General features: G+C 46.6%; 66 protein-coding genes (1 of these 66 only partly in view). 17 read left to right on the forward strand and 49 right to left on the reverse strand.

Going from position 1 to position 55,146, the window contains the following annotated elements; all coding sequences use genetic code 11:
• The first annotated feature begins 223 nt into the window (after positions 1–223).
• Together Q5691_RS15605 and Q5691_RS15610 are read left to right on the forward strand one after the other, a co-directional pair.
• The gene (locus tag Q5691_RS15605) at positions 224–601 is read left to right on the forward strand and encodes a DUF433 domain-containing protein (RefSeq protein WP_333345548.1); all 378 of its coding nucleotides are present in this window, start codon (positions 224–226) and stop codon (positions 599–601) included.
• Positions 601–993: an ACP S-malonyltransferase gene (locus tag Q5691_RS15610; RefSeq protein WP_333147654.1), complete on the forward strand. Its 393-nt coding sequence runs from the start codon at positions 601–603 to the stop codon at positions 991–993. Before Q5691_RS15605 ends, Q5691_RS15610 begins: the two co-directional genes overlap by 1 nt.
• Before the next feature lie 215 nt (positions 994–1,208).
• Here Q5691_RS15610 and Q5691_RS15615 read toward each other — a convergent pair whose 3' ends face one another.
• Positions 1,209–1,994 carry a GUN4 domain-containing protein gene (locus tag Q5691_RS15615; protein WP_333345550.1) on the reverse strand — a complete coding sequence of 262 codons (786 nt, stop codon included), beginning with the start codon at positions 1,992–1,994 and terminating at the stop codon, positions 1,209–1,211.
• Positions 1,995–2,082: 88 nt separating this feature from the next.
• Positions 2,083–2,346, reverse strand: coding sequence for a hypothetical protein (locus Q5691_RS15620; protein ID WP_333310933.1), 264 nt, complete (start codon positions 2,344–2,346; stop codon positions 2,083–2,085).
• Between the two features lie 247 nt (positions 2,347–2,593).
• Here Q5691_RS15620 and Q5691_RS15625 point away from each other — a divergent pair, with 247 nt between their 5' ends.
• Positions 2,594–3,403 carry a pentapeptide repeat-containing protein gene (locus Q5691_RS15625; RefSeq protein WP_333345552.1) on the forward strand — a complete coding sequence of 270 codons (810 nt, stop codon included), beginning with the start codon at positions 2,594–2,596 and terminating at the stop codon, positions 3,401–3,403.
• Positions 3,404–3,444: 41 nt separating this feature from the next.
• On the opposite strand, the gene Q5691_RS15630 is transcribed toward Q5691_RS15625, so the two are convergent.
• Together Q5691_RS15630 and Q5691_RS15635 are read right to left on the reverse strand one after the other, a co-directional pair.
• The gene (locus Q5691_RS15630; RefSeq protein WP_333212623.1) at positions 3,445–3,810 is read right to left on the reverse strand and encodes a helix-turn-helix transcriptional regulator; all 366 of its coding nucleotides are present in this window, start codon (positions 3,808–3,810) and stop codon (positions 3,445–3,447) included.
• 44 nt (positions 3,811–3,854) lie between these two features.
• Positions 3,855–4,145 (reverse strand): helix-turn-helix domain-containing protein, encoded by a 291-nt coding sequence (locus tag Q5691_RS15635; protein WP_199297830.1) that lies wholly within the window; start codon positions 4,143–4,145, stop codon positions 3,855–3,857.
• 238 nt (positions 4,146–4,383) lie between these two features.
• On the opposite strand from Q5691_RS15635, the gene Q5691_RS15640 reads away from it, so the two are divergent.
• Positions 4,384–4,821 (forward strand): hypothetical protein, encoded by a 438-nt coding sequence (locus tag Q5691_RS15640; protein WP_333345555.1) that lies wholly within the window; start codon positions 4,384–4,386, stop codon positions 4,819–4,821.
• A 15-nt stretch (positions 4,822–4,836) separates the two neighbouring features.
• Here Q5691_RS15640 and prfA read toward each other — a convergent pair whose 3' ends face one another.
• The 31 genes from prfA to rplC all read right to left on the reverse strand — a co-directional run bounded on the left by prfA (position 4,837) and on the right by rplC (position 24,433).
• Positions 4,837–5,931, reverse strand: coding sequence for a peptide chain release factor 1 (prfA, locus tag Q5691_RS15645; RefSeq protein ID WP_333345557.1), 1,095 nt, complete (start codon positions 5,929–5,931; stop codon positions 4,837–4,839).
• 321 nt (positions 5,932–6,252) lie between these two features.
• Positions 6,253–6,561 (reverse strand): 50S ribosomal protein L31, encoded by a 309-nt coding sequence (gene rpmE, locus Q5691_RS15650; protein WP_333059812.1) that lies wholly within the window; start codon positions 6,559–6,561, stop codon positions 6,253–6,255.
• A 314-nt stretch (positions 6,562–6,875) separates the two neighbouring features.
• Complete coding sequence (gene rpsI / locus Q5691_RS15655) at positions 6,876–7,286, reverse strand: 30S ribosomal protein S9 (protein WP_106147490.1); 411 nt, start codon at positions 7,284–7,286, stop codon at positions 6,876–6,878.
• On the reverse strand, positions 7,286–7,741 hold the full coding sequence (gene rplM, locus Q5691_RS15660; protein WP_015178725.1) for a 50S ribosomal protein L13: 456 nt from the start codon (positions 7,739–7,741) through the stop codon (positions 7,286–7,288). Before rplM ends, rpsI begins: the two co-directional genes overlap by 1 nt.
• Positions 7,742–7,887: 146 nt before the next feature.
• A complete protein-coding gene (truA, locus tag Q5691_RS15665; protein WP_333212626.1) occupies positions 7,888–8,730 on the reverse strand; it encodes a tRNA pseudouridine(38-40) synthase TruA in 843 nt (280 codons plus the stop codon).
• 29 nt (positions 8,731–8,759) lie between these two features.
• Positions 8,760–9,110 (reverse strand): 50S ribosomal protein L17, encoded by a 351-nt coding sequence (rplQ, locus tag Q5691_RS15670; protein ID WP_242719721.1) that lies wholly within the window; start codon positions 9,108–9,110, stop codon positions 8,760–8,762.
• 125 nt (positions 9,111–9,235) lie between these two features.
• Positions 9,236–10,180 carry a DNA-directed RNA polymerase subunit alpha gene (locus Q5691_RS15675; RefSeq protein WP_332958426.1) on the reverse strand — a complete coding sequence of 315 codons (945 nt, stop codon included), beginning with the start codon at positions 10,178–10,180 and terminating at the stop codon, positions 9,236–9,238.
• Positions 10,181–10,354: 174 nt separating this feature from the next.
• Positions 10,355–10,753 carry a 30S ribosomal protein S11 gene (gene rpsK, locus Q5691_RS15680; RefSeq protein ID WP_006634980.1) on the reverse strand — a complete coding sequence of 133 codons (399 nt, stop codon included), beginning with the start codon at positions 10,751–10,753 and terminating at the stop codon, positions 10,355–10,357.
• 84 nt (positions 10,754–10,837) lie between these two features.
• The gene (gene rpsM / locus Q5691_RS15685) at positions 10,838–11,221 is read right to left on the reverse strand and encodes a 30S ribosomal protein S13 (RefSeq protein ID WP_006634981.1); all 384 of its coding nucleotides are present in this window, start codon (positions 11,219–11,221) and stop codon (positions 10,838–10,840) included.
• A gap of 83 nt (positions 11,222–11,304) precedes the next feature.
• On the reverse strand, positions 11,305–11,418 hold the full coding sequence (rpmJ, locus tag Q5691_RS15690) for a 50S ribosomal protein L36 (protein ID WP_015178722.1): 114 nt from the start codon (positions 11,416–11,418) through the stop codon (positions 11,305–11,307).
• A gap of 368 nt (positions 11,419–11,786) precedes the next feature.
• On the reverse strand, positions 11,787–12,011 hold the full coding sequence (gene infA, locus Q5691_RS15695) for a translation initiation factor IF-1 (RefSeq protein ID WP_006276978.1): 225 nt from the start codon (positions 12,009–12,011) through the stop codon (positions 11,787–11,789).
• A 293-nt stretch (positions 12,012–12,304) separates the two neighbouring features.
• The gene (locus Q5691_RS15700) at positions 12,305–12,889 is read right to left on the reverse strand and encodes an adenylate kinase (RefSeq protein WP_333310945.1); all 585 of its coding nucleotides are present in this window, start codon (positions 12,887–12,889) and stop codon (positions 12,305–12,307) included.
• Between the two features lie 5 nt (positions 12,890–12,894).
• Positions 12,895–14,199 (reverse strand): preprotein translocase subunit SecY, encoded by a 1,305-nt coding sequence (gene secY, locus Q5691_RS15705; RefSeq protein ID WP_333082087.1) that lies wholly within the window; start codon positions 14,197–14,199, stop codon positions 12,895–12,897.
• 102 nt (positions 14,200–14,301) lie between these two features.
• Entirely contained in the window at positions 14,302–14,748 is a 447-nt protein-coding gene (gene rplO, locus Q5691_RS15710; RefSeq protein WP_006634984.1) for a 50S ribosomal protein L15, read from the reverse strand.
• A gap of 145 nt (positions 14,749–14,893) precedes the next feature.
• Positions 14,894–15,442 carry a 30S ribosomal protein S5 gene (rpsE, locus tag Q5691_RS15715; protein ID WP_190745441.1) on the reverse strand — a complete coding sequence of 183 codons (549 nt, stop codon included), beginning with the start codon at positions 15,440–15,442 and terminating at the stop codon, positions 14,894–14,896.
• Positions 15,443–15,604: 162 nt separating this feature from the next.
• Positions 15,605–15,967: a 50S ribosomal protein L18 gene (gene rplR, locus Q5691_RS15720; RefSeq protein WP_333101803.1), complete on the reverse strand. Its 363-nt coding sequence runs from the start codon at positions 15,965–15,967 to the stop codon at positions 15,605–15,607.
• A 2-nt stretch (positions 15,968–15,969) separates the two neighbouring features.
• Entirely contained in the window at positions 15,970–16,518 is a 549-nt protein-coding gene (gene rplF, locus Q5691_RS15725; protein WP_333345559.1) for a 50S ribosomal protein L6, read from the reverse strand.
• Positions 16,519–16,641: 123 nt separating this feature from the next.
• Positions 16,642–17,046, reverse strand: a complete 405-nt coding sequence (gene rpsH / locus Q5691_RS15730; RefSeq protein WP_332978141.1) for a 30S ribosomal protein S8 — start codon at positions 17,044–17,046, stop codon at positions 16,642–16,644.
• Between the two features lie 22 nt (positions 17,047–17,068).
• Positions 17,069–17,614, reverse strand: coding sequence for a 50S ribosomal protein L5 (rplE, locus tag Q5691_RS15735; RefSeq protein WP_333082089.1), 546 nt, complete (start codon positions 17,612–17,614; stop codon positions 17,069–17,071).
• A gap of 164 nt (positions 17,615–17,778) precedes the next feature.
• Entirely contained in the window at positions 17,779–18,141 is a 363-nt protein-coding gene (rplX, locus tag Q5691_RS15740) for a 50S ribosomal protein L24 (protein ID WP_333212630.1), read from the reverse strand.
• A gap of 1 nt (position 18,142) precedes the next feature.
• Complete coding sequence (gene rplN / locus Q5691_RS15745) at positions 18,143–18,511, reverse strand: 50S ribosomal protein L14 (RefSeq protein ID WP_006634991.1); 369 nt, start codon at positions 18,509–18,511, stop codon at positions 18,143–18,145.
• Positions 18,512–18,627: 116 nt separating this feature from the next.
• Positions 18,628–18,876: a 30S ribosomal protein S17 gene (gene rpsQ / locus Q5691_RS15750; protein WP_006634992.1), complete on the reverse strand. Its 249-nt coding sequence runs from the start codon at positions 18,874–18,876 to the stop codon at positions 18,628–18,630.
• 37 nt (positions 18,877–18,913) lie between these two features.
• Complete coding sequence (rpmC, locus tag Q5691_RS15755) at positions 18,914–19,228, reverse strand: 50S ribosomal protein L29 (protein ID WP_333212632.1); 315 nt, start codon at positions 19,226–19,228, stop codon at positions 18,914–18,916.
• Positions 19,229–19,388: 160 nt separating this feature from the next.
• On the reverse strand, positions 19,389–19,808 hold the full coding sequence (rplP, locus tag Q5691_RS15760) for a 50S ribosomal protein L16 (protein ID WP_333082091.1): 420 nt from the start codon (positions 19,806–19,808) through the stop codon (positions 19,389–19,391).
• Between the two features lie 114 nt (positions 19,809–19,922).
• On the reverse strand, positions 19,923–20,651 hold the full coding sequence (gene rpsC, locus Q5691_RS15765; RefSeq protein ID WP_242719701.1) for a 30S ribosomal protein S3: 729 nt from the start codon (positions 20,649–20,651) through the stop codon (positions 19,923–19,925).
• A gap of 114 nt (positions 20,652–20,765) precedes the next feature.
• Positions 20,766–21,125, reverse strand: coding sequence for a 50S ribosomal protein L22 (gene rplV / locus Q5691_RS15770; RefSeq protein ID WP_006634996.1), 360 nt, complete (start codon positions 21,123–21,125; stop codon positions 20,766–20,768).
• 96 nt (positions 21,126–21,221) lie between these two features.
• The gene (gene rpsS, locus Q5691_RS15775) at positions 21,222–21,503 is read right to left on the reverse strand and encodes a 30S ribosomal protein S19 (RefSeq protein WP_006634997.1); all 282 of its coding nucleotides are present in this window, start codon (positions 21,501–21,503) and stop codon (positions 21,222–21,224) included.
• Between the two features lie 131 nt (positions 21,504–21,634).
• Positions 21,635–22,498: a 50S ribosomal protein L2 gene (gene rplB, locus Q5691_RS15780; protein ID WP_333045754.1), complete on the reverse strand. Its 864-nt coding sequence runs from the start codon at positions 22,496–22,498 to the stop codon at positions 21,635–21,637.
• Between the two features lie 175 nt (positions 22,499–22,673).
• A complete protein-coding gene (locus tag Q5691_RS15785; RefSeq protein WP_006634999.1) occupies positions 22,674–22,982 on the reverse strand; it encodes a 50S ribosomal protein L23 in 309 nt (102 codons plus the stop codon).
• Positions 22,975–23,607 carry a 50S ribosomal protein L4 gene (rplD, locus tag Q5691_RS15790; protein WP_190657994.1) on the reverse strand — a complete coding sequence of 211 codons (633 nt, stop codon included), beginning with the start codon at positions 23,605–23,607 and terminating at the stop codon, positions 22,975–22,977. The genes Q5691_RS15785 and rplD overlap by 8 nt, the downstream gene beginning before the upstream one ends.
• A 190-nt stretch (positions 23,608–23,797) precedes the next feature.
• Positions 23,798–24,433, reverse strand: a complete 636-nt coding sequence (gene rplC / locus Q5691_RS15795; RefSeq protein ID WP_190657996.1) for a 50S ribosomal protein L3 — start codon at positions 24,431–24,433, stop codon at positions 23,798–23,800.
• A 431-nt stretch (positions 24,434–24,864) separates the two neighbouring features.
• Between rplC and Q5691_RS15800 the strand changes: the two genes are divergently transcribed.
• The 3 genes from Q5691_RS15800 to Q5691_RS15810 all read left to right on the forward strand — a co-directional run bounded on the left by Q5691_RS15800 (position 24,865) and on the right by Q5691_RS15810 (position 26,640).
• A complete protein-coding gene (locus Q5691_RS15800; protein ID WP_333345561.1) occupies positions 24,865–25,341 on the forward strand; it encodes an NAD(P)H-quinone oxidoreductase subunit N in 477 nt (158 codons plus the stop codon).
• Between the two features lie 114 nt (positions 25,342–25,455).
• The gene (locus Q5691_RS15805; RefSeq protein ID WP_333101807.1) at positions 25,456–26,061 is read left to right on the forward strand and encodes a VWA domain-containing protein; all 606 of its coding nucleotides are present in this window, start codon (positions 25,456–25,458) and stop codon (positions 26,059–26,061) included.
• Between the two features lie 72 nt (positions 26,062–26,133).
• Positions 26,134–26,640: a salt stress protein, Slr1339 family gene (locus Q5691_RS15810; RefSeq protein ID WP_333212634.1), complete on the forward strand. Its 507-nt coding sequence runs from the start codon at positions 26,134–26,136 to the stop codon at positions 26,638–26,640.
• Positions 26,641–26,881: 241 nt separating this feature from the next.
• On the opposite strand, the gene Q5691_RS15815 is transcribed toward Q5691_RS15810, so the two are convergent.
• The 5 genes from Q5691_RS15815 to Q5691_RS15835 form a co-directional block, all read right to left on the reverse strand.
• Positions 26,882–27,421 (reverse strand): dCMP deaminase family protein, encoded by a 540-nt coding sequence (locus tag Q5691_RS15815; protein ID WP_333212636.1) that lies wholly within the window; start codon positions 27,419–27,421, stop codon positions 26,882–26,884.
• On the reverse strand, positions 27,418–28,947 hold the full coding sequence (locus Q5691_RS15820) for a thymidylate synthase (protein ID WP_333310951.1): 1,530 nt from the start codon (positions 28,945–28,947) through the stop codon (positions 27,418–27,420). Before Q5691_RS15820 ends, Q5691_RS15815 begins: the two co-directional genes overlap by 4 nt.
• Positions 28,948–29,045: 98 nt before the next feature.
• A complete protein-coding gene (locus Q5691_RS15825) occupies positions 29,046–30,377 on the reverse strand; it encodes a response regulator (RefSeq protein ID WP_333310953.1) in 1,332 nt (443 codons plus the stop codon).
• The gene (locus Q5691_RS15830; RefSeq protein ID WP_333310955.1) at positions 30,370–33,198 is read right to left on the reverse strand and encodes an ATP-binding protein; all 2,829 of its coding nucleotides are present in this window, start codon (positions 33,196–33,198) and stop codon (positions 30,370–30,372) included. Before Q5691_RS15830 ends, Q5691_RS15825 begins: the two co-directional genes overlap by 8 nt.
• 578 nt (positions 33,199–33,776) lie before the next feature.
• Entirely contained in the window at positions 33,777–34,400 is a 624-nt protein-coding gene (locus Q5691_RS15835; protein ID WP_333345563.1) for a Uma2 family endonuclease, read from the reverse strand.
• Positions 34,401–34,544: 144 nt separating this feature from the next.
• Between Q5691_RS15835 and Q5691_RS15840 the strand changes: the two genes are divergently transcribed.
• The 3 genes from Q5691_RS15840 to Q5691_RS15850 all read left to right on the forward strand — a co-directional run bounded on the left by Q5691_RS15840 (position 34,545) and on the right by Q5691_RS15850 (position 37,057).
• Positions 34,545–35,114 (forward strand): HD domain-containing protein, encoded by a 570-nt coding sequence (locus tag Q5691_RS15840; protein WP_333212646.1) that lies wholly within the window; start codon positions 34,545–34,547, stop codon positions 35,112–35,114.
• Between the two features lie 50 nt (positions 35,115–35,164).
• A complete protein-coding gene (locus Q5691_RS15845; RefSeq protein ID WP_333212648.1) occupies positions 35,165–36,304 on the forward strand; it encodes an ABC transporter ATP-binding protein in 1,140 nt (379 codons plus the stop codon).
• Positions 36,305–36,652: 348 nt separating this feature from the next.
• Positions 36,653–37,057: a hypothetical protein gene (locus Q5691_RS15850; RefSeq protein WP_333212650.1), complete on the forward strand. Its 405-nt coding sequence runs from the start codon at positions 36,653–36,655 to the stop codon at positions 37,055–37,057.
• 63 nt (positions 37,058–37,120) lie between these two features.
• Here Q5691_RS15850 and Q5691_RS15855 read toward each other — a convergent pair whose 3' ends face one another.
• The 3 genes from Q5691_RS15855 to rbfA form a co-directional block, all read right to left on the reverse strand.
• Entirely contained in the window at positions 37,121–37,354 is a 234-nt protein-coding gene (locus Q5691_RS15855; protein ID WP_333057778.1) for a DUF4327 family protein, read from the reverse strand.
• Between the two features lie 362 nt (positions 37,355–37,716).
• On the reverse strand, positions 37,717–39,417 hold the full coding sequence (locus Q5691_RS15860) for a glycoside hydrolase family 3 N-terminal domain-containing protein (protein ID WP_333345566.1): 1,701 nt from the start codon (positions 39,415–39,417) through the stop codon (positions 37,717–37,719).
• Between the two features lie 85 nt (positions 39,418–39,502).
• Positions 39,503–39,940: a 30S ribosome-binding factor RbfA gene (rbfA, locus tag Q5691_RS15865; RefSeq protein ID WP_333322869.1), complete on the reverse strand. Its 438-nt coding sequence runs from the start codon at positions 39,938–39,940 to the stop codon at positions 39,503–39,505.
• Positions 39,941–40,478: 538 nt separating this feature from the next.
• Here rbfA and sipA point away from each other — a divergent pair.
• Positions 40,479–40,718 (forward strand): regulatory protein SipA, encoded by a 240-nt coding sequence (gene sipA, locus Q5691_RS15870; protein WP_333202698.1) that lies wholly within the window; start codon positions 40,479–40,481, stop codon positions 40,716–40,718.
• A gap of 122 nt (positions 40,719–40,840) precedes the next feature.
• Here sipA and Q5691_RS15875 read toward each other — a convergent pair whose 3' ends face one another.
• Complete coding sequence (locus Q5691_RS15875) at positions 40,841–44,203, reverse strand: EAL domain-containing protein (protein WP_333345568.1); 3,363 nt, start codon at positions 44,201–44,203, stop codon at positions 40,841–40,843.
• 531 nt (positions 44,204–44,734) lie between these two features.
• Between Q5691_RS15875 and Q5691_RS15880 the strand changes: the two genes are divergently transcribed.
• Positions 44,735–45,175 (forward strand): pentapeptide repeat-containing protein, encoded by a 441-nt coding sequence (locus Q5691_RS15880; protein ID WP_333345570.1) that lies wholly within the window; start codon positions 44,735–44,737, stop codon positions 45,173–45,175.
• 295 nt (positions 45,176–45,470) lie between these two features.
• On the opposite strand, the gene crtH is transcribed toward Q5691_RS15880, so the two are convergent.
• Positions 45,471–47,015 (reverse strand): carotenoid isomerase, encoded by a 1,545-nt coding sequence (gene crtH, locus Q5691_RS15885; protein WP_333212659.1) that lies wholly within the window; start codon positions 47,013–47,015, stop codon positions 45,471–45,473.
• 576 nt (positions 47,016–47,591) lie between these two features.
• Here crtH and upp point away from each other — a divergent pair.
• From upp to Q5691_RS15900, 3 genes are all read left to right on the forward strand, one after another.
• Positions 47,592–48,242, forward strand: coding sequence for a uracil phosphoribosyltransferase (upp, locus tag Q5691_RS15890; protein WP_333082111.1), 651 nt, complete (start codon positions 47,592–47,594; stop codon positions 48,240–48,242).
• A 383-nt stretch (positions 48,243–48,625) separates the two neighbouring features.
• On the forward strand, positions 48,626–49,093 hold the full coding sequence (locus tag Q5691_RS15895) for a TMEM165/GDT1 family protein (protein ID WP_333035444.1): 468 nt from the start codon (positions 48,626–48,628) through the stop codon (positions 49,091–49,093).
• A 60-nt stretch (positions 49,094–49,153) separates the two neighbouring features.
• The gene (locus Q5691_RS15900) at positions 49,154–49,447 is read left to right on the forward strand and encodes a TMEM165/GDT1 family protein (RefSeq protein WP_190658036.1); all 294 of its coding nucleotides are present in this window, start codon (positions 49,154–49,156) and stop codon (positions 49,445–49,447) included.
• Positions 49,448–49,869: 422 nt separating this feature from the next.
• Here the strand turns inward: Q5691_RS15900 and Q5691_RS15905 are convergent, their stop codons facing one another.
• Entirely contained in the window at positions 49,870–50,376 is a 507-nt protein-coding gene (locus Q5691_RS15905) for a hypothetical protein (RefSeq protein ID WP_333212663.1), read from the reverse strand.
• A 320-nt stretch (positions 50,377–50,696) separates the two neighbouring features.
• Between Q5691_RS15905 and Q5691_RS15910 the strand changes: the two genes are divergently transcribed.
• Positions 50,697–51,956 (forward strand): MFS transporter, encoded by a 1,260-nt coding sequence (locus Q5691_RS15910; RefSeq protein WP_333212664.1) that lies wholly within the window; start codon positions 50,697–50,699, stop codon positions 51,954–51,956.
• Between the two features lie 171 nt (positions 51,957–52,127).
• On the opposite strand, the gene hisIE is transcribed toward Q5691_RS15910, so the two are convergent.
• Complete coding sequence (hisIE, locus tag Q5691_RS15915) at positions 52,128–52,778, reverse strand: bifunctional phosphoribosyl-AMP cyclohydrolase/phosphoribosyl-ATP diphosphatase HisIE (RefSeq protein WP_333212666.1); 651 nt, start codon at positions 52,776–52,778, stop codon at positions 52,128–52,130.
• A gap of 352 nt (positions 52,779–53,130) precedes the next feature.
• Between hisIE and hemL the strand changes: the two genes are divergently transcribed.
• The gene (gene hemL, locus Q5691_RS15920) at positions 53,131–54,429 is read left to right on the forward strand and encodes a glutamate-1-semialdehyde 2,1-aminomutase (protein WP_333035451.1); all 1,299 of its coding nucleotides are present in this window, start codon (positions 53,131–53,133) and stop codon (positions 54,427–54,429) included.
• A gap of 235 nt (positions 54,430–54,664) precedes the next feature.
• Here the strand turns inward: hemL and Q5691_RS15925 are convergent, their stop codons facing one another.
• Both Q5691_RS15925 and Q5691_RS15930 read right to left on the reverse strand, forming a co-directional pair.
• Positions 54,665–55,066, reverse strand: a complete 402-nt coding sequence (locus Q5691_RS15925) for a biopolymer transporter ExbD (RefSeq protein WP_333345573.1) — start codon at positions 55,064–55,066, stop codon at positions 54,665–54,667.
• Positions 55,050–55,146, reverse strand: partial view of a MotA/TolQ/ExbB proton channel family protein gene (locus tag Q5691_RS15930; RefSeq protein WP_333058279.1) — the final stretch only. The gene runs 563 nt beyond the window's last position; 97 of the gene's 660 nt are visible here — the last part of the coding sequence; the start codon falls outside the window, past its right edge — the gene reads right to left on this strand; it ends in the stop codon at positions 55,050–55,052. The genes Q5691_RS15925 and Q5691_RS15930 overlap by 17 nt, the downstream gene beginning before the upstream one ends.

The following is a 55,146-nucleotide window of genomic DNA, read 5'->3' on the forward strand; positions in this document are numbered from 1 at the left end:
AATATGGCTCAAGCCCAACGTCTGGCGGGATTTGGCCTTAAACTAATTAAGGAGTTGTTTAGAATGAAATAGCCCTGTATACTGCTTATGGGGTTCCTTATAGGGAACATCAGCAAGAATCTTTGAAAGTATGATGGAGTGGAAGGGCTTTGAATGGAAGGGCGAGAATTTATGAGTCGATACAGTAAGGTAAAATGAAGATAATCCCTTAAAGGTTACAACTATGACTTCGGTATCAAGCGGAAAATCATCAACCATTATTCGCACCGAGCGCGGACTCACGATCGCAGGTACGCGGATTACACTTTATCAACTGATGGATTACATCTGCGCTGGCTATCCACCCAAGCTAATCCACAATCAGTTTTACATAACCGACGAACAATTCAACGCAGCAATGTCCTATATTGAAACAAATCGTACTGAAGTAGAGGCAGAGTATCAAATAGTTTTGCAACAGGCAGAAGAAATCCGGCAGTATTGGGAAGATCGCAATCGCGATCGACTCGCTCAGATTGCAGGAATGCCGCCAAAGCCCGAGCGACAGGCAGCTTGGGCAAAACTTCAGGCACGAAAAGCTAGACTTGCTGTATCAAGCTGATGATTTTTATAATTGACCATAATATTGAGGGGCAAGCTCTCATGCTTTTTGGCAGCATAACTGCCGGAGGTTGGCTTGATTTACTATCGATTCGCTTCGTGATTTTTGAAGAAGTTCAGTTACCAATTAATAGTAGCGATCGAATTGTTTGGCGATTTGCTCAAGATAACCAGATGATTCTGCTGACAGCAAATCGCAGTATGAAAGGAACAGATTCGTTAGAGCAAGTTATTCGTGAAGAAAGTTCACCAACTTCGCTACCTGTTGTTACTCTCGGAAACATCGATCGAGTGGCTGAGCGTGACTATCGGGAGCAATGTGTCGATCGCTTGATTGAGCTTGTACTTTACATCGAAAACTATATAGGAGTTGGTCGGATTTTCATTCCTTAACACTGTCGGCTTTAAGGGACGATTGAGCGATCGCGCTTTTTCTTATTTGTTAAGGGCGATCGGGCTTTAAAAACTTTTAAAGCAGGCGATGGGAGAAGGTTGTAGAAAGGTGAGGGTGATGAGGTGCGATCACTTTTAGGAGTGAAGGGGCGATCGTAACTCAATTCCATGTTCTTTACAAGTATGTCAACAAGTTTATGTTACAAAGCTTTTGACTACAGAGCAATACCGCAAATTGAAAACCTATTCAAGACATAGAGGGAGACAGCTTGATTCAGGCTTTTTGACGGATTATATAATCCTCCCTCCCCATAATTTGCTGTGGGAAGATGCCCATATGGAGCTTCGATTGCAAAAGTAAGATCGTTATAATCTATTGTATTACCGTCACTGCCGTCACTGAATTTAGTGTGCCATCCTATGCGTTTAAGGAAGTTATGGCTTAATGTACAAGAAGGTTGCTGAACAAATCGGCTGCTATAATTTCGACTTCCACTTGTTTTGTCAGACAGAATGGATAGTTCATCCTCTCCTAATTCTGATATAATTCGTCTTTGTACACTAAACCCAAAGCGACCATTACTATATTTAAGCCAAAGTCGATCTATAGTACAAAGGTCTTCACAAGGTACGTGTTCGGCTGCTGCCGGGTTGAACCGACTTTCACTAATAACGAGATCATATTCTTCAGACGCCAATTTTTTATGGGCTGTTACAGCAGATACCCTGATCATCATCTTCCCTGTTTCTTCGTCAGCTTCTTTCCATTTGCCCTCTGCTAGTAGGTCACGAAGGTGTGTGTAGTTATAGTGAATAGACACGCTGCTGTCAAGTGATATTACTTCAAGATTTGAATAATCTACTTGATTAGTGTAATTCTGGCTTGATGCTTTACTAGCTTGAGTCCTACTCGATGCCTTACTAGCTTGATTACTGCTTGATGCTTGTGACACCACGAAGTAGACAACTACAGCCAGCACAATTAAAATTAAAATCCACATTGATACTTTCCTTGATTAGGTAATCAGGGGAATTGCCACTCAATCCCCTGATGGTTGTGTCTACTGGTAAAAATTAATCAAAATTGCTTTATCCGCCATAATTACCGCTACCATAGCCTGTTTCTTTAGCTATCTCTAGCATAGTCGATTGACTTGATTTTACTTTTTTTAGTTCCCTTTCTACTCTCTCTCTTTCTGCCTGGTCTGCTATTCCGATTTGCTCTTCAAATTGAGCTATTATTGTCGAGTTGGGAATATCCGAAACCTGTGAGGGGGATAAAATTCCTTGAGCCAAAGCCAAAGTAGCCATAATATTCCGAATAGTCTCGGCAAGGTTGTATGGTAAACTCACTTTTGTTAACTCCTATGCTACGGTAATTTGTAAATATGAACGCCAGCCATTTGCTGACATTTAAGTATTATAATGAGTCAACTTCATCTTTGTCAGTGATCAAAAGTGACAAAAAGTTAGAAATAGTAGCAACATCTTGGAGATTGTGCTAAAATCTATCCACAGCAATGTGCGCGCACGGTCAAAGTGTCATAAACCATGCCAGCACAACCTCAACTCGGACACTACCTTTAAGAGGATTTAACCTATGACTGTGGATGAAGCTCTCGCCATTGTCGAAACAGTCCTAGATGACGACGAACAGTTAAACGACGTGCAAGAGCTAATCTTCAAACAGTCCTGGGAAGGCAGACAGTCTTATGAGGAAATTGCTAAACTTTCTAAATATGATGATGAATATATTAAAGCGGCTGGCTATAAACTCTGGAAGTTACTCTCAGACGCTTTTAAAGAAAAAGTAAAAAAAAATAATATTAAAGCAGTTATAAAACGATACTTGCGGCGACATCAAGTGACATTACATCGAACTCAAGTAATTGGAGTTAATCTCAGCGGTGCTAACTTAAGCGGAGCAAAACTATCATTTGCAAATTTAAGTGAATCAGATTCATCAGCAGATTTACACGGTGCAATTCTATCTGATTATCATACAGTATCAGATGAAATTATCAAGGCTGAAGATGCACATAACCAGGGAATATTGTCGAGCATAAGAGAACGCATTTATCACTGGAATGATTTGCGCTTTCACAGCCAAGAACAAGTAAAAATAGCCGAAGCGCTCGATCGCACAAACACCCTCTTTTTCCCCAACTCCAAAGCCCGCCTCACAACACCCGCAGGCCGACAAAACCAAGAACCAGATTTCCTCATATTTCACCAAGGCAAATGGGGTATTCTGGAAATATGGCATCCCGACACAGAAAAAGATGAAACGCGCGATCGCCTGTTTGCATCTCACGGTATCAGTATCATCCACTATTGCGACGCTAACAGATGCACAGAAGAACCCGATCGCATTGTCCAAGAGTTTTTAGACATATTGAGTCAGGGATAGGGCGAGTGCTTTTTTCATAAGGGCGATCGGGCAAACACCGCTCAACTATATTTCCCTGAAGACTCAGCAGCATTAGCCAGCCGCTCCACGCCCGCTCGGACAATTACCGCCAAATCTGCGATCGGCATACATTGAATTTTTTTAAGCAAGTCGTTGGTATTGACAGGTTCCGGCATTGGCTTGCCTTCTAGATGGGCCATTAACTCTTCCATCGTAAAGCCCGCTCTTGCCGCAATCTGCGTCAAATTTTTCGTATCCGGGAGCACTTGTCCTTTTTCCCAATACTGAACAGCAGCCCCAGAGACTCCCAACAGTCTGCCAAAAGCGCTAAAACTCATGGAGCCACGCGCTAGCTTAACAACTTCGCTCAGTTTTTTCCTAGCTTCTGCGTCCACAGTATTAGTCACCAGATAAACACAACTCCTAGTTTACAGATAAATCTATCTAATACTCATTCCCCAGCAGCTTCAGCCGATGCAGCGAATCTATCCGCTACAGCTTTGCCAATTAGCGCCACCTGACTCAGAGGCAAAAACTGAATTTTTTTGACAATATCGTTAATTTCTGGGGCTTGCGAGACTGGATTGCCATCCAAAAAGCTGAGAAACTCTTCCAGCGAATAACCAGCTCTCGCAGCAATTTTAGCCAAGTTTTCCGTTTCTGGAACAGTATCGCCCCTTTCCCACAATTGCACAGCAGTCGCAGAAACCCCCAAAAGCTTGCCAAACGCTCGTTGGCTCATAGAGCCACGGGCCGTTTTGATAATTTCACTAAGTTTTTGTCTATTTTGGATGTTCACGACTTAAAAGCTACTCGACCGTACCTATAAGTAAACTGGTCAGTTTATAAATCATTATCATTTAACGATTGAATCGTTTACTTGTCAGGGTTGACACACAAGTAAGTTTACTCTAAAATTAAAAGTATAAATTTAGTACCGCTGTATCGGAGTACCCCTCACGATTTAGGAGTCCGAAAAAATGACTAATAGACGCACACGCAGGACACGCAAGACAAGCCACACACGCCAGAGCCTTACAGCCTCCGGTTGGCTAAAACCCAAGTGCTGGCAAATCTCCAAAATAGAAGCAGCCGAAGCCCTGAGAATGCCCGTCAACCGCATAGTCAAAGTTTACCCCAAACAACATCAAGTAATAGTTGTTTACCTGAACAAGAAAGGACAAAAATGCAGTTCCTTTTTCAGCTACAGACTATTTGCCAGATGGGAACAAGAGGCGATCGCAGCAATTGCCAGTTGTCGAAACCAGCAAATCCTAGCACCCCTAGAAGTCATTGTACAATACGACCTCGAACATTTCAAATATCCAGTGGCGATCGCCGATGTAATTTGGGAAGCCCTACTCAACCAGATATCCCGCGTAACAAGGGCACTGAGGCTGAGCAAACAATGCGCCTAGCCCCCCATCACTCCATCAATTAGTAGAAGCAGCCAACTCAACCAAACGTTCCTGCTGATCCTGAGAAATGCAAGTTTGAATAATCTCCTCAATATCCCCTTCCAAAACACTATTGAGCGAGAAATTCTCCCCCAAACGGTGGTCCGTAGCCCGATTGTCCTTATAGTTGTAGGTGCGAATCTTCTCCGATCGCGAACCAGTACCAACCTGAGCCAAACGCCGCGACTTCACCTCATCCTGCTGCTCCCGCAACTTCATCTCATAGAGCTTAGCCCGCAAAATCTGCATCGCCCGCTCCTTATTCTGCAACTGACTGCGCTCCTCAGTACAGAAAATCCGAATTCCCGTCGGCTTGTGAAACAAATCCGCCGCAGTTTCCACCTTGTTCACGTTTTGGCCGCCAGCACCGCCCGATCGAGCCGTGCTCATCTCAATATCCTTCGGATCGATGTGAATCTCCACATCGTCAACCTCCGGCATCACAGCCACCGTCGCCGTCGAAGTATGCACCCGGCCGCCAGCCTCAGTCACAGGCACTCGCTGCACCCGGTGTACCCCAGCCTCAAACTTCAGCTTGCTGTAAACGCTGTCGCCCGTAACTTCCAGAATCACCTCTTTAAAGCCGCCCATTTCCGCCAGCGACTCGCTCACCAACTTCACCTGCCAGCCTTGAGTTTGAGCGTAGCGCGAATACAGCCGCAGCAAATCTCCCGCCCAAATACTAGCCTCATCTCCGCCAGTACCCGCCCGAATTTCCAGCATAATATTCTTGTCATCGTTCGGGTCGCGGGGGAGCAGCAAAACCTTCAAACGACTTTCCAAATTCTCCAGCTTCGACTCAAGTTCCTGAACTTCCAGCGCAGCCATTTCTTGCATATCTCGATCGCCCGCGGCTTCCTTGAGAACCTGTCGCGTGCTCACCAAATCTTCCTGAGTGGTTTTCCACAGAGCAAAAGTATCGACCACTTCCTCCAAGGACGATCGAGCTTTCGCTACCCGTTGAAACTCTTGATTGTCCCTAGCCACATCCGGGTCAGCCATGCGGCGAGTCAGCTCATTAAAAGTTTGCTCTACCGACTTCAATTTATCCAGCAAATAAGATTCAGCCATTGTCAGTTGTCCTTTGTCAATCGATTTTAGATTTTAGATTTTAGATTTTAGATTTGAAGCACAGTTGGTATAGAATCTCGATCGAACTCAACTGCCAGCCGTAGCAAGTCTTCAATCTCAACTCTCCAATGCGAGGGCGGATCGATTTTAGATTTTAGATTTTAGATTTTAGAACTCAAGAGCAGTTAGGATCGAACTCTACTCGATCGAAGTCAACTGCCAGCCGTAGCAAGTCTTCAATCTAAAATCTAAAATCCGAGGGCGGTAAGTTGCCAGTAGAAAGAACTACTCTCAACAAACTGCGGACAAATGACAATCCGGCTACTTCTTCTTTTTGCCTTTACCAGCAGCCTTAGCAGCATCTGCTTTCGGATCTTCCATTTTCAGCGGTCCAGAGGAAGCATCTGCCTTCGGCATTTCTACCTCGGTCATGCCGTATTTCCGCATAAAGCGCTCCACACGACCTTCAGTATCAATAATCTTCTGAGTGCCAGTATAAAAAGGATGATTTCCCGACCAGACATCAACTTGAAGCTTTGGTCTAGTGGAACCCACAGTCATCACGAGTTCCCCGTTGCAATAAACCTGAGATTCGGGATACCACTCAGGGTGAATGCCATCTTTTGCCATTGTTTTTTACTCTCTAATTTTTGACTTTACAACCATTTTAGCTGCCGCAGGACTTCTAAACCAACAACAGCACCAATTTTGTCTTATACCTTTTGGAACCAGGAATCAGGAATCGGAAATAAACTTGAAAAAAGGCAGATAAAATCTGAATGATTCTTGCCTTTTCTTCCTTCCTTCCTTCTTCCTTCTTCCTTCTTCCTTCTTCCGTCAATCCGTCAATCCGAACATCCGTTACATCCGTTAAAAAATCCGTTGCCGAACTTCCATTACATCCGTTACATCCGTTAAAAAATCCGTTGCCGAACTTCCCTCGATTACCGCTTCGAGTATTGAGGAGCTTTGCGAGCTTTCCGCAAACCGTACTTTTTCCGTTCTTTGGCCCGCGGGTCGCGAGTCAAATAGCCCTCAGTCTTCAGAGGCTTGCGGTTGTCCGGGTCTAATTGACAAAGTGCTCTAGCGACACCTAGGCGAATCGAGTCAGCTTGACCTGTCAAGCCACCGCCTTCGACTTTTACCAAAATGTCGTACTCATTTTCCAGACCCAAAGTTTCCAGAGGGGCTTTAGCCAGAGCCAAATAAGTAGGATTGAATTGCAGGTACAAATCCCCCTCTTTACCATTGACAGTCAGTATGCCAGTGCCGGGAACCAAGCGCACCCGCGCTACTGAACATTTGCGGCGACCGGTACCCCAGTACACAGCGCGGCCGGTATCTGTTGCTTGCATTACTCATTTCCTCCCGGAATCGTGTGAACAATTAATTCTTCTGGTTTTTGAGCTTGGTGCGGGTGGTTGGGGCCAGCGTACACCTTCAGTTTAGTAAACAGTTGTCTGCCCAGAGAAGTGTGAGGCAGCATTCCTCGTATAGCTTCTTCGACAATTCTTTCGGGCAAACGTGCTTGCAATTTGGCAAAAGTTTCTGTTTTCATGCCGCCCGGTCTTCCAGAATGGCGGCGGTAGATTTTCTGGGTGCGTTTTTTGCCAGTAACAGCGATTTTGTCAGCATTGATGACAATTACGAAGTCGCCGGTATCCATAGAAGGAGTGTAAGTCGGTTTGTGTTTCCCCCGGAGGTACATGGCAACTTCAGTTGCCAGACGGCCCAGCCGCTGGTCGGCGGCATCGACCACGTACCACTTGTGCTCTAGGGAGTCTTGAGTAGGGACGTAAGTTTTGTTCATTGTTTATGGTGAGTTGTCTATTAACTGTTAACTGTTGTTAGTTGTCAGTTGTCAGTTGTCAGTTGTCAGTTTTTAATTGTTAGTTGTCCTTAGTTTTTTATTAGTAGTTACCTAATGACTAATGACTAATGACTAATGACTAATGACTAATGACTAATGACTAATTTTGGCTGAGTGTCGTACCAGACCTCTGGGGGAAAGGGAAATTCTGAATAGCCAACCCGCAGCAGGCACAAACCTTGAGCGGGGGCGGCATATTTTACCATTTCTCGGCGTTCGTTGACCCAGATATCTGTGAAATTGTCGATCTGCCTTTCCCCTCGACCCACCTGCACCAGCAACCCCACCAGCAGCCGCATCATCCCGTACAGAAACCCGCTTGCCTGAACCTCTATATAGATAAGAGGCCCAGAACGCTGACACTCTGCCGCTTGTACGTCCACCCAGGAATGGGGGCGGGCAGAACCAGCGCGGTGGAAAGCAGCCAGGTGATGCCGCCCGATGAGCGGTGTCAATGCTGTCTGAATCAAAGATTCATCCACAGGAGCGTGATAGCAGTGCCAAGCAAAAGGACGCACAAACAAATTAGGTGTCGGGTCTGTATAAAGGGTGTAGCGATAGCGCCGCCAACTGGCTGAGAACCGAGCGTGCCAGGTAGGTTCCACCTTTGCCGAAGCTCGAATTAAAATATCTTTTGCCAGTCGAGAGTTGAGAACGCTTGCCCAACGGTGAGCCGGAATTGGGCCGTGGGCGTCAAAATGGGCTACTTGAGCAGCAGCGTGAACTCCCGCATCGGTTCTCCCAGCAGCGTGCAGCGTTACCGGGCGTTCCAGAACAGTCGATATTGCTGTTTCAATTTCTTCTTGTACTGTACGTTGGTTCGGCTGTCGCTGCCAACCGTGAAAGTTAGTGCCGAGGTATTGGATTACTAGAGCAACGCGCTGTATCGATTGGGGATTTTCGATTGGGGATTTTGGATTGTCAGTCATAAATCAAAAATCTCCAACCCAAAATTGAATTAAACCAGTTCAACGATCGCCATTTCGGAATTGTCTCCCTGACGGGGGACTGTTCGCACGACGCGGGTGTAGCCGCCGTTGCGCGATCCGTACCGTTCTTGTGCCGCCTCAAACAAGGCGTGTACTAACTGTTTATCGTAGATATAGCCCATAGCTTGGCGGCGAGCGGCCAAGGAGCCATCTTTCGCCAGGGTAATCATCCTGTCCGCCTCTGAGCGCAGCGCTTTGGCGCGGGCTAGAGTGGTAGTGATTTTACCGTGGCGGATTAATTCGGTGGTCAGCGAGCGCAGTAGGGCGCGGCGCTGGTCAGCCGGTTTGCTGAGTTGGGGAACGCGACAGCGGTGACGCATAGCAGTTGGTAATTGGTAATTGGTAATTGGGTGCCGGGATAGTCCGCGAGTTTTGAGCGGTGAATTCTTTAACTTAAAAACTCACCTACTTAAAATTCAAAACTTTTTGACCCGTTACCCGTTGATTAACTTTTAGCTGATTTTTCCTGTGGCAAGGTAATGCCCAAGCGTTTTTGTAAAGCTTCAATCACTTCTTCTGCAGACTTCTGCCCGAAGTTCTTGATCTCGAGCAAGTCTTCTTGGGTATAATCCAATAAGTCTGCGACTGAGTTGATCTGAGCCCGCTTGAGACAGTTGTAAGCCCGGACGGACAACTGCAATTCTTCGATCGGAATTTGGCTAGTAGGATCGGCTTCACCGGGATACTCTGGTTTTAGAGAATCTTGGGTGATGTCTTTGAGAGGTGCAAATAAATCTACCAGGATGTGGGCAGATTGACTCAAAGCTTCTTGAGGCGTCACACTGCCATCAGTCCAGATTTCCATAATCAGCCGGTCTTTCTCGACCGTGCCGCCTACCCTAGCATCTTCAACGCTGTAGTTGACTCTGCGAATCGGCATAAAGATGGCGTCAATTTGGAGAAAATCCAAAGCCGATCCATCATCGCGACTGCGGTCTACTGCTCGGTATCCGATGCCTTTTTCAATTCTGAATTCCATTTCCAGAACTGAGCCGGGCGAGAGAGTTGCAATGTACTGGGAGCGATCGATCAATTCCACCTCTGAGGGCAAATCGAATCGATCGGCTGTAACTGTGACAGGCCCCTCAATCCGCAACCTTCCGATTTGCGGCTGCTGAGAATGAGTTTTGAGAACCACCTCTTTCATGTTCAGGAGAATTTCTAGAACATCCTCACGTACCCCTTCGATCGTGGCAAACTCGTGATTGACGCCCGCGATTCGGACTGAAGTTACTGCTGTTCCTTCCAAATTTGACAGCAAAACTCGCCGAAGCGCATTCCCAACAGTTGTTCCTTGACCGCGATCGAGCGGTTCCAGGACAAATTTTCCGTACTGACTGCGGTCTTTGTCAGTGTTAGACTCTATACATTCAATTTGAAACTGCGCCACGGAGTGACCTCCCTTTTCCACTTTGGATTTTTGATTTTGGATTTTAGATTGCAGAGCATACCCCTGAACGGATTTCGGATTTTGGATGGACGGGGCAACAGTTAGAACCATTAGTTTTTGACTTTAAGCAGTTAGCCATTATCCAAAATCTAAAATCTAAAATCTCAAATCGTTTTAGACTCTACGCCGCTTGGGAGGGCGACAGCCGTTGTGAGGAATTGGGGTAACATCTCTAATCAGGGTGATTTCCAGTCCCGCCCCTTGCAGCGCCCGGATTGCAGTTTCTCTACCTGCTCCCGGCCCGCTGACCATTACTTCTATTTGGCGCATTCCTTGGTCGTTGGCTCTGCGGGCCGCACTTTCTGCTGCTGTTTGAGCTGCAAAGGGAGTTCCCTTTTTAGCTCCTTTAAAACCGCTAGAACCTGCCGATGCCCAGGATATGACTTCGCCGTTGAGGTCGGTAATAGTTACTATCGTGTTGTTAAAGGTAGACTGGATGTAGCCTACCCCATTGGGTACATTCCGTTTCTGCTTTTTTGCACCAGATTTCTTGCCTGTTTGTTGTCGCGCCATATTAGTCTCTTTAACGTTTCTCTCAACTAATGTCCCGAAGCGCTAGGAGCCAGCAGCCCCCAGCGTATTTTTCCCAAAAAGATGTTACTTCTTGGAAGGTGCCTTTTTCTTGCCCGCAACTGTTCGGCGGACGCCACGACGGGTTCTGGCGTTGGTACGGGTTCGTTGTCCCCGCACCGGCAGACCCAAACGGTGACGCCTACCGCGATAAGTTCCGATGTCCATCAGGCGCTTGATGTTCATTGACTCCCAGCGCCGGAGGTCTCCTTCGATTTGGTATGTGGTTTCTACATGAGCCCGCAGAGCTGTCACGTCGGCCTCTGTTAAATCCTTGACGCGAGTGTCAGGATTTACGCCTGTTGCAGCGATAATTTTTTGGGCCCGCGACAAGCCTATTCCGTAAATGTATGTCAGACCTATTTCGACGCGCTTATCGCGTGGAAGGTCTACCCCGGCAATCCGTGCCACACTTTTTGTCTCCCTAGTTTTCCTGTTTGGCTACAATGTTCAATTAGGATGCACCTGCGTGCAGTGCCCAATCTTCGTTTTTTCTAACCTTGGCGTTGTTTGTGTTTCGGGTTAGTGCATATCACCATCACTCGACCGCGACGGCGGATGACGCGACATTTCTCACAAATTTTTTTGACAGATGCTCGAACTTTCATCTTTCTTCCTGCCTGGAGAACCCCGCTCTACCGGAGAGCAGGCACGCTGGGACTGCCCGTAGAGCGGTGGGAGGAGAGGCTGGGCAAGGTGTAGACCTCTCCTCGATTAAATTGTATAAAGTGCGGGTTGTTTCATGAAGGAGCCCGCTTGCACCCACTCCCATTGCTGGGTAAAGTTCGCCTGTGCCAGAGTGTTGGCGAGCGATACTTTTACGGTGTAACAATGACTTAACCCGGTACATCGGTAGGTTGTTGACGCCCTTCTCGGCAACACTACAAACGTAGCATTATAGCATAAATTTGAAGCTTTTTACCAAATTCTCTCTAAATTAAACTTAGAATTAGTTTTTAGAAAGTTTTATCTAAGCCTATTTTTTCCGAAGGCGATAAGTAATCCTGCCTTTGGTCAAGTCATAGGGAGTCAATTCTACTTTGACGCGATCGCCAGGCAGAATTTTGATGTAGTTGCGGCGGATCTTGCCGGAAATGTGAGCCAGCACGTTAAACCCGTTATCTAGGTCAACGCGAAACATCGCATTGGGCAGGGATTCCGTCACTGTCCCTTCCATTTCAATTAAATCTTGCTTAGACAATTTGGTATTTACCTCAACTCTACATTTGATTAACTAGGAGTGTCCCGGCGTTGGTCTCAAAACCTATTTACTGGTAGGAGTCAAACGGGAACGGGGGGCAATAATTAGGGCGACTCGATCGACTTAAAGACTCAATTAACCGCTCACTTTGGCTTTCCTTGAGTAAAGTTCTGGCAATTAGTATCGAGTTCAATCCTGTTTCTAGCAACCCTCACAAAACCTGATAGCACAAAAAGCTCCTAGTTAACATATCTTAGCAAAAGCTGGTGAGTAACAAGCTGTATTGAGAGGGTTCAAGAGTCGCCACAGAGAGATTGTTGGAGTTCTGCGGTGACTAATTCCATTGCTCGATCGCCATCAACCGCAACTAATTGTTGACGGCCGCTGTAAAAATCAATCAAAGGCTCAGTTTGCTCGCGATAAACTTGCAACCGGCGGCGGATCGTCTCCTCATTGTCATCCTGGCGGCCCCGCGACAGCAGGCGAGACACCAAAATGTCGTCAGGCACGTCGAGATTAACAGCTTTGAGACCAAATTTCGGGTTTGATGTACTCTCCTCGGCACCGCTAAGCTCCTGCAGCAGTTTGTCTAAAAACGTTGCCTGGGAAACAGTGCGGGGAAAGCCGTCGAGAATCCAGCCCGCATTCGCGTCCGGTTCATTCAAGCGTTCCTGTACGATATCCATCAGCAATTGGTCGGGAACCAACTCACCCCTGTCCATGTAAGCTTGCGCCTTTATGCCCAAGGCAGTTTTAGCCACCACGCAGGCGCGTAGGATTTCGCCCGTAGAAATGTGGGGTATTTTCCAAAGAGCGGCTAATATCTGAGCCTGAGTTCCCTTTCCCGCCCCTGGAGGCCCCATGAAAATAAATTGCATTACGATTACTTCACCATTCCTTCATATCGCTGCGAGATGACGTAAGTTTGAATTTGCTTAGCAGTTTCGATCGCCACACCTACTAGAATCAGTAGGGAAGTTGCGCCAAAACCTCTAAAAGTTTGCACACCGATCGCGCTTTCTACAGCAGTTGGTACAATAGCCACCAGACCGAGAAAAATCGCTCCCAAGAAAGTCAAACGGTTCAAAACCTTCTCCACATAATCACTCGTTTTCTGACCCGGACGAATTCCAGGAATGCTAGCGCCCATTTTCTTCAAGTTCTGAGACATATCTACGGGGTTTACAATCAACGAAGCGTAGAAATAGCTGAAGAACAGAATCAAAGTTAGATAAAACAGCGCGTAAGCCCAAGGGGCAGGGCCGTTCGGACTCAAAACATTAGCAACTTGAACCAAAAACGGGTTATTGAGAGACTGAGCGAGGAAAGAAGGCACAATCAACACCGAAGATGCAAAAATAATCGGCATCACTCCGCCTTGATTCAAGCGCAGGGGCAGATAACTCCGGCTCTCCCGATAAACTTTGCGGCCGACTTGGCGACGTGCCGAAATAATCGGAATGCGGCGAGTACCTTCCTGAACAAAAACAATCCCAACAATCGTTACCAAAAAGACCAGCAGCAGAACGACTACGCGGCCGACAACTTGCGTGTCCCCACTTTGAGCCAATTCAAAAGTTTGTCCCAAAGAGCGCGGCAATACCGACACAATATTGATAAAAATCAGGAGCGACGCTCCGTTCCCGATACCTCGTTCCGTCACCACTTCCGATATCCACATCACAAACATTGAGCCGGCTGTCAGAGCCAAAGCAGTTTGTGCTATGAATAAAGGCGCTGGAGATTGAGCAAAAGGGCTGACCCAAATCGCAATGCCAATACTTTGCAGAATTGCCCAGCCCAATGAAACGTAGCGAGTAATTTGAGAAATTTTGCGTCGCCCTGCTTCTCCTTCATTTTTCTGCAAGTCTTCTAAGCTTGGCAGAGCCGCAGTTAGAAGTTGCACAATAATTGAAGCATTAATGTAGGGCAAAATCCCCAACGCGAAAATCCCCAACGCTGACAAGCCGCCTCCGGAAAACAAGTCCAGAAAGCCAATTAAAGGGCTATTTTGGACGTTTTGGGCAAAGGCGACTCGATCGATGCCGGGGACTGGCAAGTGGACACCCAGGCGTACTAAAATCAGTAAGCCAACGGTTACGAGGATGCGGCCTCGCAAACCAGCAGCTTGAGCCATCTGCATGAACGTCTCTTGTGCAGTTGGCGCTTTCTCTCTACTAACGTCCATAGTTACGATTTTGGATTTTAGATTTGGGATTTTCGACTAAATCATTTTCTGATAGCAAGCTTGAGGATTTGAGATTTGGACAGACTCTCAAACCTCAAATCTTCACGCAACTAATTCGCAACTTCCGCCTGCAGCTTCAATTTTGGTGCGAGCACCTGCGGTAAAAGCCGAGGCGCGCACTTGCAAAGGTACATTCAGTTCGCCATCTCCTAAGATTTTCAGCGGCCCGTCGTCTGTGGTGACAATTTTTGCTTGGATCAGAGAGGTGAGAGTAACTTCGGTGTTTGCTGGCAGCGATGCTAATTTACTCACATTAATGGTAGTGTACTCTTTCCGGTTCACTAGAGGGAAGCTTTTCAACTTGGGGAGACGGCGGTAGAGAGGATTTTGACCTCCTTCAAAACCGGGTCTAGTGCCGCTACCGGCTCTAGATTTTTGACCGCGCATCCCTTTGCCGGAGCTCGCGCCTTGACCGGCAGAAATACCTCTGCCCAAGCGTCGGGGGCGCTTTTGGGAGCCTGCTTTGGGTCGGGCGTCTTGCAATCTCATAGTTTTAGTAATTGGTAATTGGTAATTGGTATTTAGAGAGGGGTATGCAGTAGTTTTGAGTGCGTGAGTTTTAAGTTGCGGATTTTTTTATTTTCACCGCAAGCACTTAACACTCAAAACTTACAGTTTCCCATTCTCGCGTGCCCTAACCGTAGAGATTTTCTACTGGAATTCCGCGCTCTTGAGCAACTTCGGACAAGGTGCGGAGGGTGGAGAGGGCATTGACTGCGGCTCTGGCGTTGTTTAAGGGATTTCCAGAACCTAGCTGTTTGGCTAAGATGTTGCGGACTCCTGCTAGTTCGAGAACAGTTCGCACTGCTCCCCCTGCAATTACCCCGGTTCCTGGAGCGGCCGGCCGCATCATCACTTTAGCTCCGCCACCGTCACCGTTGATGGGGTGAGGGATGGAGTTAGATTTGGTGAGGGGGACTTCAATTAGGTGCTTTTTGCCGTCAGCGACGCCTTTTTTAACGGCACCGATTACGTCGCTAGCTTTGCCGACTCCTACTCCAACTTGACCGCGTTCGTTGCCAATAATGACTATGGCGCGGAAGCTGAGTTTTTTACCACCTTTGACTACTTTGGTAACGCGCCGAATCTGAACAACCCGTTCTTGCCATTCGGATTCTTTTTCGCGCCCTTTGTTGTTGCTGCTGCTTTTTTTCTTGTTGCGCTGTTCTTTTTGTTCTGCCATAGTTTTGTCCTGTGGGAATTAGTAATTGGTGAAAGGCGATCGGCAAGTGGTAATTGTTTGAGTAAAAAGTAAAAATAGAAGAAATCTGGATTTTGCCTTTTAACTTTCAACTTTTGACTTTTTACTTTTTAATTACTCATTACCCGCTACCCATTACCCCCTCTAGAAGTCTAACCCCGCTTCGCGAGCTGCTTCTGCGAGGGCTTTAACACGACCGTGATAGAGGTTGCCCCCCCGATCGAATACGACTTTGACTATGCCAGCGCTGGAACAGCGTTTGGCAATCAACTGACCGACTTGCACGCTCGCGGAGCAGTTGCCGCCAGAACTGAGAGTTGACTTCAATTCGGGATCGAGGGTTGACGCGGCGGCCAAAGTGTGCTGGGCGGTGTCGTCGATTACTTGAGCGTAGATGTGCTGATCTGAGCGAAATACCGCTAGTCTGGGACGTTCGGAGGTGCCGAACACCTTGCGCCGAACACGGCGGTGTCTGCGCTGGACTGATTCTTTGCGAGTAAGCTTCATTGTTACTTCTTACCTGTTTTGCCTGTTTTACCAGCTTTGCGCCGGACGACTTCGCCGCTGTAGCGAATGCCTTTGCCCTTGTAGACTTCGGGCGGACGCACCGCGCGGATGCGGGCTGCTGTATTGCCTACGAGTTCTTTGTCAATGCCGGAGACAATGACGTTGGTGTTGCCTTCAACTGCCATTGTGATGCCTTCGGGAGGGGGCATTTCAACGGGTTTGCTGTAACCGACGTTTAAAATCAGGTTCCGTCCTTGAACCTGTGCCCGATAACCTGTGCCGATAATTTCGAGACGCCGCTGAAAACCTTCTGATACACCTTCGACCATGTTGGCGACTAGGGTGCGGCACAAGCCGTGCAGTTGTCTGGCGACGCGAGATTCGTCTCGGCGGGTAACGAGTAAAGTCTCGCCTTCAATCCCCATGATGATTTCGGCTGGAATCACTCGGGAAAGTTCACCTTTGGGCCCTTTGACGGCTACTTTTTGGCCGTCTAGGGTGACGGTGACTTTCGTGGGGATGCTAATCGGACGCTTGCCAATTCGCGACATAGTTTTTTTGTCCTTTGTTTTTAGTTATTAGTCCTTGATTATTAGTGCTTAGTTATTAGTCCTTAGTTATTGATTTTTGAGTCTCTTGCCAACGACCAGTGACTAATGACTAATGACTAATGACTACCAAACATAACAAAGCACTTCACCGCCCAAACCTTGGCGTCGAGCTTCTCTATCCGTCATAATGCCACTGGAGGTGGAAATAATGGCTATGCCAATTCCGCCTAATACTCTGGGCAATTCTTTACGGTTCGAGTAAACGCGCAGTCCTGGTTTGCTGACTCGCTTAAGTGCCGTGATAATGGGCTTGCGAGTTTTACCTTTGTACTTTAGAGAAAGCACTAAATGTCGCTTGATCCCTTCTGGTTCTGCTTCTTCAAATTCGCTGATAAAGCCTTCACTTTTGAGGACTTGGGCGATGCTGCGGGTCATTTTTGTAGCTGGAATTTGCGTTGTTTGGTGGCGCGCCATGCAAGAATTGCGAATGCGCGTCAACATATCTGCTATGGTATCGTTAGCTGCCATCTTTTGCTTCTTACTCTAGTGCTTAGTTGTCCCGGAACGGCATTCCCATTTCTTTAAGCAAGGCGCGTCCTTCTTCGTCGGTGTTTGCTGTGGTGATAATTGAAATGTCCATGCCTCGAATTTGATCGATGCGGTCATATTCTATTTCTGGAAAAATTAGCTGTTCTCTCAGACCCAAGCTGTAGTTGCCGCGTCCGTCGAAGCTTTTGGGGCTGATGCCGCGGAAGTCGCGAATTCGGGGGAGTGCGAGGTTGATCAGCCGATCGAGAAAATCGTACATCCGATCGCCGCGCAGCGTCACCATAACGCCGACGGGTACTCCTTTGCGGATTTTGAAGCCTGCGATCGCTTTTTTCGCCCGCGTTACCACTGGTTTTTGCCCGGTGATGATGCTAATTTCGTTGATCGACGAATCCAGTGCCTTAGCGTTTTGAGATGCTTCTCCCAAACCTCGGTTCACTGTGACTTTGACGAGTTTGGGCACCTGATGGATATTAGTATATTTAAACTGATCCATCAGTGTGGGAACGATTTTTCCTTGATAAAGAACTTTGAGTTTGTCCGGCATAGTTTTTGTGTTTCGTTAACTGTCCCTGGGCTTGGTCAGGGAATTATTAGTTGTCAGTTGTCCGTTGTCAGTTGTCCGTTGTCAGTTGTCCGTCCGTTGACTGTTGTCAGGAAAGCATTTGTCTAATGACTGATGACTGATGACTAATGACTGATGACTAATGACTAATTATCGAGGATTTCTCCAGTTTTTTTGAGCTGTCGCAGTTTCCGGCCATCTTCGCTAAATGTATAGCAAACGCGGCTAGCTATTTTTTCTTTTTCGGAATAGTGCATGACATTTGAGCTGTGAATGGGAGCCTCAAACGTCAGTATTTTCCCGGACTCTCCCTCTTGCTGGGGCTTGACGTGCTTTGTTCTGATGTTTACACCTTTAACAATTACTTTACTGACTTTAGGATATGTCTTTAAGATTTCTCCGACTTTTCCTTTCTCTTTGCCAGTAATTATTTGCACGGTATCGCCTGCTTTGACGTGCATTCTGTAGCGCTGCGGCTCGCTAGTTGGTTTACCCTTTTTTCCGTACATTTTAAAGTACCTCCGGGGCTAAGGAAACGATTTTAGTAAAGTTTTTGTCGCGCAATTCGCGGGCGACGGGGCCGAAGACGCGAGTGCCTTTGGGGTTGCCGTCTACGTTGATAATAACGGCGGCGTTATCGTCAAAACGAATGCTCATGCCACTGTCGCGGCGCAAACCTTTGCGGGTTCTGACAATGACAGCCCGAACGACATCGGATTTTTTGACGGCCATATTGGGGATGGCGTCTTTGACGACGGCAATGATGACATCGCCGACTCCGCCGTAGCGACGGTTGCCGCCTCCCAATACGCGGATGCACATCAGTTTGCGGGCTCCGCTATTGTCGGCGACATTGAGGTATGTCTGGGGTTGAATCATGGTGATTGTTGACTGTTAACTGTTGACTGTTAACTGTTGACTGTTAACTGTTGACTGTTGACGACTAATTGATTAATCAAGTACCGATCGGGCGATCGCGATATCGCAATTAACTGTTAGCCGTTTTTTGTCCCGAAAATCTCAGCAACCGTCCAACGTTTGGTTTTGCTCAGTGGGCGAGTTTCAGTGATGCGGACACGATCGCCCGATTTGCACTGATTTTCTTCGTCATGAGCTTTGTACCGCTTGGTGCGGACTACGATTTTGCCGTATTTGGTGTGGGAGGAGCGGTTTTCGATTGCTACCACGACGGTTTTATCCATCTTGTCGCTCACTACTACGCCAACTCGTTCTTTAATTGCCATAGCTACCTATTTTTGTTGTGCAATTGACTATTTTTAGCTACTGTGCGATCGTCGGCTCGGCTGCTTCTGACTCTTGGCTGACTGCTGCGGTTGCAGCAGGCTGTCCTACCTGTTTAGATGCGGCTAATTTTGCTGCTGCAGCTTCTTTCTCAGCAACGATTTGGCGCTCGCGTTCAACTGTCATCAATTGAGCTAGCCGGTGTTTGGCGTGCTTGAACAGGTGAGGCTTTTCCATGCGGCCCGTAGCTTGCTGAAGCCGCAATTCCATTAGTTGGCGCTTGACGGCTAAAATTTGCTCTGCTACTGCAGCATCGCTTAATTCTCTAGCTTCTTTAATCTTGGTCAAAGACATAATTGTGTGCTTTCTCGTTAGCGAGCGGTATGACAGAAGACAGAATTGTCTCGCTTGGCTGAAGGTCGAAGGAAAGAAAAGTTATGAAAGCCAGATTTTAAATTGCTGTAGCCGTTTAAAATGCTGATTAATACAGACCTAATTCTACCTTCGCTCTTCGCTATGACTGGTCTTCTTCGCGAGTGATGAACTTGGTTTTAATTGGTAATTTGAAAGATGCCAAACGCATTGCTTCGCGGGCAGTTTCTTCACTTACGCCGCCAATTTCAAACATTACCCGGCCGGGTTTGACAACGGCAACCCAAAACTCAGGATTACCTTTACCGGAACCCATCCGGGTTTCTGCTGCCCGCTGGGTGACTGGTTTGTCGGGAAAAATGCGAATCCAGATTTTGCCGCCCCGGCGGATATAGCGGGTCATGGCGCGCCGTCCGGCTTCTATTTGGCGAGAAGTGATCCAGGCAGGTTCGACAGCTTGGAGCGCGAAGTCGCCAAAGCTAACTGTATTGCCGCGGGTGGCAATACCGCTCATTCGCCCGCGCTGTTGTTTGCGGAATTTCGTTCTTTTAGGGCTTAACATGGCTTTGGGAGTTGGGTAATTGGTAATTGGTAATTGGTAATTGGTGATTGCTAATTGCTAATTGGTTTGGAACAACTCACACTTAACAAATGACAACTAACAGTTAACAATTAGCTAGCCTTCGTTCGATCGATCTTCAAAGTTCTGGCGGCGGCGCTTTTGTTTGGTGCGGGGCACTGCTGCATTTGGTGCAGCCTCTTGTTCCTGTCCGGGAATAATTTCGCCTTTGAAAACCCAAACTTTAATGCCCAGAATACCGTAGATGGTTTGAGCAGTGCAGTAGGAGTAGTCGATGTCTGCCCGCAGCGTGTGCAAGGGGACTCTTCCTTCCCGTGTCCATTCGGTACGGGCAATTTCTGCACCGTTGAGGCGTCCACTGACTTGAATTTTGATGCCTTGGATGCCGACTTTTTGGGCGCGGGTGATTGCTTGGCGGACGACTCGGCGGAAGGATACGCGCCGTTCTAGTTGCTGAGCGATGTATTCCGCGATCAATGTGGCATCGGCGTCTACTCGCTGGACTTCGACGACGTTGATGCGGATTTGGCGGTTGCTACCGAGTTGCTGCTGCAAACCGACGCGCAAGGTTTCGATGCCTGCTCCGCCCCGGCCTACGACAACGCCTGGTCTGGCGGTGAACACTTCTAGGTCGATTTGATCGGCTTTCCGCTCAATTCTGACCGAGGAAATCCCAGCATTGCTGAGGGTTTTACGAACGTACTTGCGAATTTTATAGTCTTCTTGCAAGAGTTCTGGATAGTTTTTGGGATCAGCAAACCAGCGAGAGCGGTGCTCTTGGGTAATGCCGAGGCGAAAACCAATTGGATGTATTTTTTGGCCCATAATAGTTGATGAGTTAATTGGTAATTGGTAATTGGTAATTGGTAATTGGTAATTGGTGATTACCCATTTTTTTCAACTTTAAGCTGTTTATTACCTCTTACGTTCTTCCCTGGTTTAGTTTTCTACAAGCGGAGCTACTACTACGGTAATGTGACAGGTTGGCTTGCGGATTTGGTAGGCGCGACCTTGAGCGCGAGGTCTAAAGCGTTTGAGGACTGGGCCTTGGTCTGCGTAAGCTTGAGAAACTACCAGCTTGGATTTATCCAATCCTGCGTTGTGTTCGGCGTTTGCTACTGCCGATCGCAAAACTTTGACGATTGGTTCGCAGGCGCGGTAGGGCATGAATTCGAGTAAAATCAGCGCTTCTTGGTAGCTTTTGCCGCGAATTTGGTCGAGGACTCGGCGCACTTTGAAGGGGGATGTTCTGATGTAACGGGCGATCGCCTTAATTTCGGATGTGGTATCTATAACCATTTCGATTGGGTAATTGGTAATTGGTAATTGGGAAAAAGGTAATTGGTAATTGGGAAAAAGTTTGTCCGATCACCTATTACCTGTCACCTAATTCGGCTATCTTTTTGCCTTTTTATCACCACTTTTCGCGTGACCTCTAAAGGTGCGAGTGGGGGAAAATTCTCCGAGTTTGTGACCTACCATTTGGTCTGTGAGGTAGACGGGTACGTGCTGTCTGCCGTTGTGAACGGCGATCGTGTGGCCTACCATTTGGGGCAGGATTGTGGAAGATCGCGACCAAGTTTTAATTACTTGTTTTTGGCCGGCGGCGTTGAGTTTTTCGATTTTTGTCATCAGAGCATCTGCGACAAAAGGCCCTTTTTTTAGCGATCGAGACATGATTTTTGTAATTAGTAATTAGCAGTTGGAATTGAATTGGGAAGAAAGTCGGAGGAATAAAAGAGCGCGGAAAACTTTTTTGTTGTTCCTTCTTCCTTCTTCCTTCTTCCTTCTTCCTTCTTCCTTCTTCCTTAACTTTGTCTGCCGCCCTTGCCGCGCTTGGAAGCTTTGCGGCGGCGGCGGACGATTAAAGCGTCGCTGCGCTTGTTTTTGCGTCGAGTTTTTGCACCCAATGCTGGTTTACCCCAAGGAGTGACAGGCCCCGGACGTCCGATGGGAGCTCTGCCTTCGCCACCGCCGTGCGGGTGGTCTACCGGGTTCATGACACTACCGCGAACGGTGGGTCTGCGACCTTTCCAGCGGGTGCGACCTGCTTTACCCAGGCTGATGTTTCTGGCGTCGGTGTTGCCGACTTGACCGATGGTGGCGTAGCAGTCGGCGCGGACTTTGCGCTGTTCGCCGGATGGCAGTTTGAGGGTGACGTAGCTACCTTCTTTTGCCATTAGCTGAGCGCTGGAGCCGGCGGAGCGAACGATTTGTCCGCCTTTTCCGGGTACTAGCTCGACGTTGTGGATGCTGGTACCAAGGGGAATGTTCTTCAGGGGGAGGGCGTTGCCGATCTCGATCGGCGCGTCTGGGCCTGAGACAATTACTGTACCGACGTTTAAGTTGAGCGGGTGCAAGATGTACCGTTTTTCGCCGTCTTTGTAGAACACGAGGGCGATGCGGGCGTTGCGATTGGGGTCATACTCGATCGCCTTGACGGTAGCGGGAATGCTGTGTTTGTCGCGGCGGAAGTCGATGTCTCTATACAGCCGTTTGTGACCGCCTCCCCGGTGGCGACAGGTGATGACGCCTCGGTTGTTGCGGCCTTGTTTGGTGTGCTTATTGCTGGTTAGAGACTTTTCTGGCTCTGATCTGGTAATTTCAGCGAAGTCCGAGACGGTTTGTTCTCGGGTGCTGGAGGTATAAGGTCGGTAAGAACGGATGCCCATAATCGATCTATTTTAGATTTTGGATTTTGGATTTTGGATTTGACGTTTATCGATTTTAGATTTTAGGTTGAAGATTGGCGATCTTTGGTTAACTTACGAGTTTTCTGGTTCGAGAATTTCCACCAGTTAACCGCAATTTAAAATCTAAAATCTAAAATCTAAAATCCAAAATCGTCTAGACTTCTGGGAATAGGAGTTTGCGGATCGAGTCTCCGTCGGTCAGAGTTACGGTTGCTCGCTTGTAACAAGGTTTAAAGCCGACGAATTTGCCAACTCGACGCTTTTTGCGCGGCGGGTTTTGGGTGTTGACGCCGATGACTTTGACCTTAAATAGTTCTTCGATTGCAGCTTTGATTTGAGGCTTGGTCGCTTTGGGGGCTACGTCGAATGTGAATTGATTTAATTCCATCATTCGGGTAGCTTTCTCGGTGAGAATCGGACGCTGGATCAAATCTGCGTAGTCGCGGGGGTCGATTTTACTCACCGTAAATCTCCTGAATTTTAGCTATGGCTGTAGATGTAACGATAATTTTGTCAGCCGCGAGAACGTCGTAAACATTCAGGGAGGTTGCCAAGATGACGTTTACTAATTCGATGTTGCGTCCTGATAAGTAGACGTTTGGTTGCGGTTCTGGCAAGATTAACAGAACTTTTGTATCGGGTTCGATACCCCAGCGGGCGATCGCACTCAACAATTCTTTGCTTTTCGGTCTCGGAAATTGCTCTGCAAATTCTTCAACCACAATGATGTCTTCGGTGCGACTTTGGAATGCTGTCCGCAAAGCGAGACGGCGTTCCTTTTTGTTCATTTTGACTTCAAAGTCTCTCGGTTTTGGTCCGAAGATGACACCGCCGCCCCGCCACAGCGGAGAACGGATCGAACCTGCTCTGGCTCGGCCGGTGCCTTTTTGACGCCAGGGTTTGCGGCCACCGCCTCTGACTTCCGATCGAGTTTTGGTGCAAGCATTTCCTTGACGAGCGTTATTCAGTTGCCGCGTCAATGCTCTGTGAACGATGTGAGACGCATTTTCTTCTTTGGCTACGCGCAGTTCTAAAGTTGTTTCTCCAACTTCTTCGCCTTGCCAATTTCGCACTACACAATTAACCATATCTTTTGTCCTTTGTCTGTTGTTAGTTGTCTGTTGTTAGTTGTCTGTTGTCTGTTGTCTGTCGTCTGTTGTCTGTTCTCAGGTCTTAGTTTTCAGCTCTTAGTTTTCAGCTTTTAGTTCTTAGTTATTGCTTGCTACTAACGGCCAACCACTATCTACTGACTGCTGACTACTGACTAATGACTACTGACTAACGTCCTACTTTTTTCTCAGGCACAACATTGACTAAGGCGCCAGCTTTGCCGGGAACTGCTCCCTTAATTAGCAGCAAATTCTGCTCGGTATCCACCCGGACAATTGTTAGTTTGCGGACGGTGACTTGAACGTTGCCCATACGTCCTGCCATTCTTTTCCCAGGATAAACGCGACCCGGAGTAGTTCCAGGCCCGATCGATCCAGGCTCGCGGTGGTTCTTGGAACCGTGAGACATGGGGCCTCGTTTAAAGTTGTGGCGCTTTTGAAAACCTGCAAAACCTTTACCGATGCTGGTACCGATGACATCTACTATTTGTCCCGGTGTAAAGGTATCTGCTTTTAGTTGTTGACCTAATTCAAAGGAACTGGTGTCTTCCAATCGGTATTCCTGCAAGTGGCGCAATGGATTCGCCCCCGACTTGGCAAGGTGTCCTAGTTCTGGCTTGTTGAGAGCCTTTGGTTTAACTTCGTTGTATCCAACTTGAACGGCACCGTAGCCGTCAGTTTGTTTTGTTTTGATTTGAGTTACTGTACAAGGCCCTGCTTGTATGACGGTGACGGGGATGGCTCTCCCTTGGTCGTCAAACACTTGAGTCATGCCTAGTTTAGTGCCAAGAATGCCTACAGACACGGATTTTCTTCCTTTTATTTACGCAAGAGGTTTCGGATTGCGAAATTTACGTCAATCCGCTTGCTCTTGTGCAGAAACATTTATTTCAGTGTTCCTGCAATTAACTGTTATCAACCAACAGCTTTCCTCGGTGTTTAAAATTTGAGTTTTAAATTTGGGAGCGAGCTTGTGGAAGTCTTGCAAGGGTTGAGATTCGCGGCTTTTTACCGGCTTTATCTCCGAGTTTTGTCTCGGTCTTGCTTGTTTGCGCCAGGACTTGAGCAGCAAACCACTTAGTATCCTTTACGGCGACAATTCACAATAGTACATGAAGTGTTTGCCGTTTGTCAAGGCCACGATGAGAATTTTTCGGCTCAACTTTAGGATTTATAATATTTCCAGCTCGCAAGCAGCGATCGACCAAATTTTGATACAGCAGGAAACACAAATTTATGGGACTGATTACGACGGGATCGGATCTAATTCGGGATTTGGAAAAGTCGGGGTCGCTGGCCCTGTACGTTCCTTTAGAGGGAGGATTTGAGGGGCGCTACCTGCGGCGGCTGAGGGCTGCGGGCTACGGTGCGTACACGATTTCGGCGCGGGGTTTGGGTGATTTGGCGATGTATTTGACCGGGGTTCACGGGGTGCGGCCACCGCATTTGGGCAAAAAAACTACTGGCAATGAATCGGCTGTGGGTTATACGTACTACCTGCCGCCGATGTTGAAAACTCAATTAGACAATTTGCCACCTAAAGCAAAAGGACTGGTGCTGTGGATTATTGAAGGGCAGATTTTGTCGAGTCAGGAGATTGAGTATTTGACTGTTTTGCCGACGTTAGAACCGCGAGTTAAAATAGCAGTTGAGATGGGGGGCGATCGAGCTTTTAGCTGGAAGCCACTCAAAGATGCTTTAGTTGCAGCTTAAATTCCGGTATTTGCGATCGCAAATCAACTAAAAAACGCAGCGAGCAACTAAAGCTCAACAGCTTCTGCTCGCTGGTTTTGATATTTTTGGAACTTAATTAACAGGAAAAATCTTATGCTTCAGAACCGCGATTATACCATCATTATTGACAAAAGCGGCAGTATGTACACAAAAGACCAGATGGGCGGTAAAAGTCGGTGGGCGCTCATGCAAGAATCGACCATCGCATTGGCGAATAAATGCGAAGAACTCGATCCTGATGGCATAACAGTTTATGTGTTTTCCGGTCGCTTCAAGCGCTACGACAACGTAACATCAGCTAAAGTCGTGCAAATTTTCCAAGAAAACGAACCTTCGGGGACTACGAATTTAGCTGCTGTTCTGCAAGACGCCCTGAACAGTTATTTTCAGCGCAAAGCATCCGGTAAGACCAAGCAAAATGGGGAAACATTATTAGTGGTGACGGACGGGGAACCGGACGATCGCAAAGAAGTGATGAAAACGATTATAGAGGCGTCTCGGAAGCTCGATCGAGATGAAGAGTTGGCGATTTCTTTCATTCAAGTAGGAAATGCGCCGGAAGCTACTAAGTTTCTCAAGATATTGGATGACGAACTGCAAAGCGCCGGTGCTAAATTCGATATCGTTGATACTGTCACGATGGATGATATTGAAGGAATGACCCTGACAGAGGTATTGCTGAATGCAATAACTGATTGAGGAGGCGGGCGAAGTTCATGCGATTATATTTGTGCTAGTTGGGCCAGCAGCATTTTTTAGGGGGTTTAAGTTATGGAATCTATCGATCGCCTGTTAGGTGAACTTAAGGCAGAGTATCAAGCATCTCAAAAAAATGCTGAGTTGAAAAGTCAGACACCAGTGCAAGCACAAGCGCCTGTACCACAAGCAGCAGTGCCGTCAAATCAAACATTTAAAACATCAGATATAAATTTGTATGCTAGTCCTTTGGATAAGGATTTAGCTCAAATTAAGGCTGAGTACGAAGCGCAAAATCAAGCTCAGGCAGTCGCTTCACAGCAACCGCTTAAGCCTGAGCACGAAGCACAAAATCAAGCTCAGGAAGTAGCTTCACTGGAACCGCGGCCCGCAGAAAAAGTCGCGGGGCTGCAGTTGGACGTACAAACGCACAGACAGAAAGTTAGGCAAGCTCAGGTTTGGCTGAAAAAGTTGGATAAGAATTCCGATGAGGGATATTGGTTCGATCAGTTTGCTTTTAAGTATTCTTCGAGGATAGATGCGGCGATCGACTATTTGCAAGCGGTGAATGAGTTTGATTGATTGAACTACACGGTATTCACAATTAGTCAGGACGTTTTTTGGTTAATTGTCATCTCTATTTGTTGTAAGGGTATGGCAGTGCTGTGTCTTTGCAAGACGTGCAATAAATATCCTTTGTATCACGCGGTATTTAGGACACAGCAGTGCCGTATCCCTACAAATTGCCAGCACATAAATATCATTTATAGGGACACCGCACAGTTATTTCCTGTGGCTGCGACAACCACGGGGAGGATTGAGCCTATACTAAATTTTTGGCCACCGATGTAGGATGCAACAAAAACAAAGCGGCTTTTTTTGCTGTCTCTTCAGATAACTGAATTTGTTTTAACTCAACAATACCTTCACTGATAAAAGTATCTCTCAAAGCAGCTTTTTCTCCGCTGTTAAAACTCGTTTCGTAAAACACTTCTCTAATTCCAGCGGCAATGACTAATTTCAAACAATAGATGCAGGGTTCTAAAGTGACGTAAATACTAGCCCCAGCAGTAGATATACCGTGTTTAGCAGCTTTAGCGATCGCATTTGCTTCCGCGTGAACCGCCCTTGAGGGCAAAGTTTTGCTGGCGTCGCAACTACTCAAACCAGGATAGCAGAAGCCTTGAGTTGTACAGTGTGCCGAACCTGACGGCGAACCGTTGTAACCGGTTGCTAAAACTTGCCTGTTTTTAGTTATCACCGCGCCTACAGGAAAAGCCAGACAAGTCGATCGAGTAGCAGCCAATTTTGCTAACATTAAGAAGTATTCGTCCCAAGTCGGTCTTTCTTCTTCTAGATTCATTTTCTATCCTGAATGTATTGGTTGCTGGTTTTCAGACACTCGGCCGCCTTTTGCAATTCTATTCCCAAATAACCAATATGATCGGGTTGGATGGCAGGGGAAGCCGCACAAATTTCTCGCACTAACTTGAGAGGGTTTTTTCCAGAATAACAGGTGACAACTTCGCCGCTGCCGGGGGTGGTTTGCGTGACAACTATTTGATTGTCGGCTACTTCAACTAAAAAATTGCCCGCTGCATCGAAAAAGTCTCGATCTTCGCAGATTTTAGCATATTGGGTTTGAATTAGTCGATCGGCATTTTCAAAGGTATCGTCATACAAGTGAGCAGATTGACTCAACGTTACCAACGGGCCCATTGTCAAATTATAATCGGAACGCCTCGCAATTTCATCTCGAATATGCTGCTGCAAAGCCCGCAAACCCATTGCATTGGCCGGCCAAGCCGCAAACATATCATTACTACGGAGAGTTGCCGTTAGCGATATTTCACTGTCTACAACTCGCACCCAAATGTGATTTAAACAAGGACTGCCGCTGTGCTGGTGGTCGGAGGAACCGTCACGTCTTCTGTTAATATTTCCGCCCGCATCCCACAAACTAATTACAGCACTGGCTGCGTCAATTTCTTTAATTAGTTTGGTAATAACTTCTTCAATTTGATCGCGTCCAAACCACGACCGCATCCGCTGGGCGTAGGTATATTTAATGCCTTCGTTATATGGGGCATCTTCGAGCATTTGCGGTTTGTACTGTTCGAGGAAATCGCGGTCTATTGGTAAGTAATTGGGTTCAGGAAAATAGAACTCCGCAGGTTCATCTGTAATGACTGCCATTAAGTCGATTAATTCTTGCCACTGTCCGTCATAACCAGTCGGCCGCAGGGTGCCGGTGGTCTTAATTCGGTGGATAATTTTTACCCAAGTTTCGGCGATAGTTTTGCCTTCGATTCTATGTCCGTATTTCTGACCGGGGAGTACAGTCGGGACGATTTCGACTAACGGAAAAGTTACGGTTTCTCCCCAAGGTTCAACAGATTCTTTTTGGGCAAAAGACTTGACAAAAGTCACAGTTTCTGCTATGGTTTTTGCTTCTATCCATTCTATTTTATGACGCAATAGTTCTAAGGCTTCTGCTGCTATTTCAATATCAATGTAGCCAAATATTGAAGATTTAATTAGCCAGCAATCTCTACCAGTATCGCTTTTTCCCGCTTCAAAGCCGTTGCGAAAAAAGTCGAGTAAGCAGGCTGCCGCACCCGAATTGCGGTCTTCTTTGGTAGCGTTGAGAATTACTAAAAAGCGGACGTGGGGATTGCACAGCAAGTTTCTAATTAAGAAGTTGATGCCACGAGTAGGAGAGTATAGTTGTCCGATCGCAGCATATTCTTGAGGTTGTAAATGTTTGCCGATCGCACTTTTTACTGTCCAGCCGCTGACAATGGCTGTTTGCCCCGTTCCGCAAATTAACTGATTGGGTTTGTATAGGGGTTTGTACTCAAATTTATTGACGAGATTTGTGGCTGTCATGGTTTACCGTTTTTTGCACCGCGTACTACTATATCAATAGTTTGGATGGTTTGAAGGGGCGCTATCAATCATTTTTATGGCACCGCTGCAACGATTTGTTATGCTGCGTCAACGCAAATCTTTGCCTGAATGTCTTTTACAGCGATCGCCCTCACCGGAATTGAAATCACAAACTCTGTACCTTGACCTAAAGTTGAGTTAACTTCTAGAGTTCCAGAGTGTTTCTCAACTACGATTTGACGAGCGATCGCCAATCCCAGCCCTGTTCCTTGCCCCACGCCTTTGGTGGTGAACAGATGCTCAAAGATTTTTGGCTTCACTGCATCCGTAATGCCAATCCCATTATCCTGAATTCGGATCACTGCCTGAGATTCCGACAATTGGGTTTTGACAGTAATCTGGTTGGGGTTGGCTTTGATCTGAGCAAAACTGCGTCCTTTATTTGATTCCTCTAGGGCATCGATCGCATTTGCCAGCACATTCATAAATACCTGATTTAACTGTCCGGCAAAGCATTCTACCGGTGGCAGATCGCCATAGTCTGTGATGACTGCAATTTCCGGGCGACATTCGTTGGCTTTGAGGCGATGCTTGAGAATCAAGATTGTGCTGTCAATGCCGTCGTGGATGTTGTAATGAATGGGGCGATCGCAATCAGAACGCGAGAAGTTTCTTAAACTGGTGCTGATTGTGTGAATGCGCTCGACTCCTTCTTGCATCGAATCGATTAACTTGGGTAAATCCTCTTGTAAATATTCCAAATCTATTTCCTCCACGAATTCCTGTAGTGAGGCACTTGGATAAGGGAGTTCTTTTTGGTATAAATCAATTAGTTGAAAGAGGTCTTTAATATAGTCCTGAGCGGGTTTCAGATTGCCAGCAATAAAGCAAAGCGGGTTATTAATTTCGTGCGCGACACCCGCGACTAAATTTCCCAAAGCAGACATCTTTTCGGTGTGGACTAAATGAAGCTGAGACTGTTGCAGTTGTGTGAGTGCTGCTTCTAAATCAGCCGTTTGCTCAGCTACACGCTGTTCGAGATTTTTAGTTAACTGTCGTAGCTGCAAATGAGTTTTTACCCGTGCTAGCACCTCCTGTTCTTGAAAGGGTTTGGTGATGTAGTCCACAGCACCCAGGACAAATCCTTTCACCTTACTGTCGGCATCGGAGAGAGCGGTCATAAAAATGATCGGAATACTGGCTGTTTTCGGATCTGCCTTCAGACGTTTACAGGTTTCAAAGCCGTCAATTCCTGGCATTTGAACGTCGAGCAAGATCAGATCGGGAGGATAAGCTTGGACTCGCTTAAGAGCGCGATCGCCATTGATTGCGGTTGCTACTTCGTACCCCGCATCACTTAAAGTTTCACAAACTACTTCTAAGTTTGCAGGGGTATCATCCACCACCAGAATTAATTCAGGACTAGACATCGGCTTTCTTCTCTGTGAGATGTTGTTGTAGCAACTCTTCAATCTCTTCGGCTTTAAATTGCTTGGCCAACTGAAGAATTTCTGAGGCAAAATTAGCGTAGCGAGGGTGAGATTGAGCAATATGCTCTGTGTGCGATCGTAGCCGTTTTAAGTTGCCTTGTTGCGCCAATTCTAGTAACTTTTTTAAGTCTACCGCAGAAGGAATAATCATCCCTTCTGGGTTCTCTAATGCAGTGGTTGGAGTGGATGGTTCAGACTCGTTGGAGCCTGTCATTTCATATTTCCATTTTAATTCCAAATGAGTGGCTAAGAGGTTAAATAATTCACTGACTTCCACTGGCTTTGCCAGGAAATCATTTCCCCCTGCATCTAAACTCATCTGTTGATAGGCTTGTGCAACTGATGCAGAAGAGACAATGATCTTAGGGTGGGGCAAATCCTTTACACTGCGAATTTGTTTGAGCAGCTCAAAGCCGTCCATGACTGGCATTGCTAAGTCTGTAATCACTAAGTCCGGTTGAGACTGTCGTATTTTTTCCAATCCTGCTTGTCCATTTTCGGCCTCACTAACTTGGAATCCTAGTGGCTCTAACAAGTTGACGAGAACGGCTCGGTTCTCCCAACGATCGTCTACTACAAGTATGCTGCGTTGTTGTCCTTCGTAACCAATAATTTGTTTTCCTGTTGTGAAGGAGTTTTGCTGTACCCAATCGGTGGCGATCGCCAGTTCCACCTCAAAAAAGAACTCACTGCCGACTCCGGGTTGGCTATTAACTTGGATTTTTCCGTTCATGAGTTGGACAATCCTTTGGCTGATCGCGAGTCCTAAACCCGTTCCCTCGGCTTGGCGCTGGCGATCGCCCACTTGTTCAAAAGCCTGGAAAATTTTCTCCAAATGATCGGGCGCAATTCCTACACCCGTATCCTGAACTTGAAATTTGAAAGAGCGAGTGGATGGATTGAGAGGGTTCTCAACTACAGCAACCTTCAGCGTGACAGAACCTTTGTCGGTGAATTTAATTGCATTTCCCACCAAGTTGAGTAACACCTGACGTAGCCGTTTTTCATCGGCAAAAATCCCTTCAGGCAAATGTGGATCGGGATCGTAAACGAAGTCAATGTTTTTTTGGTCGGCACGAATGCGGCAGATTTCAGCGACACCTTGGATGAATGAGGGAAAGTGAATCGCTTGAGGTGCGAGTTCTAATTTACCGGCTTCAATTTTGGACAAGTCCAACACATCGTTAATCAGCGTCAGCAAATGAGAACCACACTGGTGAATGATTTCTACCCCATGACGTTCTTTCGCTGGCAATGCGCTGCTGCGGTTGAGGATTTGAGCATAGCCCAAAATACCGTTGAGGGGAGTGCGGAGTTCGTGGCTCATGTTGGCAAGAAATTCGCTTTTTGCTTGGTTTGCGCCATCGGCTACAAGTTTTGCTTCTTTCAGTTCTGCGGTGCGTTCCTCGACACGGCTTTCCAGTTCGATAAAGGAGGTTTTGAGTTGACCCGCCATCTGATTAAAGGAATCTGCCAGCGATTCTAATTCACTAATACCTTGCACCTGAAGTGTTTGATCCAACTGTCCCGAACTAATCGCCTGACTGGCTTTTTGTAGCTGCAAAATCGGTTTGATAATCCAACGCGAAGTAAAAAGACCCAGTATAGTCGTCACTACCAAAGCCCCTAGACACAGCAAAATTGTAGTACGAGTATTGGCATTGATTTGTGCCATGAAATCTGATTCAGGCACCACAACAACGCTGAACCAATCGATACCTCGTTCGTCTCGAATGGCGGAAACCTGCACGAACTGCCGTTGGTTTGCCAGCATAAAATCAAGCTGTTGACTCTGTGCAATAGCGTTGAAGTTGCCAAATCGATCGAGGATAGCTTGCGCTGTGGCACGAATTACAGAACTTTCAGACTTGACGGCAGGAATTTGTTGCAACTCCTCTTTTTTAAGATCGATAATGTAAGGCTGTTTGATCGTTGAACTGGCAATCTGATTGCCTGCTCGATCGACGATAAACGTTTGTCCCGTTTGACCCACCTTCAACTCGCTCAGAAAACGATGAATCTTGTCGAGTCGAAAGGTGCTTTTTTCCACCCCTAGTAACGTTCCATAGCGATTGTAAATCGGCTGGGATAGAGCCAGCGTAGCCGATTTATACGAACTGCTGACGTAGGGCACAGATGTCCAGGCTGGTTTTCCAGCTTGCTGTACAACTTGATACCAAGGTCGAGTCCGAGGGTCAAACTCTGCCTGAGTTTTGAGCAATGCGACCCGTTGACCTTGATTATCAAGTTTGTAGAATCGGCGTTGAGGTAGACGCGCTTTGTCACTGAGGCGAGAAACGATGCCGTCATTGATTGTTGTATCTAGGGCAATACTCGTGCCATCCTCTAAACCAATTTGCACGTCTTCGAGGGTATTTTGGCTGACTAACCGCCACAAAGTTCGTTCCAGTTTGGTGAAATCTGTTAAATCAAGCTGACCCTCTTGGGCCGCAACTACGATCACTTGTCCGGCAATATAAGGTTTTTCTAAATAGTTTAGAACTTGCAGGTTGAGGCGATAGCTCATCTCTTGTCGTAACTGACTGGCAACATCATTGACTGCCTTCTGTCCATTCCGCAGGGAAATATATCCCGTTAGTCCAACTGCTACGAAGATTTGTAGTACAAACGGGACTATCAAGAGCGATCGCAGGGAAAGTTTGCGCTTAAGTTTAAATAGATTCAGGGATGAGTTTGGCAGAGACATGGTAGTAGCTTCTCTATAAAATAGACTTTGAGGAATTGCTAGCTTGATATTCAATCCACCTTGGTAAAGCTTTCAAGGCGCTTAAATTCCTGGCTAGACACCGACGCTAACAATTAATGTCGTACCTCCAACCAGCAGTCCCATTAGCAAGTTGCCAGTGGTTTTCTCTTTCTGACGCAAGTGCAACAATCGCTGAGTTGGTTGATGTGCCGTTGGTTGGTGGAGTTGCCCGGAGGTTGTGATCAGCGGGCGATCTGTTGGCCGAGGGTTTTTTTTAGTAAATCGGGCGATCGTTCTGGCTCAAATTTAAAGGCGATCGCACGCACTCCACCAACAATCTCTCAACCCAATTCCCATCGAAGACTACCGTTTACAGAAAATCCCAAAGAAAGCCCTGGGCTTTTAGTCGTGGGATGAATCTGCTTACCCTTTATTTATGGTCAGCCCTTTTCAGTCTATGCCGCAGTCCCCTAATCAGATGTTAATTGTATCAATACTTCAAAGTTACCTGTAGGTCGATCTTAAACTCGATTTGATCCTTCCCACATTCTCATTAAACCCAGTCTTAAGCTAAAGTTTCTCACCGTGACTTTCTCTTTTTAGGATTTTAATAAATTAGTTTAACAAATTCCTCAAGCCAACAATTCACTTACGGCTACGCTAAAACCTGCAAGCACACTTTGAGTGTTAACAACTTCATCGGCATTAAACAACCGCCAGCTTTGCCCCCCATTGACAAATATTAATCTAGCTTCAGGAAACAACAACCAAACTTCTAAACATCCCGATTCCAAATATTCTTGAGCTTTTGCGAATAACTCTTCGCCGCTATCTTCCGGGGAAGTAACTTCCGCTATCAAAGGAAAACTTTGGGAAAATGCTGTAAAATTGCCTGATTCTGGCAGCAGTTCAGGAGTAATGTAAGCAACATCGGGACGGCGACCCTGCTTGCTAGTCCGGCAAAGGACTTCTGTAAGAACTTCTCCTCCCTGTCCGCTGGAATTTTTGTAATTTCTCCAGGATGTAGATAATTTAGATTGAGCGAGACCATGCTTGAATGTCATTCCTGTTTTCTCCACTAAGTTGCCGTCAACCCATTCCATTCTATCAGCAGGTCTGACTAAAAAATCTTCAAGAGATATGACTTTTTTTGGCTCAGATTTTGGCGGAATTTCTGCTATATTTTCTGATTTTTGCGGTAATTCTGGCTCTGAGTTTTGGTCGGCATTTTTGGGTATAATTATAGTAGCTGTCATGCTCGCAACCTCTGTTTAACGATTATAAGTTTACAAGCGATCGCTCTCGATCGCATTCGATGACATGATTGAACGTGGTAGATTTTGTCTTTTCCACTTAGCCCGACAATTTATATATCATAGCAATTCAGAAAGGTGACTTTCATGATTCTCTCAAACCGTTTTTCTGAAGCCCTCACCTATGCCGCCGAATTGCACGCTACCCAAGTTCGCAAAGGTTCCGGCGTTCCCTACATTGCCCATTTGTTGGGCACTGCTAGTATAGCTTTAGAATATGGGGCAAATGAAGATGAGGCGATCGCAGCTTTGCTTCACGATGCGATCGAAGATCAAGGCGGCGCCACCACCCGCGAAGCCATCCGCCGCCGCTTTGGGGATAGCGTCACAGCAATTGTAGACGGGTGTACCGACAGTGAGGAGACGCCGAAACCCCCTTGGCGACAGCGAAAACAAGCTTATATCGATCGCATTTCTACAGCTTCTGCCTCGGTCAGATTAGTCTCGGCTGCTGATAAACTTTATAATGCTCGATCTATCCTGAAAGATTCCCGTCAATTAGGAGATACTGTTTGGGAACGCTTCAAAGGTGGCAAAGACGGTTCTCTCTGGTATTATCGTTCTTTAGTAGAAGCATTCCGCCAAGCTGAGTTAACGCCTATAGTTGAAGAATTAGACCGCACAATTTTAGAATTAGAACAGTTTTCTGAACCCTGAAGGCTGAAGGTAAAAAGCACTAATTATCAATTACCAATTACAATTAAAAAATGGCAAATGTTCGCTTAGAAAATATTACCCGACGCTACCAAAACGTCACCGCGATCGAAAACATCAGCTTCAAAATCCCGGACGGGGAATTTTGGGTATTAGTCGGGCCCTCCGGCTGCGGGAAATCGACAATTATGCGGACAATTGCAGGTTTAGAAACCGCCACTTCCGGCAATCTTTACATCGGAGATAATTTAGTTAACAACATTCCGGCGAGACAGCGGGATGTAGCAATGGTGTTTCAAAATTACGCGCTTTACCCGCACATGACTGTCGCAGAAAACTTGGCATTTGGATTGCGGATGCGGAATGTGGACCCGACTAAAATTCAAGAACGAGTCGAAACAGTAGCCCGATCGCTCTCGATCGACCACCTTCTCAAGCGTAAGCCCAAACAGCTATCAGGCGGACAGCAGCAGCGGGTAGCACTGGGAAGGGCGATCGCCCGCGAACCGAAAGTGTTTCTTTTAGATGAACCGCTTTCTAACCTCGACGCTCAACTGCGAGATGACACTAGAGCCGAGCTCAAACAACTGCATCAACGGCTGGGAATTACCACAATTTACGTCACCCACGACCAAGTGGAAGCGATGACTTTAGCTGATAAGATTGTAGTCTTAAATGGGGGAAAGATTCAACAAATTGGAGACCCGCAAAGCATTTACGCCAAACCAGCTAACCGCATGGTGGCCACCTTTTTAGGCAATCCCGCCATGAACATTTTGCCGGCTATTTATACTAACGAATCCTTTCAAATAGGAGATCAATCTTTAGTCTGTCCGCCCTCGATTCAGAAAAAATTGCAGGCGAGAGAAGGACAAGGATTTGATTTGGGCATCCGTCCAGAAAATATAGAAATCTTTACGCCACAAACAGTAGAAGATGATGATGATGATTTGAAAACCGATGTTTGGGCTTTAGAAAAAGTCCCTCTTGATGTAGAGGTAAAAGTAGTGGAACCTCTGGGGCGAGAAACTTTAATTCGGGCGAGTTTGCCTTTGCTGAGCGCTGAAACTACTGTACAGTTACAAATACCTGCGAGTGTTCGCTTGCGATCGGGCGATCGGCTGACAGTACAGCTTGACTTCGATCGACTATTTATATTTGACCCCTCCACCGGTGAGGCGCTGTATCCTTAACGGGCTTGAACAGGACTGACGCACGGAGGCCCAGCAACCAGGTTTTTTTAGTCGCAGTGCGTAAGTCCTGTTTAATCTAAAATCTAAAATCTAAAATCTAAAATCAGTGGGAAAGTCTCGATTCGTAGTTACAAAAGTTTACACTTGACATTTATTAATTTACGCAGTAATGATACGATTAGTATTGGCACAATGGTAAAACGTCCCCCCAAAAGCTGATATTTCCTGAATCGGGGCGATCACGACCCACAACGCCAGCATCTTCGCGCTAAGAAGCGGCTTTACGCCCCGACTTGGGAGCAACTAGCGAACTAAAAACTCAGAAAAACGTTCTAGCGGCATTTTTAGATGAATCCCGACAACCTGCCTCAAATGCTGCAAACAGGATTTCACCTAACTTTAGGTGCAACTTCCTTTTTAATTGAGACATTGCAAGATCCTCTGAAGCGAGAAGAAAATCTTGACAAACTGAAGTCAGATTTTGGCCAGCTAGCCGATGAGCTGCTCGAAAAAGGAGAAATGACAGAGCGAGAAGCCCGGAATTTTGTAGATACTATTTTCTCTCAACCGGGCGATCGGGAGAATGCAGACAATGAATCTGTCTCGCCCAAGCAATCAGATGCAGCGACTGATGCTCCTCCCGATTCGGTTGTACAGCCTAACGTAAAGCTAGAGATTCAAGAATTAACTGCACATATGGCAGCGCTGAGGGCCGAGTTGGAAAATTTGCGCGCCGAAAATTCCCAGTACTAAAGAATCAAGAATCTTTAACACAGCCGGAGTTTACTTGCCAACTTAATTTAAGAGAACCAAAATTTAGTCATTGTCCCATTTTTCAGAACCTATCAGGTCGGCAATGCGATCGCGCAGCAAGAAGTCGCATTTTTCTAATTCGCACTCTACACAAGCCCATTCCCGGGGCGGAATGAATTGGCAAAGCGTGTATATAGGCTGTTGGCGGCTCAGTACGCCCTCGTGGACGAGGTGACGCGCTTCATCTTGGATGACATCTAAAGAGTATTGGATTTGGGGAATAGTGGAGTGAATCATAATGCGCCCTCAATGTTTTACTAAAAAGTTTTATGGCCCTGGTAATAATATAGTCCAAACTTACGAATATGGAAGTTAAATTTTGTCCGTATCCAGCTATACAATTCACTGCCGTAAATAAAAATAAATTATACGAATCATCAGTAAGTGATGAGATCAGTCTTAGGATATTGATAAACAGCACATTTTCCTGACTAGGAAGCGGATCTGCTGGAAAGTTCAATTCAGAACTTAGGAACCCGCATCGGATTCCCGGTTTCTCGATGCTTTGCCACCAAAGGCAACATTTCTTGCGAGAAACCGGGTTGATGAATTTAAGTCCTGACGGAAACAACAAAGGGAAGATTTAGGAGTCCGGCAACTCAAGCACTACCAGTCCCGTCAATGCCGAATAGCACTTCTAGAACGAGAGATTGCGCGGCCGACATTTGCCCATAACAAAATACATAAGGAATACTCGGAGGCAAGTGTGGCAAAAATTGCTCTAAAACGTAGGGACTGCCGTAAATTAACACAGCTTGCAGTTCTCCAGTTTTTAATAATTTCTTAAACCAATCTTGAGCTGCTTCGGTCAAACCAGCACTGCCTCGGAAGCAATTGCCGCGAATGAAAATTTGCAGCAGTGTCGGATAAAAATGCTCTGCACCTGTATTATCAGCGATCGCCCCTGTGCGATCGTCAATCAGTTGCAATTCGTAACCAAACTGTTCGGGAAGGGCGATCGCCGGAGTGTGGTTGCCCAAAAACTCGCACCCCAAAACATCATCTACAACAATCAAATTCCGCAAAACCTGGTTTTCTGCGGGTTTTGCAACCTGCAAAGGTAGATTGCCGCCAAATTTCAAAGAATCTCGCAAAATATCGGCAGCAGTTGCCCTTGCCTGTGGGTTTGCCAGCAAACTTAAGTCGATCGACTCTAGGGATTGTAAATTCTTGCTCCCCCCCTTGCTAAGGGGGGGTTGGGGGGGGTCAGAAATCGATTCTAGATTCTTGCTCCCCCCCTTGCTAAGGGGGGGTTGGGGGGGGTCAGAAATCAACATACCCACCTTTATTTTCGCTTTCCAAATGCGCTTGACAGATTCCTTAATTTGTGATAGTGAAATCCGCCCTTGAGTGACAGCTTCGCAGACCGCGAGAATCGCCGCTTCCGGGTCAAGCGGCATCAGCAAAACATCAGCACCAGCCTCAGCAGCCAAAACAGCAGCTTCATTAGCGCCGTACTTATTGGCGATCGCACCCATCACCAAAGCATCCGTCACAATTAAACCTTCAAATCCCAACTCTTCTCGCAGCTTCCCGATCAAAATCTTGTGAGAAAGAGTAGCAGGAAACTCCGCATCCCAAGCCGGAATCAGCAAGTGAGCACTCATCACAGCATCGACCCCAGCAGCCATCGCCTCGACAAAAGGAGGCAATTCAACCTGGGCCAATCTCGCTGGGGAATGTGGCAAAACCGGCAATTCCAAGTGAGAATCAACCGCCGTGTCGCCGTGACCGGGAAAATGCTTAGCTGTAGTCAAAACCGGGTGTTCACCTGCACCTCGAATAAAAGCAGCGGCTAATTTCCCGACAATTTCCGGTGTTTCTCCAAAAGCGCGGACGTTAATCACAGGATTGTCGGGATTGTTGTTAACATCCACCACTGGTGCGAGAATCCAATTTAGACCGATCGCCCTAGCTTCGATCGCAGTGACAGCGCCCATTTGTTCAGCATATCGATCGGCTTTACCTGCATCGTGCCGCGCAATTTCAGCAATTGCCATCGGCGGCCCGAACCAAGTCGCCCCTGCGAACCGCTGGCCGACACCTTCTTCAATATCAGCAGCCAGCAGTAGCGGAAACTTAGCCCAAGACTGCAATTGGTGCGATCGAACTGCCAACTCCGCAGCACTTCCCCCGACCAAAATCACCCCGCCGACGCCCAACTTTTCCAGATAATAGCGGAGTTTGCTAGCAGTTGGTTCCCATTCGGGATAGCGAATTTGGTGGTCGAACAAGCAGCCAGAAGCGCGCACCACGAACATCTGGGCCACCAGTTCGGGTAAGGAAAGATTGTCAATCATGGGAAATTAGGAATTGTTTGTTGACTGTTGACTGTTGACTGTTGACTGTTGACTGTTGACTTTGGGTTGTTGACTACCTTCAGACCTAATCCTCGTCTGCTTCTAAATCATCATCATCATCATTTTCATTGCCATCGGCCAATTCTTCGTCATCAAACATACCTGGTTTGCGATCGGCAGAAAGCTGATTCAGCAGTATCAACATTTTATCGCCCCGTTCCAAAGAACGGTCTTCCAGAAAAATCACCTCCGGCGTCCGGCGCAGTTGCAATCGTTGGCCCAACTGGTTGCGGACGTAGCTAGTAGCAGATTTCAACCCTTCCATAGTTTCAGCCTTCGCCTCATCAGTACCGTAGATGCTGACAAAAATTTTTGTATGCTGAAGGTCTCCAGAAACAATTACGTCGGTAACGCTAACCATACCGGCACCTACCCGGTCGTCCTTGATTCCATTCAGCAACATCAGGCTGACTTCCCGTTTAATCATTGAAGCTACACGCTCAATGCGACGACTTGTAGCCATAACACCTACTCCTCTACTTTCCTAATCAGCCATTTTCATCCCGATTGACAATTGTAGCGCGATCGGTCAGGCGTGTTACGGGCGATCGTCCGAGTTAGGGGTGAGAGACAGCTTAGAGGAAAAAAATGTTTAATTGCCATAGGCGAATATATAGCTAATATAGAGATGTAGAGTGAGAGACAGCTTAGAGGAAAAAAATGTTTGATTGGATTGTCAAAACCGTAGCCGATGCTTCAGGGGTAACTAACCAGCTAAGGATAGCGGAATGGGCCAGATTGAACAGGACTAACCCTTTCGATATGGGAGCCAAAAACTACCAACGATGTATTCATGACTTAGGGTTAGGGGGAAAATATCATGAACTTGAATATAACGAAGATGGAAGCCTAAAATATCAATAATTTAGCCGTAATTCCCTTGATAATGATCCATGATTTCCCATTTTATTATCCATCCCTAATCAATCTATCTATCAATTAAACAGAAACATTTCTTGTTGAAATTCCTTTATCGCTGTGTTTTTTTAGGAAATAAAATCATGGAAAAAGAATTTACCATCGGTCAAAAAGTCAGAGTTGTGGCGATGCCGCCTTACGTCAAAACTGCCGAACCGATGCCGATGCTGCGGCCTGCGAATTTAATTGCGATCGGCGCTGAAGGCATTGTGATCGATCGCCGTCCCGGCAATTATTGGGGAATTCGCTTTGAAAAAGGTGCTTTTCTGTTAGACAGTCAGTACATTGAAGCAGCGGAAACAATTGTAGAAGGTAATGGGTAATGGAAAAAGGGGGAATGGGGAATTGAGATCACCACTTAACATCTCCCTTTTCCTTGTTCCCTCAACATCTCTCCCTTAAATTGGTTAAATCCTATGGCTTGATCGTTGCCCCACATCCTTCTTCAACAAGCCAGCTTAGCCTCAAAAGCCAAAGAATTAACAGGAAACTCCCCCAAAAATTCCTCTAAAATAGGAGATGTGAAGTTACAAGGTTGAGGCTTTCCCAAATGATAACCTTGAGCGTAATCTACCCCAAGTTCATTGAGTTTATCCATAATCGTTTGATTTTCAACATACTCGGCAATAGTTTTAATTCCCATGACGTGAGCGATTTTGGTAATAGCTTCCACCATAGCGACATCAATAGGATTGTCTACAATATGCTTAATAAAATTGCCGTCTATTTTGAGATAATCAACCGGCAAACTTTTCAGGTAAGCAAAGGAAGACATCCCGCTGCCGAAGTCGTCCAAGGCAAACTGGCAGCCTAGTTCTTTGAGTTGCCAAATCAAGCTGGCTGCCTTACTGAGATTACCAATGGCAACGGTTTCGGTAATTTCAAAACAAATTATTTGCGGCGGTATTTGATGGATAGAAAACTGCTCCTGAATAAACTCGATAAACTTTTCTTCGTTGAGGCTGTCCCCAGAAAGGTTGATGGAATAAAGGTTGGGATATTTGCCAAATGACGATTGCAGCTCAGAAAGAGAGCAAGCAGGGAAGGTAACTATTTTATCGCTGTCTACCCCAGGGTTTTGGACTAATAAATTGGCCGTGAAAATTTTAGATAAATGGCTAAATAAAGTACTAATTACCCAGCGGTCGATCGCGTGCATCAAGTTGTAGCGTTCGGCTGCCGGAATAAACGCCATCGGCGACACCAACTCACCAGTTTCCAACTGGAGGCGCAGGAGGATTTCGCAGTGGGTTCCGGTGGTTGGAGAGTTGAGCAAAGGTACGATCGGCTGAGAGTACAAGCAAAAGCGATTCTCTTCTAAAGCTTGATTAATTTGCACCACCCACTGCGTTTCGCCGTGCTGTTTAATTAATTCTTGATCGCCGGCTTGATAAATCTGCACCCGGTTGCGGCCTTTATTTTTAGCAGCGTAACAGGCAATATCGGCCGCGCTCAAAATCGCAGATGTCGAGGCTGTTTTGGGATTGATTGCTACCAAACCGATACTGACGCCGATCGCAAAAGTTTTATCCTGCCACGCAAAGCGGAATCGTTGAATGCTTCGCAGCAGCGATTCTGCAACATTCAATCCTCGTTCGACGGGACAATGGTACAGGAGTACGGCAAATTCATCGCCACCCAAACGCGCCAAAATATCGGTTTTGCGGATATTGCTTTTAAATAGCTGGCTGACTTGGCGCAGCAGTTCGTCCCCTGCCGCATGACCGCAGGTATCGTTAACTATTTTGAAGCGATCGAGATCCAGGTAAAGCATCACGTGTTCTTGCCCGTAACCTTGAGCGCCGTGTAGGGCGTGCTCTAGCTGGTACTCAAATTCCCGGCGGTTGACTAATTGCGTCAGGGGGTCATGAGTTGCCTGCCAGGTGAGTTGCCGCGCTTGAGTTCGCACTTGTGTGACATCTCGGAACACAACGACGGCGCCGACAATTTCGCCGCTGCTAGCGTGGATGGGGGCGACGCAGTGGTCGATCGCAAATTCGCTGTTGTTGTGGGCAATCAGCAAATTGTTGCGCCCTTGGTCAACAATCCGACCTTCGGACAAAGCGATTTCGGCGATATTTTCGATCGGCAGCCTGGTAGTTTCGTCAACTATTCTCAGCACCCTGGCGAGGGGCAAACCTTTAGCTTCCAATGTAGACCAACCCGTGAGTGTTTCGGCAACTGGATTCAGGGTGGAAATGCAGCCGTCGGCGTCAGTAGTAATGACGGCATCGCCGATCGATTGTAGTGTTACCTGAGCGAGTTCTTTTTCTTCAAAAAATGCTTGTTCCATGCGCTTGCGATCGGTAATATCTCGCTGCACAGACACCCAGTTGGTAACGTTCCCGGAGGTATCGGCAATGGGTACACTGTTGAGTTCCACCCAATAAGTTGAACCGTCTTTGCGGTAGTTAATCAATTCCAGGCGTAGGGGTTCTCGGCGAGAGAAAGCACGGCGAATTTTAGCGACTTGGGTGGGGTCGCTTTCTGGGCCGCGCAAGCAACTGGGGGTTTGTCCAATGATTTCTTCGGGTAGGTAGCCCGTCATTTGGGTAAAAGCTTCGTTGGCATAGATGATGGTGGGGTCGGAGATATCGCTGTCTCCGGCATCCATAATCACGATTGCGTCGTTAGCGTTCACTACAGCAGATTCTAAAAGGTGGAGTCTGGCCTCGGCCCTAACGCGGATAGCAATTTCGCTTTCTAGTCTGGCGTTAGTCAAGCTGAGGGAGGCGATCGCTTGTTGCAATTCCCTAGTTCTTTCTGTCACTGAATCGTGCAGAACATCGATCGCCCCGGACATTTCCATCGGGTCAAGTACGCGCAGTATGTTGGTTTGAGTAACTATTCCCAGGAGTTCTCCCTGTTCCCCCGTTACTACCAACCTACGGACTAAACGCTGGTGCATTTCCTGATGAGCTACCCACAGCGAGTCTTCTTGCTTGAGGCTAAATAAGGGGGTACTCATCACAGTTTGGGCGATCGTTTGCGACAAATCTATATCTAAAGCTTGAAATTCGACAATATCCCGTTCTGTGACTATACCTACTGGAATTGGGAACGGTAAATCCCTCGATAATTCTGTTGATTCCGTAATTACTACGCAGCTAACGCGGTGCTGCGCCATCAACTCGGCTAAACTCCTAACTGACGCGGAGCGAGGCGCTTGAATGACTTGTGCGGTCATTACTTCTTTCACGCGCCGCATTTTTAAGATATTTGCCGGTTTGAGCATGGCTTGGCGAATGCTTTCCGGCGTAATTACTCCTAATAGTTGACCTTCACTATCCAATATTGGCAAATGCTTAATTCTTCGTTGCCCCAGCAGAATTAGGGCGCTGAAAATGTCTTGAGTCTCGGATTTTGTCAGAGTTGCTGTCGGCTGCCTCATCACTTGTGCGATGGTGACTCCTTTTAAGTTTTTGCCCGAGGCAATCAAATCGACAAGATCCCTTTCTGTGAAGATTCCTTGCAATTGAGAATGTGGATCAGAGTGCGAGGATAATTTTAAGAGTGATTTTTCCACGACAAAGACGCAGATACCTGTCGCGTCTCTGAATGCACTTGAGGTGGGCGAATTTACGATTTCTGTTAGTGGCTGATAGATATCAGTTGGTGGAATGACTGCGTTTAGAGAGCAACTTGGGCGCCGTTGGCCCATCAGGGTAATTACTTCTGCTAGTGGGGTATCGGGCGCCACTGTCAAGGGGTAGCGGTCTATTACTTGAGCTAAGGTTGGCAGATACTTGGATGAATCGTTTTTGAGCATATCTAATTGAGTTTTGCGATCGCGTGGACTCTGCGACATTCCAAAAAAGTGCTGATTTCCAAGCACTAGGTGGATTTTTACGGCGCTGGTGAGACCTAATTAAAATTTATTGTTAAAAATGCAGCAGAGCTTGCGCTGGGGATCGGGCCAGTGACTGCTTTTCTTCTACCTATAAAGTTAGAAGCTTATCTTTATTTTAAGTTAAATTTTCTATCCCGTGACACATTTATTAAAAATAATGTATTTGTTGTGAACTTTTTGCGATAAGATTATCGGCTAAAATCATCCATAGCATTGCGAATCATCTCCCTCTTCAGAAAGACGCATCTGTTTGCTGTATTAGCTAACCTAGAAAAGGTTACTACAAAAAGGCACTGTATTAAGTTCGGCAGTGTTAAGTTTTGCGAAATAAAGTTTTGCAAGCTGGTCGAGACCATGTATGCGTTGTTGAGGGCAATCGATATCACAGCCAATGTGTGAATTAGATCGCAACTTGCGAAAACAACCGTGGTAAGATTGTAGATATCAAGACAAGAACTTGAATACAGAGTCTGGTGAGGAAAAGAGATTATGAAACGCAATCTATTAGCCGCTACTTTTTTAATTACTCCCCTACTGTTGGCCGGCCCGGCTCGCGCTGAAAATCCCGTTCACGTAGAACAGTTATTGTCAACCGGGCAATGTTTTAAGTGCGACTTGTCGGGAGCAGATTTAACGGGAGCTCATTTAATTGGTGCTGATTTGAGAGAAGCAAATTTACGAGGAGCAAACCTATCTCAGGCTAACCTCGAAGGTGCTGACTTGACGGGTGCTAACTTGACGGGTGCTAACTTAACCGCAGTTTTCCTGACTAATGCCAGTTTAAATGACGCAGACCTCGATCGGGCAGATCTGACTGCAGCAATCATTAACACCGCTGACGTATCCGGGGCCTCAATGGAAGATATGACCATCACAGATGCGAAAATCTACAATACCCAAATCGGCGTCGGCGGCAGCTACGACCAGTAAACTCATTAAAAGAATGGAAAACACCAATTTTGAGGTTAAAAACCCGGTTTCTCCCCAGAAACCGGGTTTTTAGTCTTTTTGTAGGCTGCCCCGGAGCCTCACATTTTATGTCGTATTTCAAGCGAACAATCTGACCACGAATTTCAAAGGTGGTACCCACCACGTGATTTATCCGTGGAATCAATCCAAAATCGAAAATCGAAAATCCTCAAGCCCCCCGCATTTATCTCGCGCAAGTCAATCTAAAATCTAAAATCTAAAATCTAAAATCGATTGACGCACCCTACCATTACCACTAAAAACCCAAATCAACCGCTATTCGGTGCGCGCAAGCAAACCCAGAAAACGCCACCGCATTTAAACCCTGTCCGGGAAACGTACTGTCGCCCACACAATACAAACCAGGCATAGAAGTTCGATTAAACGGCATTCCCAGCAAACCCATTAGCTTCTGTCGCGGAATCGGCCCGTAAGTTCCATCTTCGCGCCCCAAAAAGCGGCGGTGAGAACGCGCTGTCCCAACTTCCATATAATCCAAACCGGCGTCTAAACCGGGAAAAATCTTTTCTAATCTTTCAATAATTCTCCCTGCCGCCTCTTCTTTTTTATCCTCATATTCCTGCTGCGAAAGTCCTTCCCACTCTTCCATCCAACTCGAAGTAAAAGCGTGAACGATGTGATATCCTGCAGGAGCTAAATCCGGGTCGAGTACCGTCGGAATTGACACTAAAACTGTTCCCTCCGGCGCTTCCATTTTCTCCCACTCTTCTAACAAAATGTGGTGGCAGGCGCTACCAGCAGGGATTACGCTTGCTTCCACTCCCAAATGCAAACTCAAGAAACTGGGGGCTTTTTGATAGCGCTGCTGCCATTTCTTCTCGCTAGCGGGCATCTCTTCTGCCGAGAGCAATTTCTCAAAAGTATCCCACCGCGTGGCGTTAGAAACTATGCGCTTTGCCCGGTAAACTTCGCCGGTTGCTAGCTCGACTCCGACAGCGCGGCCGTTTTCTGTGATAATTTTTTTAGCCTTAGCTTTGTATTGAATTTTCCCGCCGCATTTTTCTAATCCTTCTACTAACTTTTGGGCGATTTGACCGACTCCGCCTTTAGGATAATTTATGCCACCATAATGTCTGTCGGAAAATACCATTCCGGCATTAATCATCGGGGTCAAGTCGGCAGGTACTACAGACCAGTAGTAGCATTCCATGTCGATAAATTTCAGCAAAGTAGGGTCTTTTATGTAGCGCCGCGCAATGTCGCCAGTATTTTGAGGCAGATATTTTACTAATCCTAAACAGGCTAAAGGATTCTGAAAAAAGACTCGGACGAGATATCCGGGTTCTTCTAGGGATAGCAATTCCATGCCGTTGAGGCAGTTGAAGACGCTCCAGCATTCGCCGTAAAATTTGTGGATTCCTTCGCGTTCGTGAGGGAACCTGTCAGTTAATTCTTGCAAGTATTTCTCATAAGCCTGGGGAACTTCAAGTTCCAAGCCGCTGGGTAAGTGATAGTGAAGCTGTACGGGGTCTGGAATGGTTTCTAAGGTGACGTTGACTGCTTTCAGGGCGCGGGTGAGGAGGTTGGTGGTGCCGCGCTGTCCGAAGCCAAAAATCATGGAGGCGCCGACATCGAATCTGTAGCCTTCTCGATCGAAATATCCAGCGCTACCCCCCGGAATTGTATAGCTTTCGAGCACTAAAACTTTGGCTTTCTTAGCGGCTAGCTGGGTGGCTGTCACCAGTCCACCAATGCCGGAACCGATGACAATTACATCAAACTCTTGCTCTGTTGGGCGGGAGTTGGGAGAAAATAACTGGGATTGGGTAGGAGCTGACATTCGGTTAAAAATCTTAATATTTCTATGATTTTACAGTCGATCGCTCCAGAAGCAAGAAGTTCGGCAACGGATTATGTAGCGGCTGTAACGGATGTCAAGAAGACCGAAGTTCGGCAATGCCCGATACCCTGTTTGGCCGATGCCCTGTTTGGCCGATGCCCCAGCTTCCAAAAAAAAATGCGGGAACAGTCTACCATTGCCGACTGCCCCCGTCTGCCGATCCTTTGAGAGGAGAACACTAAAAATCACTATAGCCTTGTTGCTAATTAATGTCAATACTATTAGAAAAATATTTCAATAAGCGGATGGAGGTTGATCGGCGAATGGGTTCTAAGGGAAGGCTTGTGCTTGTCGCAATACTCCGGCAGTCGGGCACTCGGGCAGAGGTTTGAACCCGTGACGGCAATCTTGAAAATGGTGCAAGAAGTCGATTCTCACTCTCTGGCTTGTATGCGCCCTCAAGGATGTGATAAGTTGCACAGAGCGATCGCTGGCTTGATCGTTGGCGAAGCCCTCGAAGAAGATCGATCGCACCGCATAAAATCCCTCAAACCTAGCAATCTCCCCAATTTCCTAATGTCCCTGCAACTGCGCGTTTACGTTCCTCCGCATCCATTAATTAAACACTGGCTGGCTGTTGCCCGCGACGCCGCCACCCCCTCCGTACTTTTTCGTTCTGCGATGACAGAATTGGGACGGTGGCTGGCTTACGAGGCGATTCGAGAATGGCTGCCGACAGTGGAAACCACAGTGCAGACTCCTTTGGGCGAATGTCCGGCGACTTTTATCAACCCAGAAGCTCCGTTAGTTGTGGTACCGATTTTGCGGGCGGGTTTGTCACTGCTCGAGGGAATTCAGACGGTTGTGCCGCTGGCTTCGGTTTACCACCTCGGCATGGCAAGAAATGAGGAGACGCTGGAACCGACTTGTTATTTGAACAAATTGCCGGCCCAGTTTAACCCGGAAACGCGGGTGATAATTAGCGAGCCGATGCTGGCGACTGGCGGGACGATTATAGCGACTATGCAGGAATTGACTGCACGGGGAATTGACCCGAGCTTGATTCGGATTATCTCTGTGGTGGCTGCTCCTCCGGCTTTGAAGAGGCTGAGTGCAGAGTACCCCAGTTTGATGATTTACACGGCAACGATCGACGAAATAGTCAACGAACAGGGCTTTATTGTACCTGGTTTGGGAGATGCGGGCGATCGAACTTACGGCACATGAACCAGTCAGTCAGTCAATTTTAGATTTTAGATTTTAGATTTTAGATTTTAGATTGACTCGACAGATTAATCTGGGGGCTTGTATCCCTTTTTGGGCGCGGTGAGGTGTTTCAGGAATGAGTTGCTGAAATCTCCGGGGAAAAAGATGACCGAAAGCATCTAGGATACAAGCCCCCGGATTCATCCCTGGAGGAATAAAAAACCTGTATCCGATAAAACTTGCCCCCCGAATTTATCCGTGGGGTTAATGCTTCAATTCTTTAATCTAAAATCTAAAATCTAAAATCTAAAATCGATTGACCCTGGTTTGCTAAAACCAGCCACAGAGAGAGTTAGAATCAAAAGTACAAGTCAAAAATAAATAGCGTTTAGCACTCATTGCCCGTGAAACTTGATTCTGTTCCGCCAAGCTTGTCTGCTTCTGACTCAGTAAACCTCAATTATGATTTGCCACAACAGGTACAACTACAAATAAAAGAGGTTACTGAGATTTGTGCTGCTTTAACCCCGGAGCCCGCTGAACTCTCAGTGACTGTAAATCCCGATATTTGTCAAGAACAAAAGAAACTGAAGCCCAAGCACTGGGCAATTTTTGCTTCGACTTTTGCAACTATTTTTTTAGCTGAAATTGGAGACAAAACTCAGCTCGCGATTTTGCTGATGACGGCTGAATCTCGAAATCCTTGGATCGTTTTTGCAGGTGCGGGTTCGGCTTTGATAGCAACCAGTTTGCTGGGGGTGTTGCTGGGAAGGTGGCTGGCTAGTCGGATTGCTCCGAGAACTTTGGAGAGAGCAGCCGGAGTGATTTTACTGGCGATTTCGGCGGTTCTGCTGTGGGAAGTGCTGGGTTAACTGTCTGCCTTGTCGGTAAGTCCTAGATTTCTACAATACCTAACTAAAAACTAAAAAAACATGGACTGGCAACTTTTGGGCATCAGTTTTATTACAGTGTTTTTGTCAGAATTGGGAGACAAAAGTCAATTAGCTGCGATCGCCCTGGGCAGTAGTTGTAACTCGCCGCGGGCTGTATTTTTCGGTACGGCGTCGGCGCTGCTGCTGGCGAGTTTAATCGGCGTGGCCATTGGCTTTAGCACGGCAGAGGTGTTGCCGGAGCGACTGGTAAAGGGACTCGCGGCGATCGGATTTGCGGTAATGGGCTTGCGCTTGCTGTGGCCAAAAGCAGATTTACCGGAAGCATCCGAGTAGGGCAGTCGATTTTAGATTTTAGATTTTAGATTTTAGATTTACTCTACAGATGAATCTGGGAGGGTGAACAAGAGTCTAAAATTTTGCTTTCTCCACGGGAGGAGTTCGCAAGTATCCGTTTTTGCGCTGGTTCAGGAAACTTGACCGTATAGTTGTATCAAATCAGTTAGCATCGGAGATTATTTATATCTCTCTGATCTTCATCTGCGTGAATCAGCGTCAATCCATTGTCATCTGCGGCCCAAGAAATTCTCTTTTTTGAACCGCAGATTAGGGCAGATCAACACAGATTAACGCCGATGAATATCAAATCCGGTGTTTACGATCGCTAAAATTTTAAAAATTAGCGGGGGGCGTGAATTCACGCCCCCCGCTGGAGGTTGAGTCTTTTTTCTCCACTCAACCTCTGAGTATTATGTCGATTAAACTTGGTTTTGGTAGCACCAGCCCAGCAGCGTACCGGCGACAGCCAACTTCAGCGCTTCCAAGGCAAAATAGCCTTGGTGCAGTAGATTCATCCCAGCCGGGACTTCTGCTGCGGAATCGAACAGATTTAGCTGCATTCCCAAGGCGCTCATTTGGGGTGTCAGGGCGTAGGTGTCAATCAGGGCGATCGTCAGAAGTACCAATGATAATAAGATTGCTGTGCGGCTGCGCTTGCCGAAGTCACCAACTAAATTGCTCAAAACCATCAAACCCGTTGCCACCAGGCCCGCACAGATTAACTCAACGCGGTTGAATCCCCAGAACATTAAATTCCCGGCAGTTGCAAACTCGGCAGATGTCGTCATGCCAGATACGTAGAGACTGGGCATAATTACTAGATCCAAAATCAGGCTAACGCTGAGCCAGAAAATTAGAGCAACCATGACAATTGCTTGCCAGCGCGGTTTGATTGATTCCACTCTTGATGTTGTAATAGCTGTCATATAATTAGACCCTCTAAAATTTTCTTCTGCCTTTTCTAGAGTTTAACTAACTTTTTTATCAAATCGTGTTAAGTATTTTTAAATTAATGGTAACTTTTCTGTAACAGACGCTGAAGAATTGTTAAGCTCACTTATGTTTGTCCTCACCTCGGTTAATTAATACTAATTCCGAAAAAGTACGGAATAAATTAATAATTACTCATAGGACTTATGCACTGCGACCAAAGACATCTGGTTTTGATCCTGATTAAACACCGTAACGTATTTTTTATAAAAAACCAGGTTTCAGCGTCCAGAAATAACTCCTAATTTAAGTGTATATGCCTAAATTTCAATTATCCTCTTGGTTGCCCCGTCTCCCCCCTCAAGTCTGGATTCTTGCCGCTGGCAGATTCCTCTCCCAAAGCGGCACCGGTTTTACTTTATTTTACGCGCCGATATTTTTTGTCGATCGCGTCGGTTTATCTGCTACTGCTGTTGGGATTGGTTTGGGTAGCGGTTCAGTTTCAGGAATATTCGGCAGAATTTTGGGCGGTTCTTTTTGCGATTCCAAATTTTGGGGAAGGCGCCGAACTTTACTGCTGGCGACAATTATTTCGGCTGCCGCTTCTTTTGTACTGGCGGCGACTAATGATTTCGCTGGCTTAATTGCGGGCAATTTACTGATGGGTTTTGGTGTGGGTTTGTATTGGCCTCCAACGGAGACGATGGTGGCGGATTTAACTGAGGGCGAACAGCGGCAGGAAGCTTTTGCTTTGACACGACTGGCGGATAATTTGGGTTTGCAAGTTGGGATTATTTTGGGCGGTTTGTTGATTGAGGTAACGGGTAATTATCGATCGCTCTTTATTATTGATGGTATCTCGTTTTTAGTGCTGTTTGCGGTAGTTGCGATCGCGATCGGCGAAACCTACAAACCAGCTAATTCAGCCGATATAGGCAAAAAAAGTCTAAAAAATGGCTGGATAGTGGCGCTGAGCGATCGCAGTCTTTTAGTTTATGCTTTAGTAAATACCCTGTTCACATTATATATTTCCCAAATCCAAACCACAATGCCGCTGTACTTTAGCAAGTTTGTCGCGGTGGGGACATCGGGAAAAGGCTTTTCAACAGGTACAATTACCGTTTTGTTTGCTTTTAGCACGTTTTTAACTGTGGCTTTGCAATTGCCGATTGTTAAAGCTTTGAGGCGGTTTTCCCATCCGAAAGCTTTGATGATTTCTGCGCTGCTATGGGGAATGGGATTTATCGCGATCGGCTTGACGGGAATGGCTGCCACTGGCAATCTATTTTTAGCTGTTTTAGGCTTGAGCTTTTTGTCTGTGGCGACTGTTGCTTATACGCCTTTTGCTTCGGCTTTAGTGGTGGATTTAGCGCCGGAGTCTTTGCGGGGCGTGTATTTGGCCGTTAGTTCTCAGTGTTGGGCGATCGGCTATTTAATCGGGCCGCCGCTGGGCGGTTTGGCTTTGGATAGGGGTAAATGGGCGGCGGATAATTTTTGGTTGGGTTTGGCTTTTAGTGTGATTGCGGCTGTGGTTATTTTGCAAAAGCTCGATCGAATGTTGAAAAGTAGAATCTAATATTCAGTTGTTCGTTTAGGACTAAGACAAAAAAACCCGGTTTCTGCGTCAATATCTCTCGGTTCGATACCACGATTTTTCGGAGAAACCGGGTTTGTGATCCCACGTGCGTCCAAGATTGTTGTTAGCATTAACAGTCAACAGTCAACAGTTAACCGTCAACTAACTAATTTATTTTCGTCGATCGCCCAATTTGCGGTAAACTTCTCTTAAGTCAACTTGATGGTGAGCCAAAGCAACCAAAGCGTGATAAAATAAATCCGCAACTTCTCCAGCAATCCCCTCTTTGTCGTCATCTTTGCAAGCCATCACAACTTCCGCCGACTCTTCGCCAATTTTCTTGAGAATCTTGTTGTCGCCGCCCTCGAACAATTTGCAAGTATAAGAACTTTCGTTAGGATTGTCGCGCCGATCGCAAATTACCGCAAATAATTGAGATAACATATCCCCTGGCGGCGGTGAAATTTCCCCATCAACTTGGTGAAAACAACTTCTTTCTCCCGTGTGACAAGCAATATCTCCGACTTGTTCGACAGTGATTAGCAAAGCATCGCTATCGCAGTCGTAACGCAGCCCTTTGACATTTTGAACGTGTCCCGAAGTCGCCCCTTTGTTCCAAAATTCGGCGCGCGATCGACTCCAGAACCAAGTTTGCCCGGTAGAGAGCGTTTTTTGCAAGGACTCCCGATTCATCCAGGCCATCATTAACACCGTACCGTCCAAATAATCTTGGACGATCGCAGGCACTAAACCGCGATCGTCGTAACGGATCTTTTCAATTGGGATCGATCGGCTCAAATTCGATAAATCAGTAGTAGACATAATTTTATTTCAACTTGGTAATATAGATTAACGCTTTCCTGTCGGAGATTGTTTTTTTTATTAACCGCAGAGAACGCAGAGGACGCAGAGGAAGAGAGAAGATTGAGCAAGTGATGGCTAAATTGTCAAGAACTATTTTACAAAAAATTACATTTTAGGGCGCTTCCCTACGGGATAGCTTCGCTTCACGGTGCTAGTGCGACAAAGCCTAAAAAACCTAAGCTAGTATTGCTACTCATTGGTTTGTACCCTAAAATCTACTAGAATAGTTTCCTTGAATCGACCTAACCTTTATGTTGAACTGGCTATAAAATTATTCTACCAACAACAGACGTTCACTAAGGAGAAAACATTGGTTTCCACAACCTTGAAAACGACCAAATCAGAAGAAATTTTCGCCGCAGCCCAGAAGTTGATGCCAGGTGGCGTCAGTTCCCCCGTCCGCGCCTTCAAATCCGTAGGCGGACAGCCCATCGTCTTTGACAGGGTAAAAGGAGCCTACATTTGGGATGTGGACGAAAACCAATACATTGACTATGTAGGCACTTGGGGCCCAGCCATCTGCGGCCACGCCCACCCGGAAGTCATCAAAGCCTTGCACGAATCTTTAGAAAAAGGTACGAGTTTCGGCGCACCATCGCTGTTGGAAAACGTACTCGCCGAAATGGTCATCGATGCCGTTCCCAGCATTGAAATGGTGCGATTTGTCAACTCCGGCACCGAAGCCTGTATGGCCGTTTTGCGGCTGATGCGAGCTTTCACCGGACGCGATAAACTGATTAAATTTGAAGGTTGCTATCACGGGCACGCCGATATGTTCTTGGTAAAAGCCGGTTCCGGTGTCGCAACTCTGGGCCTTCCCGACTCTCCGGGCGTCCCGAAATCCACTACCGCCAATACCCTCAACGCTCCCTACAATGATTTAGAAGCAGTCAAAGCTTTATTTGCCGAAAATCCCGGCGAGATAGCAGGCGTAATTCTCGAACCAGTGGTGGGGAATGCCGGTTTTATTACCCCGGATGCAGGTTTTCTCGAAGGTTTGCGGGAAATTACTAAAGATAACGGCGCTTTGTTAGTTTTTGATGAAGTAATGACCGGTTTCCGCATCGCCTACGGCGGAGCTCAGGAAAGATTCGGCGTTACACCGGATTTGACTACTTTGGGTAAAGTTATCGGTGGCGGTTTGCCGGTGGGAGCTTACGGGGGAAGGCGGGATATTATGGGGATGGTGGCTCCTGCTGGGCCGATGTATCAAGCGGGTACGCTTTCGGGAAATCCTTTGGCGATGACTGCTGGGATTAAGACTTTGGAATTGCTACAAAAACCCGGCACTTACGAACAGTTGGATAAGATTACTAAAAAACTGTCTGACGGATTGCTAAAAATTGCTAAGGAAGCTGGACACGCGGTTTGGGGCGGGCAAATTAGCGGGATGTTTGGCTTGTTTTTTGCGGCTGGCCCGGTTCACAATTACGAGGATGCGAAGAAGTCGGATTTGACGAAGTTCAGCCGCTTTCACCGGGGAATGTTGGAACACGGAATTTATCTGGCTCCTTCGCAGTTTGAGGCGGGATTTACTTCTTTGGCTCATACTGAGGAAGATATCGATCGAACTTTGGCTGCAGCGCGTGAAGTGATGGCAAGTATTTAACGTGTGTAGTAAGGATATTTGTCCTTAAAACTCAGGAATAAATAATTAAAGTCCTTGCTGTTTGTTGGCAGTAAGGACTTTAATTTTTAACTGTTTTATCAAATAAAGTCCTGAATCCTACAGACTATTCAAGACTACCTTCTAACCAGGTTTACAGGCTTTTTTAGTAAATTTTCACGGGGTAATTCCTGTTTAAGGGTGTGGGAAATTAAAAATTAGTAATTATAGAAGCTCTCTACTTTGCGGTAGCAATCCCTAACTTAGCTCCCTTAATTCGGCGTAATCGATCCATAACTTCCACAACATTTCCGTGATTGACGCTTTTATCTGCATTCAACACAATTAAGGAGTTCTGATTTGACCCCATTACCTGTCGCACTGTACTCTCAATATGCTCTAAGTTGACTAACTTTTTATCAACCATTAATTTTCCATTAGCATCAATGGTGACGGTAATTTTAGCAGGCGAGTCCTGAACTTGAGAGGTTGATGCTTTCGGTAAATTTACGGGCAAACCCTCGGATTTGGATAAAGACAGAGAGGAAACAATTAAAAACGTTAATATGGCGAAGACCACATCAATCATTGGCACGATGTTAATCTGGGGAATACTATCAGGTTCATCGGGTAGGCGCATAATTAGATTCTCTTGGTAGTTTTTCGTAGCGGTGACGGTACATTAACTCTAGCTGGCCTCCAGCTTCCTGAATAAAAGCT

It is taken from the genome of Microcoleus sp. w1-18aA5 (genome assembly GCF_036701705.1).
In the GTDB taxonomy this organism is placed as follows: Bacteria; Cyanobacteriota; Cyanobacteriia; order Cyanobacteriales; family Microcoleaceae; genus Microcoleus.

Bases quoted from the DNA above. Each gene is read 5' to 3' on its own strand.
- Q5691_RS15605 (WP_333345548.1), top strand. From the start codon at position 224: ATGACTTCGGTATCAAGCGGAAAATCATCAACCATTATTCGCACCGAG.
- Q5691_RS15610 (WP_333147654.1), top strand. From the start codon at position 601: ATGATTTTTATAATTGACCATAATATTGAGGGGCAAGCTCTCATGCTT.
- Q5691_RS15615 (WP_333345550.1), bottom strand. From the start codon at position 1,994: ATGTGGATTTTAATTTTAATTGTGCTGGCTGTAGTTGTCTACTTCGTG.
- Q5691_RS15625 (WP_333345552.1), top strand. From the start codon at position 2,594: ATGACTGTGGATGAAGCTCTCGCCATTGTCGAAACAGTCCTAGATGAC.
- Q5691_RS15635 (WP_199297830.1), bottom strand. From the start codon at position 4,145: ATGAGCCAACGAGCGTTTGGCAAGCTTTTGGGGGTTTCTGCGACTGCT.
- Q5691_RS15640 (WP_333345555.1), top strand. From the start codon at position 4,384: ATGACTAATAGACGCACACGCAGGACACGCAAGACAAGCCACACACGC.
- prfA (WP_333345557.1), bottom strand. From the start codon at position 5,931: ATGGCTGAATCTTATTTGCTGGATAAATTGAAGTCGGTAGAGCAAACT.
- rpmE (WP_333059812.1), bottom strand. From the start codon at position 6,561: ATGGCAAAAGATGGCATTCACCCTGAGTGGTATCCCGAATCTCAGGTT.
- rpsI (WP_106147490.1), bottom strand. From the start codon at position 7,286: ATGCAAGCAACAGATACCGGCCGCGCTGTGTACTGGGGTACCGGTCGC.
- rplM (WP_015178725.1), bottom strand. From the start codon at position 7,741: ATGAACAAAACTTACGTCCCTACTCAAGACTCCCTAGAGCACAAGTGG.
- truA (WP_333212626.1), bottom strand. From the start codon at position 8,730: ATGACTGACAATCCAAAATCCCCAATCGAAAATCCCCAATCGATACAG.
- rplQ (WP_242719721.1), bottom strand. From the start codon at position 9,110: ATGCGTCACCGCTGTCGCGTTCCCCAACTCAGCAAACCGGCTGACCAG.
- rpsK (WP_006634980.1), bottom strand. From the start codon at position 10,753: ATGGCGCGACAACAAACAGGCAAGAAATCTGGTGCAAAAAAGCAGAAA.
- rpmJ (WP_015178722.1), bottom strand. From the start codon at position 11,418: ATGAAAGTTCGAGCATCTGTCAAAAAAATTTGTGAGAAATGTCGCGTC.
- Q5691_RS15700 (WP_333310945.1), bottom strand. From the start codon at position 12,889: ATGCAATTTATTTTCATGGGGCCTCCAGGGGCGGGAAAGGGAACTCAG.
- secY (WP_333082087.1), bottom strand. From the start codon at position 14,199: ATGGACGTTAGTAGAGAGAAAGCGCCAACTGCACAAGAGACGTTCATG.
- rplO (WP_006634984.1), bottom strand. From the start codon at position 14,748: ATGAGATTGCAAGACGCCCGACCCAAAGCAGGCTCCCAAAAGCGCCCC.
- rpsE (WP_190745441.1), bottom strand. From the start codon at position 15,442: ATGGCAGAACAAAAAGAACAGCGCAACAAGAAAAAAAGCAGCAGCAAC.
- rplR (WP_333101803.1), bottom strand. From the start codon at position 15,967: ATGAAGCTTACTCGCAAAGAATCAGTCCAGCGCAGACACCGCCGTGTT.
- rplF (WP_333345559.1), bottom strand. From the start codon at position 16,518: ATGTCGCGAATTGGCAAGCGTCCGATTAGCATCCCCACGAAAGTCACC.
- rpsH (WP_332978141.1), bottom strand. From the start codon at position 17,046: ATGGCAGCTAACGATACCATAGCAGATATGTTGACGCGCATTCGCAAT.
- rplE (WP_333082089.1), bottom strand. From the start codon at position 17,614: ATGCCGGACAAACTCAAAGTTCTTTATCAAGGAAAAATCGTTCCCACA.
- rplX (WP_333212630.1), bottom strand. From the start codon at position 18,141: ATGTACGGAAAAAAGGGTAAACCAACTAGCGAGCCGCAGCGCTACAGA.
- rplN (WP_006634991.1), bottom strand. From the start codon at position 18,511: ATGATTCAACCCCAGACATACCTCAATGTCGCCGACAATAGCGGAGCC.
- rpsQ (WP_006634992.1), bottom strand. From the start codon at position 18,876: ATGGCAATTAAAGAACGAGTTGGCGTAGTAGTGAGCGACAAGATGGAT.
- rpmC (WP_333212632.1), bottom strand. From the start codon at position 19,228: ATGTCTTTGACCAAGATTAAAGAAGCTAGAGAATTAAGCGATGCTGCA.
- rplP (WP_333082091.1), bottom strand. From the start codon at position 19,808: ATGTTAAGCCCTAAAAGAACGAAATTCCGCAAACAACAGCGCGGGCGA.
- rpsC (WP_242719701.1), bottom strand. From the start codon at position 20,651: ATGGGCCAAAAAATACATCCAATTGGTTTTCGCCTCGGCATTACCCAA.
- rplV (WP_006634996.1), bottom strand. From the start codon at position 21,125: ATGGTTATAGATACCACATCCGAAATTAAGGCGATCGCCCGTTACATC.
- rpsS (WP_006634997.1), bottom strand. From the start codon at position 21,503: ATGTCTCGATCGCTAAAAAAAGGGCCTTTTGTCGCAGATGCTCTGATG.
- rplB (WP_333045754.1), bottom strand. From the start codon at position 22,498: ATGGGCATCCGTTCTTACCGACCTTATACCTCCAGCACCCGAGAACAA.
- rplD (WP_190657994.1), bottom strand. From the start codon at position 23,607: ATGGTTAATTGTGTAGTGCGAAATTGGCAAGGCGAAGAAGTTGGAGAA.
- Q5691_RS15800 (WP_333345561.1), top strand. From the start codon at position 24,865: ATGGGACTGATTACGACGGGATCGGATCTAATTCGGGATTTGGAAAAG.
- Q5691_RS15805 (WP_333101807.1), top strand. From the start codon at position 25,456: ATGCTTCAGAACCGCGATTATACCATCATTATTGACAAAAGCGGCAGT.
- Q5691_RS15810 (WP_333212634.1), top strand. From the start codon at position 26,134: ATGGAATCTATCGATCGCCTGTTAGGTGAACTTAAGGCAGAGTATCAA.
- Q5691_RS15815 (WP_333212636.1), bottom strand. From the start codon at position 27,421: ATGAATCTAGAAGAAGAAAGACCGACTTGGGACGAATACTTCTTAATG.
- Q5691_RS15820 (WP_333310951.1), bottom strand. From the start codon at position 28,947: ATGACAGCCACAAATCTCGTCAATAAATTTGAGTACAAACCCCTATAC.
- Q5691_RS15825 (WP_333310953.1), bottom strand. From the start codon at position 30,377: ATGTCTAGTCCTGAATTAATTCTGGTGGTGGATGATACCCCTGCAAAC.
- Q5691_RS15835 (WP_333345563.1), bottom strand. From the start codon at position 34,400: ATGACAGCTACTATAATTATACCCAAAAATGCCGACCAAAACTCAGAG.
- Q5691_RS15840 (WP_333212646.1), top strand. From the start codon at position 34,545: ATGATTCTCTCAAACCGTTTTTCTGAAGCCCTCACCTATGCCGCCGAA.
- Q5691_RS15845 (WP_333212648.1), top strand. From the start codon at position 35,165: ATGGCAAATGTTCGCTTAGAAAATATTACCCGACGCTACCAAAACGTC.
- Q5691_RS15850 (WP_333212650.1), top strand. From the start codon at position 36,653: ATGAATCCCGACAACCTGCCTCAAATGCTGCAAACAGGATTTCACCTA.
- Q5691_RS15855 (WP_333057778.1), bottom strand. From the start codon at position 37,354: ATGATTCACTCCACTATTCCCCAAATCCAATACTCTTTAGATGTCATC.
- Q5691_RS15860 (WP_333345566.1), bottom strand. From the start codon at position 39,417: ATGATTGACAATCTTTCCTTACCCGAACTGGTGGCCCAGATGTTCGTG.
- rbfA (WP_333322869.1), bottom strand. From the start codon at position 39,940: ATGGCTACAAGTCGTCGCATTGAGCGTGTAGCTTCAATGATTAAACGG.
- sipA (WP_333202698.1), top strand. From the start codon at position 40,479: ATGGAAAAAGAATTTACCATCGGTCAAAAAGTCAGAGTTGTGGCGATG.
- Q5691_RS15875 (WP_333345568.1), bottom strand. From the start codon at position 44,203: ATGTCGCAGAGTCCACGCGATCGCAAAACTCAATTAGATATGCTCAAA.
- Q5691_RS15880 (WP_333345570.1), top strand. From the start codon at position 44,735: ATGAAACGCAATCTATTAGCCGCTACTTTTTTAATTACTCCCCTACTG.
- crtH (WP_333212659.1), bottom strand. From the start codon at position 47,015: ATGTCAGCTCCTACCCAATCCCAGTTATTTTCTCCCAACTCCCGCCCA.
- upp (WP_333082111.1), top strand. From the start codon at position 47,592: ATGTCCCTGCAACTGCGCGTTTACGTTCCTCCGCATCCATTAATTAAA.
- Q5691_RS15900 (WP_190658036.1), top strand. From the start codon at position 49,154: ATGGACTGGCAACTTTTGGGCATCAGTTTTATTACAGTGTTTTTGTCA.
- Q5691_RS15905 (WP_333212663.1), bottom strand. From the start codon at position 50,376: ATGACAGCTATTACAACATCAAGAGTGGAATCAATCAAACCGCGCTGG.
- Q5691_RS15910 (WP_333212664.1), top strand. From the start codon at position 50,697: ATGCCTAAATTTCAATTATCCTCTTGGTTGCCCCGTCTCCCCCCTCAA.
- hisIE (WP_333212666.1), bottom strand. From the start codon at position 52,778: ATGTCTACTACTGATTTATCGAATTTGAGCCGATCGATCCCAATTGAA.
- Q5691_RS15925 (WP_333345573.1), bottom strand. From the start codon at position 55,066: ATGCGCCTACCCGATGAACCTGATAGTATTCCCCAGATTAACATCGTG.